Origin of the sequence: uncultured Psychrobacter sp., assembly GCF_947488565.1 — a bacterium.
GTDB classification, from domain to species: domain Bacteria; phylum Pseudomonadota; class Gammaproteobacteria; order Pseudomonadales; family Moraxellaceae; genus Psychrobacter; species Psychrobacter saeujeotis.
On record NZ_CANKZC010000006.1, the window covers coordinates 1 to 56,491 of the forward strand.

The window sequence follows — 56,491 nt, forward strand, 5'->3', positions numbered from 1 at the left end:
ATTTTATTTAGCTAAATAAATACTCCAAACTAAGGATTGATGTGTTCAGCGGTAAACCACTTCCCAATCACCCCTTCTCTTTCGACTGGGTGGCATTATACGCGCTTTTGATAAGGGGTCAAGTAAGAAATTAAGAATAATTTACCATTTCTTACTTTTATGTTTACTACAGTTCTTAATTTTCTTCAAAACTTTGTTATCAATTAATACTTTCTGTCATACAATACTTCATAAGAAAGGAGCTTACCTTTCAGTAAACTCCTTACTATAAAACATAAATGTAACTTTAACTTTTTGCTTTTTCCTTAATTGTGGTGAAAATACCTGATAACGCATAGATGATACCGATGGCTAAGATACCAACAGGTATGTCATAGAGTACGATACTCATGACCAGCACTCCAAGGATAAGCACCACAAAAGGTACTTTCTTTTTATCAAATTCTTTAAAACTATAGTATTTGACGTTACTGACCATCAATAAACCGCAGATAACTACCCAAGCGGCAAATAAGAACATAACAGCAGTATCATATTGTCCCACCCATTCATTATGATCGACAGCAACCATAACAGCAGACGTTACTAATATAGCGGCAAGCGGACTTGCTAAACCAACAAAGTACTTTTTATCTACAATACCAACCTGCACGTTAAAACGTGCTAAACGGAATGCACCACAAGCCGTGAAAACGAACGCACAGCCTAGGCCAATGCGACCCAAAGGCTCTAAAGCAAAGCTATAAATCAAAATAGCCGGCGCAATGCCAAAAGCCAACATATCGGCAAGGGAGTCGTACTGCTCGCCAAAGGGACTTTGTGCATTGAGCATACGTGCAACCCGCCCATCAGCACCGTCAAGAATAGCGGATAAAAAGATGGCTAAAGATGCTTTATAAAACTCACCTTGAGTACTGGCTAAAATCGAGTAAAAACCAGATAATAGCGATAAAGTGGTAATCAAGTTGGGCGCTAAATAAACACCGCGACTGACCACAGGCTTACCTTCTGCAACTTCTGTTTCAATCACCTCAAAAGTCAGCCCATCGTAATTATCATTATCCGCCAAGCGAATATTGAATTCATGCTCATCAACAAAAGGTGGCTGAGTTGCGGCGCTGTCATTTAAACTATTGTGAGGCGATTGCTCAGTCGTCATATTGATATCCTTATTCGCCAACTAACCAGCGTACATTGGTTGCACTATCAGGCGTCATATTTGGCGCATCAGCTACTTTTAAAGCAGGCTGTAAAAATCGTAATATTTCACGTGCATGATTATCAAACTGCCACGGCGGATTGATAACGAGCAGCCCCGTACCATTGAGACCAACGGCGACATCATTTGGATAAATATTTAGCTCACAAACTAGCTGACGACGCATTTCAGTACGTTTTAGCTTTTTGTAGAACAGCTCTACCGCTTCAATATTTTTAATCGGGAACCATAGTGCATAAGTGCCTTGCGGCCATTTGTTATAAGCAGCAACTAGCAGATTGATAAGGCGCGTGAAGTCTTTATGCTCTTGCTCATAAGGAGGGTCAAGGAAAATAAGTCCGCGGCGCTCGGCTGGTGGGATAACCGCTGTAATACCTTCAAACGCATCACGATGATGGATACCAATTGGTAACTTATGTAATTGATAGTTCAACGCATCGTATTCAGAAGCTTTGGCTTCAAAGGCTTCACCGCGCACACCTGAGTCTGGGTTTTTTTCAACATGGTGAGCAACCCACCATGGCGACCCTGGATAGACTTTACTATCATAAGTAAATTTGGCTTGCTTGATACCTTCCACATATTCTTTAACAGCAGTTGGGGCCTTTTCAATGTCCGCTTTTAGTAGAGCTTGAATACCGCCCTTGGCTTCACCTGTCTTACGCGCTTCTTCACTATTAAGTGAATACAGTCCTCGACCGCCATAAGCATCAAGCACATAAAAAGGTTTGTTTTTTTGACCCAGTTGATTAAGCAGTTGTACCAATAAAATGTGTTTGACCACATCAGCAAAGTTACCAGCGTGGTAGGCGTGTTTATAGTTCATAATCTCAAAAGTTTAAATAAGAAAAATTGCATCTATGGTAGCATAGGAAGCATAAAAGATAATGTGGTTTTGGTAAGCACTTTTAATAAAAGGGCTTTGAATGCCAGCTAATTGACAATAACGAGGTGAGATGACTAAGATTATTAGCAACCTAAATGTGACAAAGCTTGTGGTCAATCATCCGATAGGTCCTGATAATCCGCCGCAGCTTACGCCGTGTACTAATAAAACCAGCAATAAACGGCTTACCCAAGATGTTTTGCAGATGACAAACTTTGCTGTCAATTGGGCGGATAAGCTGACCGATAGACAGTTAGATAAGTTTGTAACTGATGGCTGGATGGTGATAGATGGCGTGTTTGATCATTTGGCACTACAGGCTTTGCAAGCAGAGAGTGGTTTTGTTGACTATCGTGATGCTGAGCTGACCGCTGGTGTTCGGATTAGTGATATTCGCGGTGACCGTATTCGCTGGATCACTAAAAATTTCTTTGCTGGCTACTTTTATCTACAAAGTATCAATGCGCTTGCCACTTTATTCAATCAAAGCTTGTTTGCAGGTATTCGCCACAGTGAAGCACATTATGCCTGCTATCCGGTAGGTTTCGGTTATAAATGGCACAGTGACAACCCCGCCGGCCGTAATGAGCGCGTTATCTCAGCAGTGTTTTATTTAAACGACGAATGGACAGCCAATGATGGCGGCGCGTTAGAAATTGTTGACAAACATGGTATACATCATAATGTCATGCCTGTTGCCAATCGTCTGGTCATATTTGACAGCGACCTGCAACATCAAGTACAAATCGCTCATCGGCAGCGCTATTCTATCGCGACGTGGATGCGCCGAGATGGTTTAGTGCCTTTTGTTGAAGAGGGTTAAATAAGCTATCTATTGTAGGCTGAGTTTTTAACCCAGCTTTTAAACTTCGCAAATGCAGAACGCTGGGTTAAAAACCCAGCCTACGCTCAATTCTGAAAGGTCTATCATGTCTAATAATAAAAATACTTTAACGCAAACTCATCAGCAAGCCACTCTTGATCTAAGCATCGAACTATTAGAACGTCCTTCGGTCACGCCAGATGATGACGGCTGCCAAGATATATTGTCGGAACGCTTAAGACAGGCAGGCTTTGATTGCGAATTTATGTATTTTGGCGATAGAGATAAGACTGGCGAGCACGCGCAAGTCAAAAACCTTTGGGCACGCCGTGGTACAACGAATCCAGTGATTTGCTTTGCCGGTCATACCGATGTCGTACCAACAGGCGATGTCAATAATTGGACCTACCCGCCCTTCACCCCAACCATCGAAAATGGCTATCTCTGGGCGCGCGGTGCCGCTGATATGAAAACTGGCATCGCTGCTTTTACTATCGCTGCTGAGCGTTTCGTTGCCAACCATCCTGAGCATAATGGTTCTATCGCCTTTTTAATTACCTCAGATGAGGAAGGCCCGTCTATCAATGGTACGGTAAAAGTCATAGAAACTTTAGAGGCGCGACAAGAAAAAATTAGCTATTGCTTAGTTGGTGAGCCTTCAAGCACTGATACCTTAGGCGATATTATCAAAAACGGTCGCCGCGGCTCGTTAGGAGCAACATTGACAGTGACTGGTCAACAAGGTCATGTGGCCTATCCGCATTTGGCTTGTAACCCGATTCATGCGACTACCTCCGCGTTAGCAGAACTCACGACGGCAACTTGGGACAGTGGCAATGACTACTTCACCGCCACCTCTCTACAAATCTCTAATATCAATAGTGGTACTGGCGCAACCAATGTCATCCCTGAGACGCTTGAAGTCGTTTTCAACTTCCGCTTTTCAACGGAAACAACGGAAGATGAACTAAAAGCAAAAACCCATGCTATCTTTGATAAGCATTTTGCTGATAGCAAGGCCAGTTATGATATTCATTGGAAATTATCCGGTCAGCCGTTTTTGACACCTGAAGGTAAACTCGTCTCTGCCTGCCAGCAAGCCATTAAGTCGGTGACGGGTACGCAGGCAACTTTATCGACTTCGGGCGGTACTTCTGACGGACGTTTTATCGCGCCAACGGGTGCACAAGTCGTTGAGCTTGGCGTGCGCAATGCCACGATTCATCAGGTTGATGAAAAGGTAGAAGTAGATGACTTAGGCAGATTGGCGCAGATATATGAGGGGATTTTGGAGAATTTGTTGTTAGATTGATTTTACCCCTCTAACATAAAAAAGCGCTATCTGATTTAAAATAGCGCTTTTTTTATCATTGTTCTTTATCAACTATAAATTAAACCTTTTAAATTATCTAATTTTTACTGACAGACAAGGTCATTTACTGGCTTTACTCAATCCCAATATATAAGTCCACCTGCCCATACTCTAAATTACCACCAATATAATGCTCAAAATCGACCTTATAAGTGCGAGTATGCGCGCAATCTGGATTATGGAAATACTCCCAAGCTTTCTCCCAAGCGTTCATTACCGTATTAGGCATTCTACCTTCTTCAGAAAATACTAAATATTTACCGGCAGGAATAGTAACTGTCACCACATCGCTAGCATGGGCGGCACTAAGAATATTTTCAGCACTTAAAACATTGCGTTCTTCATCACTGCCTTCGCCTGCTGCTTGTGCATTTTCTACCTTCCAACTAGCGACCACATCGAAAGCGCCGACCAAATCTTCGCTCTCGTAGTTCTGATAAACCCCATAGATGTCTTCACCTTCAGCCAAATGGCTGACATGGTTTTGGTAGAACTTTTGCCATAAACGTCCTAATTTAGCCGTATCATGGCTGATTTCTGCGTTATTGGTGGTGCGAGTGCTAATGCCTTTGCAAACGATAGCATCAGCTAACTCGGTTACTTGTGAAGTCATATTGTTTCCTAATAAATGAAAAAGATCGTAAAAGCCTGTCACATAAACAAAGGTTAATCTGCCTCATCTATCCAATTCATTTGAATCGCTTCCAAGATACCTTCGTTTGACTTTTGTGGATCATCATCAAAGCCTTCAAGCTCAGTCACCCAGCGATGCAAGTCAGTAAATCGTATGTACTGCGGGTCAGTCTCTGGAAATTTTTCATAAAGCTCAATGGCAATGTCTAAGCTGTCGGTCCATTTTAGTTTTTGTGGGGTCATAATGGTGCCTCTTTATTATTAATTAAGCCTTGTATAGTAAGTTCAAAACAAAACGATTATAAATTTGAACGCGCTACTGGTATAAATTTTACTTGCGTGCTGTCATCTTTCGATGCTGCATAAAATTCATCCCAGCAGCGCTACAACACTTTTAAAGTAATTCGACTATATCAGTGTTATGAACTATCCTAACAAACTTCAGCCTCTACTGTATAGATAGGCTTGGTTTTAACGACTTTCAGACTTAACTGCCACTTGGTGCTTATTCCAACTGGTAATCACGTCGCTCAATTGCTCATCTGCCATATCTAATACCTCAGGCATACACTTATTGCCATGTTTATCCTTTAGTAAAAATTTAGTCATACCAACGCCCATTAGCTGACTTTTGACAAAGAAGCGAGTTTCAAAGTAAATATATTTCTTATCCCAACCAACAAGCTCACTACTCACTGTCATCTTATCTAAGAATTTAATCTCTTTGAGGTAAACCATTTCTTGCATAGCGATAACCCAATTTAAGGGTTTGATACCTTTTTGATGAACACAGGTCATTAGCCAACGGGTGATATTGAGCTCAATAAAAGATAGGTAACGGTAATTTGGCAGATGATCGCGAAAGCCCATGTCATGTGGTAGCACCCGATACTGACGAGCAATTGGCGCGCTCAACATTTCAGTCGTTAATTTTTCACTAGAATTTTGCAGCTTAAGCTGTTTTTTGAGTAAGCTTGTCATAATAAAGAAGCGAATCAACATATTCATAAAAAACTCTCTTGACGTTTATACTGTGTTTTATAATTGGTTATCTTTTATATCTGAGATAAAGGCATCATACCTTAACGCAAAAAAGTCACCTCAGTGACTTTTTCGATAGATATATAGTGTTAAAGGTTAATGACCACCGCCATTGATACTACGAACCATCTCTTCAACCATTTTTTTGGCATCACCAAAGATCATCATGGTTTTATCCATATAAAACAGACTGTTATCAAGTCCGGCATAGCCTGTGCTCATTGAGCGCTTAATAACCATAACCGTTTGCGCTTTAGTAACCTCTAGAATGGGCATACCAAAGATGGGCGAGCTTGGGTCTTCTTTTGCAGATGGATTGACCACGTCATTAGCCCCGATGACCAAGACCACATCGGTACTGGCAAAGTCGGAATTAATCTCATCCATCTCCAAGATATCATCATAAGGGACGTCCGCTTCTGCCAATAGCACGTTCATATGACCTGGCATACGACCCGCGACTGGGTGAATGGCAAAGCGTACGTTAACGCCTTCTTCTTTAAGTAATTCATACATCTCTTTCACCGCATTTTGTGCCCGACCCTGCGCCATACCGTAGCCCGGTACGATAATGACGTCGCTGGCATTGGACATGAGAAATCCTGCATCTTCTGCCGAACCTGCTTTGTAGTTCTTTGGCGCGCCATCATCAGCGCCGCCTGCGACCGCTGCACTGCCCATACCACCAAATAATACGTTGAGTAACGAGCGGTTCATTGCCTTACACATAATATAAGATAAAATTGCACCTGATGAACCAACGAGCGATCCCGCGATAATCAGCATCGAGTTGCCAAGGGTGAAACCAATTCCCGCTGCCGCCCAACCTGAGAATGAGTTCAATAGTGACACAACGACTGGCATATCACCGCCACCGATTGGTGCAATCCACATCCAGCCAAAGATAACCGCAATCACGGCCATGGCATAAAATGCTGGTAATGAATCGGTGACGAAGTACACGCCACCAAAGCCAATCATCGCTATAAATAGCAAGGCTTGAACAGGTTTTACCCAGCCACCAGTGACTGTTTTTGCCCAGCTTTTTGCCGCAAGCTTACCAAAAGCAAAGACCGACGCTGAAAAGGTAATCGCACCGATAAAACAACCGATGAATAATTCGACACGAGCAACTGCGCCATGCTGTTGTTCAGTATGCAGTACCGTTGCCAAAGCAATCGCGACTGCTGCCAAACCGACAAATGAGTGCATTAAAGCGACCGTTTCTGGCATTTGGGTCATGGCGACTGTTTTTGCTTTCCACATCCCGACAAGGGCACCCAAAACCATGGCGCCGATAATTAGCCAAAGCACAGGGCCTTCCGCTAAGAAGAATGTCGTTGCTACTGCAATTGCCATTGCTACCATACCAAAGCGGTTACCGCGAATGGCCGTTTTTGGGCTAGATAAACCACGCAGGGTTAATACAAAGAGGATAGCACCGACCAGGTAGAACCAATCTGCATTTGCCGCAATCATTGCTGAAAAATTATTCATGCGTCGCCTCCATTTTCAGTTGCATTGACGTCAACAGCAGGTGCTTTTTTTACTTTCGGCTTGAACATTGCCAGCATACGTTCAGTCACGGCAAAACCACCAAAGATATTAATACTGGCTAAAAATACGGCAAATGCACCAAGCAAGCTAGTTGGCGTAAACATCGAGCCATCAATTGTGACCGTCTGTAGCATTGCACCGACGATGACAATACTTGATAAGGCATTGGTGACTGCCATTAATGGTGTGTGTAATGCAGGCGTGACGCCCCAAACGACATAATATCCGACAAAAATAGCAAGCACGAATACGGTAAAAATCGCTACAAACGGTGTGCTACCCATGGTGTCACCGACTTGCGCCGCAGCTAAACCAGTGGCAATCATCTTATCCTCCTAAAAATTTATTCATTACTGGCAAATGTATGATGACGAATAGTCAAGACTTAGCGTTTAGTAAGGCGTACCTGACTCTCATGCGTCACTGCCAGCGCACCCTGAATCTCATCTTCCATATCTAAGTTCAGTGCCAGCTTGTTTGATGCAGCATTGTCTGTCGCTTCCGTGGTTTCTTCAGAGGCAATTAAAGTCGTGATAAAATTGACCAAGTTATTGGCGTACAAGTCTGACGACTGCGCCGCTAGCATCGATGGAATGTTGGCCGCACCGACGATACGCACGCCATTGGCAGTGGTAATGGTTTCATCTGGCACACTGCCTTCTACGTTACCGCCTGTTCCAGCAGCCATATCAATCAGCACTGAGCCTGCCTTCATTTTGGCAAGTGTTGCTTGATGTACCAAACGCGGTGCTTGACGACCCGGAATTTGTGCAGTGGTGATGACGATATCGGCATTACTTAAGGCTTTGTCCACGACAGCTGCTTGATCTTTGATATACTGCTCTGAAGGTGTCCATGCATAACCACCTGTGGACTTAGCTGTCTCAGCTTCCTCTGCACTCATTGGTACATCCAGCCATTTGCCACCTAATGACTCTACTTGCTCACGAGCGGTCGGACGTAGATCACTGGCTTCAACGACTGCCCCTAAGCGCTTGGCCGTCGCAATCGCTTGTAACCCTGCAACGCCGACGCCCAAGATCACAACTTTAGCGGGTTTTACTGTCCCCGCTGAGGTCATAAACATCGGAAACGGACGAGAGTATTCATTGGCGGCCAGCAGTACGGCTTTATACCCCGCAAGGTTGGCTTGTGATGACAAGACATCCATATTTTGGGCGCGTGATAAGGTACGAGGTAATAGTTCCATCGCAAAGGCCGTTGCCCCTTTAGCAGCATAAACATCCAGCTGAGTATTACGGTAAGGATCGAGCATACCAATGACGATCTGACCAGCCGTTAAATTATCTGTTAGTGCAGTTGGCAAATCGTTGACGGTGGTAATAATTTGAGACTGGCTCACAACCTCGGTGCCGCTATTGGCGATATCAGCACCCGCTGCTTGATATAACTCATCAGCATAATACACTGCTTGACCTGCACCTGACTGGATGACGACTTCAAACCCAAGTTTAATTAGCTTTTTGACCGCATCTGGGGTGAGCGCTACGCGGCTTTCGTGTGTAATATCTGCATTGATGACACCGATTTTCATACCGTCTCCTTACTCTGAATATGTTACTGACCTATGCACATATTATTTGCATAATGAGATGCATAGAGCAAAAATTTTGGTCAGCGCTTACATCAAATAGTTCAACCAATATTATCAATATAATAAATGACCAGCTGCTTTCCATCATGTTTTTTTTATTATAGAGACATCGTTTGCTAACTTTCATTGTCTAATGATGACCCATAAGTAAATAAAAAGTTATGTATTTATACCATTTATATAATCTTTATTGTTATATTTGAAATTTTTATTTTTTTCGACCTCATAAATCACAAGGAATGACTATGTATTTTGTACTCTCCCCTGCCAAATCTTTGAATGAAAAAGATGATATTCCCGTAAATCTAGGCAATCATTACAGTCAGCCTGAGCTTATAGAACATTCGCAAGAGTTGATTAAAATACTAAAATCGAAAGAACCGATTGATTTGCAAGAACTGATGAGCATCTCTGACGATTTGGCACAACTGAATGCTGAGCGCAATCAACAATGGAGCTGGAGCAAAAATAAGCCATTTAATGATCAAAATGCAAAACCAGCAGGTTATTTATTTGATGGAGATGTCTATACGGGTCTCGATATGTATAACATGGATAAAGAAACGGCCATTTACGTCAATGAGCGTTTAGGCATTTTGTCAGGTCTTTATGGCGTATTAAAACCGCTGGATTTGATTCAGCCGTATCGCTTAGAGATGGGCACTAAGCTCAAAAATGAGCGCGGTGATAACCTATATGAATTTTGGGGCGAGGAGGTGTCTGATGTTATCAATGCACACATGGCAGATAGCGATGACAAGGTATTGATAAACTTGGCCTCTAATGAATATTTTAAATCGGTAAAGAAAAAAGCGCTAAATGCTGAAATCATTACGCCACGATTTGAAGATGAAAAAAATGGCAATTATAAAGTGATTAGCTTTTATGCCAAAAAAGCCCGGGGATTGATGGTGAAATACGCGGCTGATAATAAACTGACCAAGGCTGAACAATTAAAGGAGTTTGACTTAGCGGGATATTATTATGTCGATGAGCTGTCTGATGACAAGACATGGACGTTTAGAAGGGATGAGGCAAGTCAGTAATTTAAAAAATATATCTGATCAGCTTAGAAAAACCCCGATAAGCTCTCGCCTATCGGGGTTTTATTTGGGAAAACTGGACTAAAAACCTTCATTAAAAAAGCTCTGCTATCTTGCGATAACAGAGCTCTTAATAGTCAAACAGACTTTATGACGTCAATCATACTTCTAGCGAAAAGCGATTTGTCGAGGAAGACGAGCGAAAATAGTACCTATTGTACATTGAGCGCGTCTGACAAAGAAAAATCGCTTTGTAGAAGAAGTAAAACTACATCATGCCGCCCATTCCACCCATACCGCCCATTCCACCAGCACCGCCCATCGCAGCCATGCCGTCATCACTTTGTGGCAGGTCAGTAATCATGACTTCAGTAGTCAACATCAAGCCTGCAACAGAAGCCGCATTCTCTAGCGCTGAACGAGCAACTTTAGCTGGATCAAGGATACCCATGTCTAGCATATCGCCATATTCGCCAGTCGCTGCGTTGTAACCATAGTTACCGCTGCCACTCTTCACTTCGTTGACCACAACTGACGCTTCTTCGCCAGAGTTGGTTACGATTTGACGAAGTGGTGCTTCCATTGCGCGGCGTAAAATGTTCATGCCAGCGTTTTGGTCATCGTTATCGCCACGTAGCTCAGACAATGCATTCATTGCACGAACCAATGCGACACCACCACCAGGGACAACGCCTTCTTCAACCGCGGCGCGAGTTGCATGTAGCGCATCGTCAACACGATCTTTCTTCTCTTTCATTTCAGTTTCAGTTGCCGCGCCAACTTTGATAACAGCTACGCCGCCTGCCAATTTGGCCACACGCTCTTGTAGCTTTTCTTTATCGTAGTCAGAAGTAGACTCTTCGATTTGACGGTTGATAGACTCAACGCGATTATCGATATCCGCTTTGTTACCAGCACCATCAACGATAACGGTATTTTCTTTACCGACAGTGACCTTTTTAGCAGTACCCAATTGCTCTAGGGTTGCAGTCTCAAGGCTCAAGCCAATCTCTTCAGAGATAACCGTACCGCCAGTAAGCGTTGCGATATCTTCTAGCATTGCTTTACGGCGATCGCCAAATCCTGGTGCTTTAACCGCACAAGTTTTTAGGCCGCCACGCATATTGTTTACAACCAATGTCGCTAGCGCTTCGTTTTCTACGTCTTCAGCGATGATTAGCAATGGTTTGCTCTGCTGCATGACTTGCTCAAGTAATGGCACGATCTCACGGATGTTGCTGATTTTTTTGTCAACAAGCAAGATATAAGGGTTTTCAAACTCAGCCGTTAAGCTGTCTTGCTTATTAGCAAAGTACGGGCTGATATAACCACGGTCAAACTGCATACCTTCGACCACTTCTAAGGTATCTTCAAAGCTTGAGCCTTCCTCAACAGTTATAACGCCTTGCTTACCCACTTTTTCCATCGCTTGCGAGATCAGCTCACCGATTTTGGTGTCTGAGTTGGCAGAGATAGAGCCTACTTGGGCGATTGCCTTGTGATCGTCAGCTGGCGTAGATAGGTTATGAATCTCTTTAACCGCTTCGCGTACCGCTTTGTCGATACCGCGCTTTAGATCCATTGGGTTCATGCCAGCGGCAACAGATTTCATGCCTTCTTGCAAGATTGACTGAGCAAGTACGGTTGCAGTTGTCGTACCATCACCAGCGACGTCGTTGGTGCGGCTAGCAACTTCACGAACCAATTGTGCGCCCATGTTTTCAAACTTGTTTTCAAGCTCAATCTCTTTGGCAACTGATACACCATCTTTAGTGATGGTCGGTGCGCCAAATGATTTATCGATAACCACGTTACGACCTTTAGGGCCCAATGTGACTTTTACAGCGTTGGCCAGAACGTTAACACCGTCCATCATTTGTTTACGGGCATCAATGCCGAATTTTACTTCTTTTGCCATGTTAATTTACTCCATTATTATAAGTATAAAAATACGATCGAATAAGTCGATATAGTGTTGTTAAAGAACTGTCTAAACACAATTATCAAAAATGTGCTGAGTACTCAATGATACTCAAAAGCACTAGCCCTCTAGCACACCCAATACATCAGACTCTTTCATAATAAGTAGTTCTTCGCCGTCAACTTTTACCGTTTGACCAGCATATTGACCGAACAAAACTTTGTCGCCAGCTTTTACATCTAACGCACGAGTTTCACCGTTGTCACGAACTTGCCCATTACCGACAGCCAGCACTTCACCTTGTGACGGTTTTTCTTGTGCTGAACCAGGTAATAAGATACCACCAGCAGTTTTTGTTTCTTCTTCTATACGGCGGACGACGATACGGTCATGTAAAGGACGAATGTTCATCGATATGACTCCAAAAGTTGATTGTTTATGTTAAAGGGTTTATTTGAATAAATGGTCTCAAGACCAGTATCCATAAGAAATACGATTAACAGTACTGTCTCACAGATAAGCGTTGAGCTTGTATCAAAAAGTGGGGGCAATAGAAGATAGCTTCAAGTGTAAATTCGAAAAATTTACAAGAATGTGAAAGCAGAAATTTTATAAGTTCATGCTAGCGAGTAACCTTACTCACAAAGCGTTACTTGTGACGTCAGCTTAAGGAGTTTTGGCAACATAGGCTACAAGAGCTGAACACTGCTATATGTTGACGCCCTTGAAAATGTAACAGCATATGACCATTATAAGCGTTGAGAACATAATAATAGTTATAAGAAAAGATGACATCTCTGTCTTCTATCTATTAAGGAGTATTTATGAGTGTTTTATCAATAAATAAAAAGTTAGCAATAACTGATAATCAAGACCTTAGACATAATAAACTAAAATTTCTAACCGCCTTAACTACAGGTGCTATTATCGGAGCTTTAAGTATGACTGCCCCTACGCTTGCCAATGCAAAAATCATTCAACCATCAAGTGCTGATTATAGCTTTACCGTTGAAGATAAATATAAAGGTACTGCAAACCGCACTTTAAAGAAGTCTGGTAATACTTGGAATTATAAAGTAAAAGCTCGCGTAGCTGGCGTCGCTAGTGCCGCGCAAGACAGCACCTTTACCATCAATGGCAATAATGTCAGCCCAACTCAAGCGAGCACTACCTATAAGTTGCTTGGTCTTGGGCGTACGCATAAGTTAAGTTTTAACCCTAGTAGTAAAGAAGTCACCAGTACTTATAAAGGCAAAACCACGACCATGAATATGGCGCAGCAAGCTTTTGATGATTTGAGCCTTGAAGTGCAAATTCGTCAAGACCTATTGAATGGTGATTTCTCTGGTAACTACTATATGGCCAAAAAAAATAAAGTAGAAAAGACGCCATTCAAGAAGTCTGGTAATACCAAAATCACCGTACCAGCGGGGACTTTTGATACCGTTCGTGTTGACCGTATTCATGATGACAGTAGTCGTTCAACCAGTTTTTGGTTGGCACCAAGCCTTGATTACTTACCTGTCAAAGTAAGCCAAGTCAACGATGGCAAAAAAATGGATTTAGAATTAACGAAAGCCAACTAAATCCTGAGCTATTACTCATTTAGCTGATGATTACGTTATGTAGAGTCGATATTGGCTAAAGTAGATACATGACTTAAATAAGCAAGACCATAATAAAAAGCGCCGCTCTGGATAAGAGTGGCGCTTTTTATTATCTAAGCTTTTTTATATCAATAACAGGGGTAAAAACCAATCTAGCGAGAGCGTGGCTGTTTGACGACGTTATTCATTGAGGGCAAACGCTTTAATAGAATAAATAACCAAACGTTGATCGCCAGCAATAGCACAAAATCAAACAAATATACTGCTATCTCAGACCAGCTACTACCATAGATGCGAGTAAACAGTACGACCCCACTTGCGCCCAAATAGACTAAAGTGAACATACTACTTATCAACAATGCATAAGGCGAACGACCACGCACAATCCATGGCGTCAATATAAAAGCTGGCAAAAGCCATAATGTCTGCCATGCAATACCGCCCACGATATCGGGGTTACTGACGTTAAACACACTAATAAGAATGGGCAGTGCAAGCATTCTATAAGCCAGCCAAATAAGCCACGTCAACATCAAGCGCTGACGAATGGGCGTAATAGGTTTGACAGGTTTACTGGCTTTTTTTACTGCTGGTTTTGCCTGAGTGTTATTGTCTGGACGGTTAGTAGCCATTAGATACGTCTGTTTCCTAGTTTAATAGCATTGTGCTGCACGATATAAATACAGCTTAGCGGGTCCAGTTAGCTTGTGCTAATGCTTTAGCACTAATCGCCAAACGTCGACCTTGGGCGACACCTAGCTCGCGCTCATCATCATTTACAGGTTGGTCATGCAATGCACCACTCACGTGACTAGCGCCATAAGGCGTACCGCCGCGATGTGTACGATTGAGTGCAGGCTCAGCATAAGGCACACCGACTATCATCATACCGTGATGCAGTAATGGTAACATCATTGTCAATAAGGTCGTTTCTTGGCCACCATGCATTGAACCGGTCGCTGTAAATACTGAAGCGGGTTTGTTTTGCAGATTGCCTGCCAGCCATAGCGTAACAGTATTGTCCCAAAAGTATTTCATGGGCGCGGCCATATTACCAAAATGCGTCGGACTACCAAGCGCCAGACCGCTACAGTCTTTTAAGTCATCCATCGTGCAATAAAGATCACCTTCATCAGGAATAGCGGGTTTGCTCGATGTGGTCTCAGGTGCCACAGTCGGTACTGTACGGATACGCGCCATCATGCCTGCGTCTTCGATACCTTGAGCGATAGCATACGCCAAGGTCTTAGTCGTACCATGGCTAGAATAATATAGTACCAAAACATAAGGGTTGGCTTGACTCATGAGCAACACTTCCTTATAAAATCATTAATGTTAAGAGATGCCATAGCTTGGGTGTCATAATAGCTTGGGTGTCATATAAGCTTTGCACCAAGCAATTAACGTCCTTGATAGATGCGCACATTATGCCCGACTCATTCACTGACATGCAAACAAAGACTTACTTAGCTTATTATAGTGATAGCCATGTAACGAGTGCTATTATGTATTTTGACACAATTAATTGGCAGATGCTGATGGCACATTTTTGTTACACTACTGTCACTCTTACCCTTGCTAAATGGTCAATATGGAAAACTTACTGAAAAAAATCCCGTTTACACATCAACGCTGGTTTCAGTTTTCGCGATTTTTGACGCGGCATTTTTTTGAAGACAACTGCCAACAAAAAGCAGCATCACTTACTTACACCACCATGCTATCGATCGTGCCTATGTTGACCGTCCTACTGATGATCCTATCGTCAGTTCCAGCGCTTGCTACAGTTAGAGCACAGATTTATGAGGTGATTTATAGCAATTTGCTACCGAAATCAAGTATGCAAGTCAGTGAGTATATCAATAGTTTCGCTGAAAAATCGTCTAACTTGACGGCCATCGGGGCGATGATTTTATTTGTCACAACTATTGTCACTTTGACGACTATCGAACGTGCCTTTAACCAAATTTGGCGAGTAGAGGATCGCTCTGGTGGTATTAAAAGTATGCTGCGTTATTGGACCATTGTCACCATGGGACCGTTAGTATTGGGTACTGCATTCATTGCTTCTAGTACGGTACAAAGTTTAAGCTTTTTAAACCGTCAAATAGGCGGTTACGGCATCGACTGGTCGTTTTGGGTACAAATAGTTTCCATCGGTGTCACGATTGCAGGCTTTATTGGTATGTATTGGTTCATCCCCAAAGCACGTGTACCCGTAAAAAACGCGGCCATAGCTGGTATATTCGTTGCAATAGTATTTGAATTACTAAAGCATATCTTTGGTACGGTAATGAGCAACTTTACCAGTTACGAAGCCATATACGGTGCGTTTGCCGCCTTACCAATCTTTTTATTATGGATTTATTTGTCATGGAACTTGATCTTACTAGGTGTTGAGATTAGCTATACGTTAACTATTTTTGAGACTGAGGAGGTCTATCCGCGACACCCGCTGTTAAGTTTGCTTGATATGTTAAATCTAGTCTACCTTAGCCACTTAAAAGGTGATGCGGTTAGCGAGCAGGAGCTACGAAATGTATTGGGTCGTAAAGAGCTGCCTAAATGGTACACCTACATCAATTATCTAAAAGACTGTAAACTTATTACCGTGACTGAAGATGATGAATACGTTCTCAAAAAAGATCTTAGCAAAATGACGTTATGGGATTTTTATCGTACCCTGCCCTATCCGTTACCTATAAAAGACGAGCTTGATGAGATGGAAAATAATAGCCAACAACCCTGGCTTAGTCTGCTGGTACGCCGCTTTAACAATACTGAAGCCTTCGCTCAAGAACAACTTGACTTACCATTGTCTGCTATTTTCTCTCACAGTCAGCCGCGTAAAAAAACTTCTGTAGATAACAAAAAAGAGTCTTTTGGGAAATCTAGTAAGCGCAATACACCGCATAATAAACATAGGCATGACCAAAACACACCACATTTTGAAGCAGCAGCCTACGACAAAGACAGCGACATCATATGCGATAACAATCATAACGAGATTTTGATTCCAAATGACCAGATTGCAGACGATAAAGATACAAATAACGACCGCATCAATCATCAGGGCAACATTATTACTGAAGCGGACAATCCAAAAACAAGCAGTTAGATGCTGTATCCTTAGCACTATTATAAAATAGCTTTCGCTAGAAGATATGAGTCAAAATATACTCTCAACCCTTTGGAGCCTATGGCAGTGACCAAAAATGACAAAAACAACCTGCCCACACGCATACTGTCGACCAGTCTTGACGCACTCAAAAAATTTATCCAGTTATGGTCACTACAGACTCTAACCGATCTACCTGATCGATTAAGAAATCTATGGCAGCAACTCATCGGTTCTTATTGGTTTATCCCGACCGCTTGTGTACTAACAGGCATACTTTTAGCCCCTTTATTCATCGCTATTGATCAACAGTTTGATCGCGCAACTGTTAAAGATATTAGTTTTGCGTTTACTGGTGATGACTCTTCTGCAAGAGCCATCATGACGACGATCGCAGGAGCTGTCTTAGGTGTGGCTGGTACTACTTTTTCGATTACCATTGCCGTCCTGTCTATGGCCTCATCACAATTTGGCCCACGGCTCTTACGTAACTTTCTTACAGACACCTCAAACCAGTTTGTACTTGGCGCTTTTATCGGTACGTTCAGCTATAGCTTGCTGGTCTTAAAGGCCATTCACAAGCATGACGTCAACTTTGGTGTGCCGCAGCTATCTGTTACTTTTGCTATCGTAATGGCTGTTGTCTGTGCCTTACTTTTGGTCTACTTTGTCCAACATATGGTCCATGCTATTCAAGCGTCACGCGTGATTCAAGGAGCATGTAATGATGCTATTAAAAACATTCATTACTGGTATAGCGACAACTGCGAGATGGAGCATCAGTATAATGTCATAAATAGCGATGATGTTGAACAATATCATTCTTGGGCCGCCACACCTATCTATGCACCAACTTCAGGCTACTTACAACAAATCTACTTTGAATCGCTTATTACATTGGCACAAGATTATGGCGGTGTGGTGCAATTGCATACTAATCTTGGCGATTTTGTCACTGATAAAAACGTTATAGGGCATTTTTATCGGCGCCCAACAGCGCATATTAGCAACCTAAAAAAGACCAAAACCTCTCAGCTTGCAGTATCTCCACAGGCACCCGATGGCATATTTTGGCAACGCTTTGCCGCTTGTCTGCACTTTGAGCGTCAGTCCGCTTATACCAATGATATAGCATCAAGTTTGGGTCAAATCACTGAGATCGCTGTGCGGGCACTGTCTCCTGGGATTAATGATCCTAAAACAGCTGTCAACTGTGTACAGTCTTTGACCATTTGTTTAAGCCTAATGTTACGTCGGCAGCCACCTAGCCCTTATCATTTTTATACGCCACCAAAAAACAAAGATGAGTCTGATATTACGGTTAATCAGCCACGTATCGCAATACTGGCGCTTATCACCAGAACACCAAAGATATCTGACTTTATCGAAACCTCCTTAGGTGAGATACGTCGATATGCTATTGCTGACCTGATGGTATTAAAGGCGCTTTGTCAGGCAGTGACTGACTTAAACTATGCCCGAGTCAATAGTGCACAGCGTCAGACTTTATTGCGCGAGCTGACTTTGATTGAACACGCAGGTCAAGCGAATCTAAGTTATAAGGAGCTGACAGAGGACCTGATAGCCATGTGCCAACAAGCACGGCAGTTTATTCATGATGACAATGCGCAACATCGACATTTTGAGTATATCAGTAAGTTTGATATGCATATTTATAAAGATTTACAGACACAATCAAGGTAAATAGATAGGCTGTCACTGAATATATACGCCTAAATTTTGCTATAGGTATCAAGCAATACTAGCACTATCTATCTGCTAAATACCTGTTATCCTTCCAACAACTTTTATACTCATTGAGACTGCTTTTATGGCATCTGCAACCAGCCTGACCATACTTGAGATTAGCGCTATTTTTTTATCAGTAACGGCGATATTGGCTTATATCAATCATCGCTTTATTGGCCTGCCAACTACAATCGGGGTCATGGTTATCTCTATTGTCTTATCCATGATAGCGATTTTTTTAGGATTTTTGGGCTTCGATCAGCTTATTGACTATGAGGTGAGTTTATTAGATCAACTAGACTTCACTGAAGTCTTACTTGATGGCATGCTATCTATGCTCCTATTTGCCGGGGCTTTGCACGTCAATATTGGTGATTTAAAGCGTTATAAACTTCCCATAGGTATTCTTGCATGTATTGGTACGCTAGTATCGGCCGTGCTGATCGCTACTGCCCTTTACTTTATGCTACCGCTCCTCGGTTTTGGGCTGCCTTTCATTTGGTGCCTATTGTTTGGTGCTCTGATATCGCCTACAGATCCTATTGCGGTTATGGGAATATTAGCATCAGCGGGAGCACCAAAGAGTATTGAGACTGTCATCGCTGGCGAGTCACTATTCAACGATGGTATCGGCGTTGTCATATTTGTCCTATTGCTCGGCATCCTATCTAGTGGTGACATTCCTACGGTTAATTATGTGGCACATACGTTAGCCGTTGAGGCTGGCGGCGGTATTATTTTTGGCTTGGTACTTGGCGCTATTTTGTACTATTTACTCAAAAGTATTGACAGTTATCAGGAGGAAGTACTGTTGACGCTGGCAGGGGTGATAGGCGGTTATGCATTGGCCAGTCATTGGCATTTATCTGGACCACTTGCTATGGTAATGATGGGATTAATGGTCGGCAACCGTGGACGTGAGCTTGCGATGAGCGACAAGACCCGCCATTATATCGATCTGTTTTGGGAGCTGATAGATGAGATTTTGAATGCCATTTTATTTGTGCTGATCGGTCTTGAGGTAGTCATTATTGCCTACTCAGGCAATCTGTTTATTGCTGGAGGTTTGAGTATCATGATTGCCTTACTTGCTCGCCTTATCGTCGTCGGCATGACTACCAAAACCTTTAGCCGACAGCTACAACTGCCCGAGGGTGCATGGAAAGTATTGACCTGGGGCGGGTTACGCGGCGGCATTTCGGTGGCTTTAGTACTACAGCTACCTTCAGGGATGGAGCGCGACATTTTACTGGCGCTTACCTACGCTGTCGTCGTCTTCTCTATCTTGGTACAAGGGTTAAGCATTGGTAAAGTCGCTAAGAGGATTCAGCCTGTTATGCATAAATAGCGATGAGTTCAAATGAATAATTTATCTAAACCATACGATTAACGCTATATAACTATCGAAGTAGTCAGCGAGATATATAGCCATGATGTCATACTGGTTTCCTAGTGCCAATCTCTTAACAGCACAGCTGCTCTATGATAAGGTTTGCTATCAAGGTTATATCAAACCTTTACGTTTCATATTACGATAGACCACGACGACAATGAGAATATTTAGTAGTAAGATTCCCAGTTTGAACCAATCAAATGGGCTCACTATTAAGTAGTAAATCTCAATAGGAATGAATATCCCATAACCGATAACGCTAAACCAGTATGCCCATGTTTTATCTTGCCATAACCCATAAGCTTCAATAAAACGCAGACTGACATAAGCAAAGATAAACAACAAAAAAAGTGACCAGTTTTTACTTGCTTGCTGGGCAATTTGGACGATACTGTCAATTTGTGGTGAAAACAGGCTGCCAAAGCGTTGTTGCCATGAATCCGATGCTTGGGCCAGCCAGCGCTCAAGATTAGTATGCCAAAGCCATAATGCAAAAGCCCCTGTCAGCGCGCCCGCCCCTTTGACAATCTCGTATACTGCAACCGCTTTAATCGATTCGCTAGATTCGCTGTCTTTGGTCGCTTTGTTCGACAAACTATCGTCATCACCTAATAACTGATGACTTTCACCCGCTATAGAAGGTCGTGAGTTGTCATTGTGCTGGGACGAATTAACCAAAGAAAGTCTCCACGACTCGGCCTTGCAAATACTGGTTAAAAAATGGGGTGTTTTTGCCGTTCGATAACATGGTATCTACTGTCACCTGCCATTCAAGATTAGGATCGACCAAGATTGCACCGCCTAAGCTCTCATATTTGGTACTTATTCCAGCAATTTGCGCAGGGTTGATGCAAACCTTATCTACCAACTGCTCTACTGTTAATACCTTATCCCGTACTAATTGGCAGGCTAAAGCCATAAAGGTGTCGAAATTCGAGATACCAGGTGTACTCTCAGCGAAAGGTGCTTTTTTGGCTGTAGAATTTAGGGGTTCATGATGACTGCAAATGGCATCGATAGTCCCATCTTTGAGGCCACGTAGCAGTGCTTGTTGATCAGTGTTACTACGTAATGGCGGTAATACATAAGCTTGGGCATTAAAGCCTTCTAGATTGTCATCTGTCAAATACAGCTGATGCATCGCCACATCACACGTTACTGGCAGTCCTTTGTCTTTTGCCCAGCGCATCAGCTCTACTGAAGACTTACAGGACAATTGACTAAAATGAGCTGCAATACCCGTCTCCTCTACCATCAATAACTGGGTAGACAGGGCGACAGTCTCAGCGATCCAAGGAATACCTTGCAGACCGTGATAAGAAGCAATGTAGCCTTCATGCGCAACCCCATTGCCAGATAAACTTGGCTCATCAGGATAAAAAAACACTTTCATACCAAAGGTTGCGGCATATTCTAATGTCCGCAATAACACCAGATCATTATCAAAAGGCCTGCGCGCGTTGGAAACAGCAATACAGCCTCCTTTTTTAAGACCTGCGATATTAGAGGGACGCGTCCCTTCTAGACCTGCTGTCAATGCGCCAAGTACATGCAAATAAATACCACCATCTTCAAGTGCCCGCTCACGCAAACCTTTGAGTAGTGAGCCATTTTCCAAGATAGGGTTGGTATCAGGTGGAATCACTACATGCAAAAAACCATTGCCACGGGCAGCTCGACCTTCAGAGGATAATGTCCCGTGTTGCTGCTGTCCGGGTTCACGTAGGCGTGCGCACAAGTCTACTAATGGAGGTAATAACCAAGTCTCACGACCAGTCTCAAGGTTTGTAAGTTTATTCATCGTCTCATTCGGTAACGATTTCTTAAAGACGTCAGGAAGTAAATTTATCATCTGTGCATCAGTAGTAATGGGGTCAGTCATGAGCTTGTTACCATATCAATAATTAAATAAATAGAATCGATTCATCAAACGTCTAAAGTTTACGTTACAAAATATCAGCTGTTAACGTCATTAGTTAGGTGTCTTTTGTGAGTTTCTTGCTGTTTGATGAGCGCGTTGGCCTTCCATGGCAAGTGATAATACAGCCATACGAATCGCCACACCATTACTTACTTGCTCTAAAATAACAGACTGTGGACCATCGGCTACACTTGAGGCAATCTCAATACCTCGATTCATCGGACCTGGATGCATAATTAGAGCGTCAGGTTTTGCTAGCGCCACCCGCTCAGGCGTAATACCATAATGTTTGTAATATTCACTTGATGAGGCCAGTAGCGGCGAGCCAATGCGCTCATTTTGTATTCTTAATCCCATGATGACATCACAGTCTGTGACGCACTCATTCATGTTTTCATACACACGCACACCGTAACGCTCAATTCCCTTAGGTAATAGCGTACGTGGCGCGCAGACGCGAACATCTTTGACGCCTAAAGTTTGCAGCGCATTGATATCGGAGCGCGCGACTCTTGAATGCTTAATATCACCGATGATAGCAACTGATAGCGCCTCAAACGGGCGCGGCGCGGCGCGATGAATGGTCAGCATATCTAGCATCCCTTGGGTCGGGTGCGCATGCCAGCCATCACCGCCATTGATAATAGCGATATCTGGTGTCACCTCAGTCGCCATAAAATGCGCGGCCCCTGATGCAGAATGCCTGACTACAAAAATATCAGCTGTCATTGCTTGTAAGTTCCATAGAGTATCGCGTAGACTTTCGCCTTTTTTTGTACTAGAGCGCGCAATATCAATGTTTAGCACATTGGCTCCAAGACGCTTTTCTGCCACCTCAAAAGTAGTGCGGGTACGGGTCGAAGGCTCGAAAAACAGATTCATGACTGTACAGCCGTCAAGCTCAGGCCGATTGATCAGCTGACCATTTTCATCAAAGAAAGTTTCAGCTTTAGCAATAATGGCTTGTAGTTGTGATTTATTGAGCCCTTCTACGCCCAAAAAGTGACGCAAACTGCCATCTTGGTTTAACTGTGGACGACTAAGGGAGGTGTTGAGTCTTTGATGGACAGTATCATGGTCAAATGTGGCGTATTTGGATGGTGATACAGTATTTGTAGGTGTATTTTTTTTGGAAGTTGGCATAATGGCAAGTCTTTATTATGGGTTTATATCAAGTCAATCATAACGATTTTTTCGTTCACGACTATGACCATGTGTACAGACACGGGGACATTTTGACACTTATTTGCTACACTTTATCGCAGTAGCCTATGTCATCTTACTCGCTTTCATAAATAACCCACTATCTACGATAATAAGCAGCAAGTTTGACTAAATTATCAATAATAATAGACATAGTGTAGCTGATTTTGCATGCAGGACAAAGATAACGTGCCTGCTATTTGCATATTTACTCATTCAACCAAAGTTTTAGCTGAACATATTCTAAGTCATAAGCTTAATCTAGCGTATTTTTAAACCTTATGATTTTTTATCTTAGACGATTTCTTCCATTTATTAGGAACTACTATGACGACCTTAGCCCAATATTTAAAAGCGCAAAAAACTGACTCTGCCGTAAGCGATGTCATCACTACGGTCACAGAAGTTGGTAAAACCATTTCACAACTGCTCAGAAAAGGAGCGTTAGCAGACATTTTGGGCGAAGCAGGCAATCAAAATGTCCAAGGTGAAGAACAAAAAAAGCTAGATGTATTGGCCAATGATTTATTATTAGATGCTTTAGCACAAAACAAACACTGTGCAGGTGTGGCGTCAGAAGAGCTAGATGATGCAACCCCTGCCAATGCAGATGGTAACTTACTCGTATTATTTGATCCGCTTGATGGTTCATCAAACATCGATATCAATATGGCGGTAGGCACGATTTTCTCTATTTTGCCCTACCAACGTCAGGGTCAAACAAGTGAAAATAGCGACTTTTTACAAGCGGGCAACGCACAGCTGGCGGCAGGTTACCTACTATATGGTACATCAACCATGCTGGCACTGACGGTAGTGGACAACGTAGTGATGTTTAGCTTAGATCCAGATAGTAACGACTACATACTAGTAAAAGACAATGTACAAATCGATGCCGATACCAGTGAGTATGCTATTAACAGCTCAAATTATCGCTATTGGCGTGCTCCTATGCAGCAGTATATTGATGAGCTAGTCGCTGGCGATACAGGCGTACGTGGTCGTGATTTTAATATGCGCTGGGTAGCCGCTATGGTTGGCGATGTGCATCGTATACTATGCCGCGGTGGGTTATTCACGTATCCTTTTGACACTAAGTATCCAAACAAAGCTGGTAAGCTGCGTTTAATGTACGAAGCCAATCCTATGAGTTTACTCATAGAACGCGCAGGCGGCAGTGCGACTGATGCCACCCATCGTATCTTAGATATAGCCCCAACTGACATTCACCAGCGTGTCCCTGTCGTCCTTGGTAGTAAAAACGAAGTCGATTATGTCAAAGACTTACACCTCAAACATGACAATAAATAGTACACTTTATCCTTACTTATTTATAATGTAATACTACACACTAAGCAATGACCAGTCCAATATTAAAAAGTATTTTGGACTGGGGTGTTTTTGATGTCATTCATTTTACCTTTTTTAAGCAGTCAATTATGTCAATAGACTCCACCGAGCTGATAACTTCAGATAAAAATCCTTCAGTAAAACTCGTAAAAGCGCTGTTATCTCAAGCCCGTCAACGTAAAAAACAAGGGCAGACCGTACTTGAAGGTGTGCATCTTATTGACGCAGCCCTACGCAGTGATTATCCATTTGTTCAAATACTACTCGCACAATCAGCTCACCAGCATCCTGAGGTTCAGCAAGTTCTGACACGTCTGCCTACCCACACAAGTGTTTTGACGTTGTCCGATGCATTGTATGAGGGCATTCGAAGTCTCGGTACAGGTATCGATATTATGGGAGTCATAAACGTACCTGTGCCAAGCTTAACGGTGATAGACTACGACTGCTTGATTTTAAATGATGTACAAGATAGTGGTAACGTCGGTACGCTGCTACGTACCGCAGCCGCAGTTGGAATAGAAACAGTACTCTGTACGAGCGGCACGGCCCAAACATGGTCACCCAAGACATTACGGGCGGGAATGGGCGCGCAGTTTGCGCTCACTATTTATGAAGGTTTGAGTGCTCAAAATATTCTAGAGTGTGTAAAAGCCCCCTTATTGGCAACCAGCTCACATACTGATACTTTGATTTACGAACACGACCTTACCGCTCCGACTGCTTGGATAATGGGCCATGAAGGTCAAGGCGTCTGTGATGAGCTAATGCAATGTGCAACTCCTATCGCCTTACCGCAGCCCAATGGACAAGAGAGCCTTAACGTTGCGGTCGCAGGTTCGCTCTGTCTTTATGAAACGATACGTCAGCGCCGTTATAGTTAAATTCATATACAGTTAATATAGAATAGTTATATTAGCTTGGTGTTTAAACTTAAAAAATCCCGCTATCGATGATAGCGGGATTTTTAGATTGTCTTTTATAGATCATCTATCGAACTTAGACCTTACTAGTGAGCTCAGGTATCGCGTCAAATAGATCAGCTTCTAAGAAGTAATCGGCAACACTTGCGATTGGAGATTCTGGGTCATTGTTAATGGCGACAATAACTTTTGAATCCTTCATACCTGCCAAATGCTGGATAGCACCTGAGATACCGGCCGCGATATATAAATCTGGCGCGACAATTTTACCCGTCTGACCGACCTGCATATCGTTAGGAACATAACCTGCATCAACCGCAGCACGCGATGCACCAACAGCAGCACCTAGCTTATCTGCTAATGGCTCGATATATTTGGTGAAGTTCTCACCATTCGCTAAGGCACGACCGCCTGATACAACGATTGAGGCTGATGTCAACTCAGGGCGATCAGAAGCTGCCATTTCTTCATTGACAAAGCTTGCTTTGCCAGCATCTTGTACACTATCGATTGTCTCAACAGTAGCAGAACCACCTTCAGCAGCTACTGGATCAAAAGCCGTTGTACGTACGGTCAATACGATTTTATCTTCCGTCGTCTTGACCGTAGCAGTCGCATTACCAGCGTAAATAGGACGCTCAAAAGTTTGAGCATCTATAACAGCAGAAATCTCTGACAACATACTGACATCCAGTAAAGCTGCTGTACGTGGCATAAAGTTTTTACCAGTGGTCGTTGCTGGGGCAATAATATGGCTATAATCTGCGGCAATATCTGCAACCAATAACGATATATTTTCTGCCATTTGATGTTCGTAAGCTGCGTTATCTGCCAATAGCACTTTGCTTACGCCTTCAGCTTTTGCTGCTTCGTTAGCCGCTGCTTGATTACCACTACCAGCAACCAATACATGAATATCATCACCCATTTGCTTAGCAGCTGCAATAGTACTTAGAGTTGCCTTTTTTAGACTGGCATTGTCGTGTTCTGCATATACCAAAATTGCCATTTTTTTGTCCTTTATTTATTTGTTCATGTCGTCAGATAGCTTTTAAATACAGCATTTACAGTACTAACACTTTATAAATGCGTCAGCGAAGTCTTAGATTACTTTCGCTTCATTTTTGAGCTTATCGACCAATTCATCAACTGAGGCTACCGTAATACCAGCTTTACGCTCAGCAGGTGGAGTAACTTTAACGATTTCTTGCTTAGATGTCATCTCAACACTAAAATCTGCTGGCGTTTTTTCATCAAGAGGCTTTTTCTTAGCTTTCATGATATTTGGCAGTTTTGCGTAGCGTGGTTCGTTTAAACGTAAATCAGTTGTAATCACCGCAGGTAACGATAGCGCCACTGTCTGTAAGCCACCATCAACTTCACGAGTCACATTTACGCTATCACCCTCGACTTTTACTTCAGAAGCAAACGTACCTTGACCAATACCCATTAAAGCTGCAAGCATCTGGCCTGTCTGATTGTTGTCATCATCAATCGCTTGCTTACCTAACAAAATAATATCCGTGCTTTCTTGTTCAGCGATGCTTTTTAGAATTTTAGCGACTTGTAGCGGATAGGGTTTATCATCAGTTTTGACTAAGACTCCACGATCCGCGCCCAATGCTAACGCTGCACGAATTTGCTCTTGTGCTTCTTTTGGTCCAATAGAAGCGACGATGATCTCGTCAATGACGCCAGCTTCTTTTAGACGAACCGCTTCTTCAACTGCAATCTCATCAAACGGGTTGATAGACATTTTGGTATTCGATAAATCCACACCAGAGTTATCAGCTTTTACACGAACTTTTACGTTGTAATCAATGACACGCTTGACCGCGACTAATGCTTTCATACGTTCCTCGTTTATTAATGTTATGAATTGAAAATATAAATCAAAAACTATTGATTTACTTGATGCAAAATATTACTTAAATCTTGTAGCTACGTTTGTCAACGATTATCTGTCGAGCTTGACTTATTAGACCTAACTATCTTGCGTGAGCATCTTAATAAGGTCAAGACAACGCCGTGAATAATGCGTCATAAATTTGTCACTATTTATATAAAACATGTCAGATGACATGATATATTCATGATTTTATCGTTCAAAATTTATTATTACATATTTAACTATGCATTGTTTAAAGTATCTTTTTTCATAGAATTTTTAGTCGCGTCAATTAGCAGATCGCTGTCACGTATATCATTAAATAATGACCAATCTGGTGTTACATCGTTATTTTTAATGACGCTCATATCACCAGTTGTTTCCATGATTACAACAAAAACCTCTGATTTTGATTTAATACTATTTTTACGTAATACCTGTTGGACATCACTAGTGCTCAAGTTAGCTTCTTTTAAGTTGTCCCAAAAATATTCACCATGCGCCATTAAGATTATAGGTTGATTATCTATCAGTGCTTTTAAAGGTTTGATTTTTCGTCTTATTATCGAGACCAAACCTTGAATGACAAATAATGCACCAACTGCACACAATCCTTGAAGTAACGATGGCGTGTCAGATAATACTGTCGATGCCAAGATACTACCAATAGCTACGGTCATGGCAAAATCGTGACTTGATAGCTTGGAGAAGCTACGTAACCCCATCAAGCGAGTGAACATCATAAGGCCAATATAAAAGCCTACTGCGGATAAAGAGATGCCAACCACCTGTTGCCAATCAATCGAAAACCAGTTTTCCCATTTCATATTATCACCTTACTGCACCTGCTTATTTATAATCAATCGTTTGTTAATTTTCACTCAATAACTTATCTACAAAGTTATTTTTTCAATAAAAAAAGCAACCTGATTAGAGGTTGCTTTTTTTATAAAGTCTAAACAATATTTTTGTTGTTATACAACAAACTAATCTCAGCTTTTATTTTATCTTTGAAAATGAAAAGTATTGATCAGACAATCAAACTTAACATCAATAAGATTAAAGTGCTTCGATTTGCTCAGCTTGTGGTCCTTTCTTACCATCACCTAAGATGAAAGACACTTTTTGACCTTCGGCTAGAGTTTTAAAACCGTTACCTTGGATAGCGCTGTAGTGAGCGAATACGTCTTGTCCGCCGTTGTCTTGAGCGATAAAACCAAAACCTTTAGCTTCATTAAACCACTTTACAGTGCCTTCAACTTTATCTGACATAAATTTTCCTAACTCTTTAACTGTTGGTGAGACTTTTGTCTTCACCGATTAATTGACAAATACTTAGTTGAATTTTAAGCAAATGCTAAGACTAAAACCAGCGTTATATCTTAACGATATGTGACTATTTTCGTCTACAACTCCCTAAGTACAAGTTTAGTATAGCAGCTTTTATTGTGGTCGGGATGTTAAATTGCGAGTTTTTGTAAAGGTATAGTTGTTCATTTAGTAAACTTGTGTAACCGAATATAGCCAGTTTAATAATATACTTAAGACTCAAATATGGGCAACCAAGGAAGTGCTAAAATAAATAAACACAGCCCAAAGAATATTAAAGCGAATGATTGACTATAAGCAATATACTTAGAAGGTATTACCAAATCTTCAGGAGAGTCTGGAATACCGCGAAGTTTAAGTAAACGTGTTCCATAAATCCAACCAAAGACTGTATAAAGACCATATGCTGCTGGCACAGTCGTTGCCAATGGCGATAAATCAATCACATATATCATGACTACAGAAACGAAAAACCATGAAGTGTCTAGTAATGAGCTAAATTGAAAGAACAGAGATTTTGGCAGCTTACCGCTGCTACGTTTAAGCATCTCCCCTTCGATCCAAATCAGAACGGCAACGACAGCGCTGAAAGAAATATATGCGAATTGCGGCGTTAGCCAGTCTGGAAAAGATATTTGCACAGCATATAACCTATAGTATAAATAAAAATAAAGAAAATCGCTCAAAGACCCTTATATCCAAGCTTGTTGTTTTATAAACATTAACTTTTGCATAAGTGGTATATCGGTTGTTTACATTGGGTGTTGATTGTAAGTTTTCAAGCGCTATTTTTTATTACTTCCAAAATTAGTAGGACAACCTCTTGTTTTAATTGCAGTACTTGTTTGCTTACGCTAATCAAAAGTAGTAATTTTAACGCTCCTATGACGATAATATAAGGTCAAAAAACCCATGCTATCTATCGATAACATGGGTTTTAATAATAACTTAACAGATAACTATTTAGTTTTTGTCTTTGTCGATGATTTTATTACCACCAATCCAAGGCATCATACCACGCAGCTTAGCACCTGTCTTTTCAATCTCATGCTCAGCGTTGTTACGACGACGGGCCGTCATAGACGGATAGTTGGTGGCACCTTCAGAGATGAACATTTTGGCGTATTCACCAGACTGGATACGTTTTAACGCATTACGCATGGCTTCGCGTGATTGCTCGTTGATAACCTCTGTACCAGTCACATATTCGCCGTATTCTGCGTTGTTACTGATCGAATAGTTCATGTCAGCGATACCGCCTTCATACATGAGGTCAACGATAAGCTTAAGTTCATGTAAGCACTCAAAATAAGCCATTTCTGGCGCGTAACCAGCTTCTGTCAGGGTTTCAAAGCCCATTTTGACCAGTTCAACAGCACCGCCACATAGTACTGCTTGCTCACCAAACAAGTCAGTTTCAGTCTCATCTTTAAAGGTTGTTTCGATAATACCTGAGCGACCGCCACCAACACCAGCGGCATAAGATAGTGCCAACTGCTTGGCTTGACCCGATGCATCTTGGTAAATAGCGATAAGATCAGGAATGCCGCCACCTTTAACGAACTCAGAACGTACCGTATGACCTGGTGCCTTTGGTGCGACCATGATGACATCAAGATCGCTACGCGGTACCACTTGGTTGTAATGAATGGCAAAACCATGGGCAAAAGCAAGCGTGGCGCCTTCTTTGATATTTGGCTCAATCACATCATTATAAAGCTGCTTTTGAAACTCATCTGGTGTCAAAATCATGATGACGTCTGCAGCCTTTACTGCCTCTTCTACTTCAGAAACTTTTAGACCAGCGTTTTCAGCTTTTCTCCACGAACCAGAGTTGGCACGTAGACCAACTGTTACGTCTACCCCAGATTCTTGTAAGTTCAAAGCATGGGCATGTCCTTGTGAGCCATAACCAATAATAGCCACTTTTTTGCCTTGGATGATGGATAGATCACAATCTTTATCATAAAAAACGTTCATAGGTAGAGTCCTTTTCCTCAATCATGGGAAGCCATGGGTTGTAAATACTTATATCATAATTATTTTTTAAAATAGTAAACAATATAAGCCTAGTAATAAAATGATTTAAAACAGAATAATATTAGACGCTTAAGGTTTTTTCGCCGCGGGCAATACCAATGACACCTGAACGCACCACTTCAAGCACACGCTCACGACCGATAGTATCAATAAACCCATCGAGCTTAGCGGTATCACCTACGATCTGGATGGTATATAGGTTTGCATTCACATCGACGATTTGAGCACGGAATATGTCAGCACTGCGTTTAATTTCTTCACGCACACTACCAGTGGCACGAACCTTAATCAGCATGAGCTCACGTTCGACGTGTACATTTTCAGATAGATTCAATACTTTAATTACTTCAACCAGCTTATGCAACTGCTTGGTAATTTGCTCTATTTTTTCTGGTGAAGTAATCGTCGTTACTGTCAAGCGTGAAATGGATGGATCTTCTGTTGGTGCAACGTTTAGAGTCTCAATATTGTACCCACGTTGAGAAAACAAGCCAACCAACCGCGACAACGATCCCGCTTCGTTTTCTATTAATACCGAAATCAGATGTTGTTGCATTAGGTACGCTCCCCTTTAGATAACCACATATCACGCATTGTTTGACCTGCGACTTGCATCGGATATACATGCTCGTTACGATCGACATAGACATCAATGAATACAAGCTTGTCTTTCATTGCCATTGCTTCAGCCAATTGCTCTTCCATTTTTTCAGGGTCAGTGATTTTGATACCAACATGACCATAACTTTCGGCCAATTTAACGAAGTCAGGTAATGAATTCATATAAGAATGCGCATGACGACCCTCATACAACATATCCTGCCACTGCTTAACCATACCCAACTGCGCGTTATTAAGGTTCAAAATCTTAACTGGTAGATCATACTGCAGACACGTTGATAGCTCTTGAATATTCATTTGAATTGAGCCCTCACCTGTAATACAGACGACATCACGCTCTGGTCTTACAAGCTTCGCTGCCATGGCGTATGGCAAACCAACGCCCATAGTACCCAGCCCCCCTGAGTTAAGCCATTGACGTGGCTCATTATAGGTGTAATAAAGCGCAGCAAACATTTGATGCTGACCGACATCACTGGTGATAATCGCATTACCTTCGGTGATTTTGCACAAAGTCTGTACCACATTTTGCGGCTTGATACCATTTTTAGTATCAGTGTCATAACGTAGACCATGACGCTTGCGCCATTCGTTGATCTGCGACCACCAATCTAATAAGGCATGTTGTTCTAACTCTTTATCTTCGCCAATAATAGACAACATATCGCTAAGTACAGACTTTACATCACCAACGATAGGAATATGCGCAAAGATAGTTTTTGAGATAGACGCCGGGTCAATATCTATATGGATGATTGTCGCATTTGGACAAAATTTCTTGACGTTGTTGGTTACGCGGTCATCAAAACGTGCCCCAACTGCTAAAATGACATCTGCATGATGCATAGTCATATTGGCCTCATAAGTACCATGCATACCAAGCATTCCTAGGAACTGACGATCAGAACCAGGGAAAGTACCAAGACCCATCAAAGTGTTGGTCACAGGCAAGTTCAAGCGATGAGCAATATCCCTTAACTCTTCATGAGCCTTACTCCAAATAACGCCGCCACCTGCATAAACAACGGGACGCTTTGCAGCAAGTAAAGTCTCAACAGCTCTTTTTATCTGACCGCTATGACCCTTAACAGATGGCTGATAAGATCTTACGAACACATCCTTTGGATATTGGTACGCATACTTTTCGCTAGGAGCAGTCATGTCTTTTGGCACATCAATAACGACAGGACCTGGACGTCCAGACTGTGCAATATAAAAAGCTTTCTTGACGATTAAAGGTATTTCGCTGGCATGACGAACTTGAAAGCTATGTTTAACGATCGGCCTTGAAACACCAACCATATCCGTTTCTTGGAAGGCATCTTCACCGATTAAACTACTTGGTACCTGACCTGAAATCACGACCATCGGCACTGAGTCCATAAACGCTGTGGCAATAGCAGTCACTGTATTCGTAGCACCAGGCCCTGATGTCGCTAACACAACGCCAGTATTGCCAGTTGTCCGCGAATAAGCATCTGCCATGTGACCTGCTGCTTGCTCATGACGGACTAAGATATGTTCAATATTGTCCTGTTGAAACAGCGCATCGTATATATGTAAAACTGCACCACCTGGATAACCAAAAATATATTCGACCCCTTCATCTGTTAGCGATTGCACCAACATTTCTGCACCAGATAGCATCACAGGCTGAGCGCTACCCTCAGCAATACGTTGTTGTTTTTCGTCGAAGTGCTTGGCGGCATTACCCGTTTGAGTATGGCCAGTCATGTTTGGACTTTGCGTGGTTTGCGTCACTGTCATCACCTTATCAATAATATGTGATCACTATGTCAGATCATAACTGTACGATAAGACAGCAAGTTAGCCAAACATAGCAATTTATATGGTCGGTTTTTGATAGGAGTTTATCGATATACGTGACGAAATGCAGATTAAAGCATTTTTAACAGAAGCTTATTATTGGTAAGAAATGTAAGAATATTAAACCGTTGAATATCCCAACCAATGACAACATAAGTGATCTTAATACAAGTAACATACCGATAAGACGGCTGCACTTTGTATTACACATGACAATATCATAGGGTATATATACAGCAGTTAACTTTTAGCATTTAAAATAATAAGTTTATCTTAGTCATTGTAGACCGATGAGTCCGGAGACAATAGGTACAGTTAAAAATAAAGACTATGGCAGTCATGATTTTTACTACACTGTGCTACTGTCACAAAGAGCATAAAACTGCAGAGACTGCTGATAAGCAGTAACCAGTAATTATCCCCAAGTGCTACGGCAATATCATAAAAGCCGCTCACTGACCAATCAACTAACCTTATATTCGACGGTTTAGGTCTTATTGTCAAGAAAAACTTGTGAAACCCATCCTTAACTATTAGTTATTAAATAATATACATTTGTCACTATTTTTTGTTAGAATCTACATACATTGTATGCTCATTGTAAGTTATACAATAATTCACTTACGTTTATACATGAATGCTTTTATTCATCAAAAGGATTACTAGCATGGCATATTCACCCATGATTCATACAGTCAACAAACTATTAGTTGGTGTTATCACCACTTGTGTATTTGCCCTGCCTATGAGTGCAAGTCATGCTATCCAAGTTTACAAGTCTCTTGGTACGCACGGTGAGGTCAAATATAGTCAACATGCACCGCAAAATGCACGGAATATCGAGGTAATTGAGTTCCGTAGTGATGGTAGACAATCTGATGCAGGACAGATGGCAGGTAAAACGGATGCCAGTCAAAGCAGTGATACGCCAAATGCAGAACAGCAACGAGTCGCGCAACTTGAAGCACGTATTAAAGATCAAGAAGCGCAGGCAAACGCCCAGCGCTGTCAATCGTTACGTAACAATTTAACCAATTTAAATGTCGGTGGCCGTATATATGAGATGGATGCAAACGGTAAACGCCAGTATCTAGATGGCCGCGAGATTGAACTTAAGCGAGAGCGTGTACAACAAGCGATTGGACAGTATTGTCAAGGTACACAGACTTAAGTATATCTTTAGTCGTTGCTATAGCCCCGTACCAAAAACGCTTTCAGTGTAGCCATACTATAATCGATATTAAATGAGATGAATACATAGCATTATAATGCGTGGCTAGTACAATTTTTTGCTTGCTGTACCTATAACTCTTAATGATGCAAAAAGTTTATCTCAGTGACGCGGTATTTTTTAAGTTGACTTAAATAGAATTAGCAAGTTAGCTTTTGCATAATATGACGTATGGCTGCTGGCATATCTTGTGCTTGTAAGCCGCGCTGTCCAATCAATAACTGATTGCCACTTATACGATCATATGTCGTAGCATCATATGAGCTTTGACGGACCAACATATCACCTGCTAATGCATGAATCACTACCGCTTGACACAGGTTATTCTGCTCGTCATTTAAATCTTGTTGAGCCAACAATCCTGCAACGACGCCAGATAATATATCACCCATACCAGCTGTTGCCATGCCAGCATTCCCAGCACCGCAAACATATAACTGTCCTTGAGCTAAAATAAGTGAGCCTGCGCCCTTTAATACCCAATTGCCACCATAGATATTAGCGCATTGATGTATGGCTGACGATCTGTCATTTTCTATCGCACTAATCTTTTTATCTAACAATTTAGCAGCTTCGCCACTATGCGGGGTCAAGCAAACATTGTGCGTCTTACTATATTCTCGCAATTGAGTAATTAGCTCATTTTTATCCCTTTGTAACGCTGCCAAATGATAGAGACCATCGGCATCAATGATTAGCGTTTTGTTGTGCGCTATTGCAGCTTTCAGGTAACGGGTGAATAATATTTTTGCTTTTTCATCGCGGCCAAGCCCCATACCGATAGCAACGACGCTTGCACTTTTAATTAAATGCTCAACGCTCTCTTGCTCATGCAAGTCAATCGTCATTGCGTCAGGTAATGAGCTCAATAACGCACCATGAAACGCTTGATGACAGGCAACAGTTATCTTACCAGCGCCAGTGGCCATCGCGCTAGAGGAAGTCAGAATCGCTGCACCGCCCATGCCTTGAGAGCCATCAATACGATTGCCTCCAACCACTAAGACATGACCATAACTACCTTTATAACTGTTCTGACAACGCGGTGTTAAATGTTGACCGTCCTTAAGCAATATCGCAGCAGGTTCAATCGATGCAAAAGGTATCAACGGTATATCAATTACTTTTCCACTAAAACCCATACCATCTTTGGTATGCAGACCAAACTTACGCGCAATCAAACATAATGTGATATCTGCTTGTATAGCCAAACCTTCAAATACTTGACCGGTAGAAGCGACAAGACCACTTGGAATATCAACAGCGACTACTAAAGCGCCAATCTGCTGAGCGGCGCTATTAAATGATACAATTGCTTGTTTATATGAATTTGCTGGCGCACGGTCTAAACCTATACCAAATAATGCATCGATATAGACATCGGCCTGCAATGCTATATCCAATCGAGCATTTTTGTTTTGATACTGATGCATGTCTTCAAAGCGTTGATGAGGACAGCTCATGTCTAAAGCCATACGCTGAGCTTTCAATGCATCAGAGATTGCCGATTTGCTATTTTGACTATCATTTGTTTGATTATCATTTTCTATGCCAACCGTTATCACCTGTACTTGCCAGCCTGCTTGCTGTAGATAATGAGCAATTAACCAACCATCTCCGCCATTGTTACCTTGACCCACCCAAACACACGCGCTAGGCTGAGAAACCTTATGATTATGATGTTTGGCCTTACTCTTCGCTTGCGTCTTGACCTGCTGATAAAGCAGTATAATACGTTGTGCCATTTGCCAAGCAGCTTGTTGCATCAATCCAAAACTATCATATCCTTGTGCAAACCAAGCTTGCTCTATAGCATAAACTTGTTTGCTATTATATAAAGCGATAGGTAGAGACGATCGAGAGCACTGCGCTGTTATTTGCATTGGTAATTGCATAATATCTCTCATTGTTATTTTATGGGTTTATAAACTGCTAATATGCCAATATAACAAAAACATATCTCGCTTTATGTATTAATACTAACAGCCATATATTTTATTTTTATGGTTATATTATAATCAGTCTGCCCTATCATAACCGTGACAGTATCACTATCATTCTATAAATCATCAAACCAATACCTTCCAATATGACTAATAAATCGCCGACCAAACAGCAACCAGTACATTCGCCTAGCAAGCAGACGAGTATGGGTATTGACGTTACCAACACCCCTATATTCGCCACTGTAGTAGAGGTAAAGCAATGGATTAAGTCTGAGGCCCAAGCTTTAGGGTTTGCTGATTGTGGGTTCTTATCCGTCCATCACCCTTTATTTGCTCAACAAATTGAGCAGCTACAGCAGTGGTTAGATAAAGGGTATGAAGGACAGTTGCAGTTTATGCATAACAATCATGATTTAAGAGCGCATCCTGCTAAGCTTGTTGCAGGTGCACAAACCATTATCAGCGTTCGTATGGATTATCTAACCCAGACACCTGTGCCACGCACTGTTAGCGATAATGATTATCCCAATCAAGGTATTATTGCACGCTATGCGCGAGGGCGTGATTATCATAAAACAATGCGTAACCGCTTAAAGCAGTTGGCACTTAGTATTGAAAATAAACTCCCCGAATGGCAGCATCTAAACATTGGAGCTGAGTCAGATTTTATCTTTCGACCATTTAGTGATTCTGCCCCTATTTTTGAGCGACCAATAGCCGATGCAGTCGGTCTTGGTTGGACAGGCAAGCATACCTTACTACTGAATAAATCTGCAGGCTCGTTTTTTGTATTGGGTGAGTTGTTTATTAGCCTTAACCTACCCGATGATAAGCCCGTTGACGCGCACTGTGGCAGTTGTAGCGCATGTATTGATATCTGTCCTACGCAAGCGATCGTCGCACCTTATAAGCTCAATGCAGCTGCTTGCATCTCATATCTAACCATCGAACACAAAGGCGCAATTGACATAAAGTACCGCCGGGCCATAGGCAATCGAATATTTGGCTGTGATGACTGCCAGCTTATCTGCCCCTGGAACCGTTATGCCAATCTGACATCAGTAGACGACTTTGCCCCTAGACATCATCTTGATAATATCGGTTTAATTGAGTTGTGGCAGTGGCAAGAATCTGACTTTTTAGAATACACGAAAGGTAGCCCAATTAGGCGAACAGGATATATTAGTTTTTTACGTAACATTGCTATTGGACTGGGTAACGCGAATCCTAGTTTAGACGTCATCGATCATCTACAGTACAGACTAGGATATAGCGAGATGCTTGATGAACATATTTATTGGGCTATAACAGAGCAAAAGGAAAAACTAAAAAGTAGTAATAAGTAGCAGAATATTAATAAACAAACGAAAATAAAAAACGCCTCTTAATACAAGAGGCGTTTTATTTGTTTGAATTATGACTTAACAATTACGGCTTAGGAATACGCAAAACTTGACCTGGGTATATTTTATCTGGATCAGATAACATAGGCTTATTAGCTTCGAATATTTTCATATAGTCACCAGATGAACCATATACTTCCTCAGCAATCTTAGACAAGCTATCGCCAGACTTCACAGTATACATGGTAGATTCAGGAGCATCTTCTTCGATATCGATGTTATCAATAACTTTTGCTACGTTTTGTACGTTACCAATAGCGATGATAGCTTTTTCACGATCTGCTTGTGTTTTGGCATCACCACTGATTTCAGCAGTATCAGTTGAGCCGTTATATTTAACTTTTAGATTGTCAATATTGAGATTTTGCTGCTGGATACGGCGCAACAAGATATTTGCAACCGACTGAGCAGAAGGTTCTGTATTTTTCACTGGCGTATTAGCATCTGCTTTAGTCTCTGATTTTGCATCATGCTTATCATCATCACGATTGAAGATTTTATCACCAATATCTTTTGCAAAACTGAACATACCCATATATTTACTCCTTCAAATTTTATTGTTGGTTGTCTTTCATATTCTAGAATTATAATTCATAACAGACTGATTTTGATTGCTGTCATTTCAATTAGTATAACAAAGCCAGAAAGGCAAAAAAGCGAGAGATAGTAAAAGTATGTTGGATAATGTTACTTACAGGTAGATTGTGTTAATAATATTACTGGTGTTGTTTATACCCTATAAATGCCAATGATGTAAGAAAAGTTGCTTGTATTACGAAAGAACCATGGCTGTTAACTTTTTAAAGGTTTAAAAAAACCGCTTATCAATAAAGATAAACGGTTTAGCAAAATTTGCTGTAGTCATATTATAAATAGACTATAAAGCAGCAGTAGCTTATAGTTGAGCTTGGACGTAATCGATTGCTTTTTGTACAGTAGTCAATTCTGCTGAATCTTCGTCAGGAATAGTGATACCAAAATCACTTTCAAAAGACATCACAAGTTCAACCAAGTCTAGTGAATCTGCACCTAGATCTTCCATGAAAGAAGCATCGTTGCTGATGTCTTCAACGTTCATGCCTAACTGCTCTGCTACTGCAGATTTTACTCTTAACTCAGTATCATTACTCATATAAACTGCTCCTTTATCTATTAATTTTAAAAACTATCATCTAGCTATTTTTTGAGCTGATAATGTCTTATCGAATAAGGTATTTTATCTCAGAGATAAGACTCTAACACAGTTTTACCCATTTCGATTTATTTAATGTTTTATGAAACCCTTTATGACGTAGGTCTGAAACATAAAAATATGCGTCATTATAACACCATTAAATACAGTTTACACTCGTTCACGCAGGTTTTTATTATATGAGTGTAAATGACGCTTTTGTCCTATTTATCACATCACATATACATGCCGCCGTTAACAGGTATAACGGCACCCGTAATATAACTCGCTTCATCACTAGCTAAGAATAATGTTGCTGCGGCAATATCTTCTGGCTGTCCTAAACGTCCAATAGGCACAGCGTCCAACATAGAGTTTAGCAAGCGTTCGTCAAGCTCATCCGTCATATCAGTTTCAATCAGCCCAGGAGCCACACAGTTGATCGTTACTTGACGAGAGCCAATCTCACGCGCCAAAGTACGACTAAAGCCCTCTACGCCCGCTTTCGTCGCCGCATAATTGGATTGTCCAGCATTACCCATCTTTGCAACCACTGAACTGATATTAATAATACGCCCACGACGAGCTTTCATCATACCGCGCACTGCACGTTTACTCATACGATAAACTGATGTTAAATTGGTATCAATCACACTGTCCCAATCTTCGTCTTTCATACGCATTAGCAAACCATCTTGAGTAATACCTGCGTTATTGACCAATACTTGTACAGCACCGTAAACGCTTTCGATCTCTTCAAACAATTTATCGATTTGTGCGCCATCACGGACATCTAGAACCCGACCAATACCACCGGAATCATGCAAATAATCGTCAATAAGAGCAGCACCTTTTTCTGTAGTCGCTGTGCCAATGACAAAATGTCCTTCTTTCGCAAAACGTTTAGCAACTGCTTTACCAATACCGCGACTTGCTCCACTAACTAATACAATCGTTCGACTCATGATAACACCTCCATCAGTTTTTCCATACGAGCAGGCTTGTCTACTGGATAACTTGCAATTGGCTGCGTTTGACGCTTGGCCAAATTACTTAGCACGTTACCACTACCGCACTCAATTAATATATTTATTTGTTTGTCTGCCAGCTCTTGCATGGTCTTTGACCATAATACAGGCTCGCTAAGTTGCTCTGTTAACGCTTGTTTGATACTTTGAACGCTGGTCTCAATACGAGCATGACGATTTTGGATAACAGGAATATTGGCTTGATCAAATTTGATAGCAGCCAACTCTTCTGCCAATGCTTGGCTCGCTGGCTCCATCAATGCACAGTGTGATGGCACACTAACCTTTAGAGGAATCGCTTTTTTACCCGTATTTTGTACCTTATCAATCACAGCCGTTACTCCAGCGGCATTACCAGATATAACAACTTGACCTGGACTGTTAAAATTGGCAGCACCCACAACAGCACCATCAACATGTTCAGTCGCTTGCTCGCATAACGTTTCAACACGATTGTCCTCGAGCCCCAATACTGCTGCCATTGCTGTATCAATATCAGCTACAGCCTCCTGCATCAGTTTGCCACGCTTATGTACCAGTTGCACAGCATCAGTTAACGATATAACACCGGCAGCACAAAGAGCACTATACTCACCTAACGAATGACCTGCTAAATAAAGAGGTGCTTTATTTAGCTTATCTTGCAGGATGCGCCAGATAGCAATACTCGCTGTTAATAGTGCAGGTTGAGTATACTGAGTCTGATTTAATTGTTCTTCATTTTGACATATTGCCCATAAATCTTCGCCTAAAGCCTTGCTAGCTTCAGCAAAAGTATCTTGTATTTGTGGGTATATTTCTGCAAGCTCAGCAGTCATGTTGACCGCCTGTGCTCCTTGTCCAGGAAAGATTACTGCAATACGATGGGTTGGGGTTGTTACTGTATCAGGTGCAGATGCCATAGCCAATATTCCTTAAGTAATTGAAAATATTCTTAAAATAGACTGAGGATAATTATAAAATAAAATTCTAATATGTCGCTTATCACAGCGAATTATTACAAACTATACACTGCTCTGCATAATTATTATAGCGAGTCATGAAATCACAATAAAACAAACTGAATGAATCATTAAAAATACTATCAACGAAACTTTTATGGCTATCAAACCATCGTTATAAGCGCTTGCTAACGGGCATAGACTCAAAAATCACGCATAATAAAAAACCAAGCTATCCAGCTACCCTATATGCGATAGCAAAATAACTTGGTTTTTGTAAGCTCAATACATATTGTTTGATAATGTATGTACTAAGTAGCAGTAAATAGTTGGAAATATTACCACCACCGTATATCAACTACCAAACAGACAATGATTTAAGCTTCTTGACTAACTTTAAACAGTTGACGGCCACGATAAAAACCATCTTTAGTCATATGATGACGACGATGTTTTTCACCAGTGGTCGCATCTACGCTTAGCTCAGCCACGCTCATATGGTGGTGTGAACGGCGCATGTCACGACGAGAACGGCTTTTACGACTCTTTTGAACAGCCATGATATAGCTCCTATACTTAAAGGGACAAGCTTAGAATTCAGCTTTAATCGATACTGACAGAGGCTATATAATCACAACAACCTAAGTCTTACGCATCATCAAATATTTTACGATATGCATCAAACACTAACTAAATATAAAATCTATGGATAATTTGGTTAATCTTTAATCACATATAGTACGTTGCCAGAATGCAATAAACCGGACATTATACGCATGTTTAGACAAATAATAAAGTACTGACTTTCACTCTTGTACATAAAGATGATAAAAAATATTGTTAATAATAAAATGATCAAGATAACTTAGTTAATATGGTTGGTGCTTTATACTACCTGATGTTCTTATATAATAATTACTATAATTTACCTTTTAGCGCAGCTAGCGCTGCAAAAGGGTTTTCAGTCTCTTCTTCTTCAGGTATATCACCAAACTGTTCAACCACCATTTCACAATCGTCATGTTTTGGTGCCAATGGTGTCTTTAATAAAATCTCATCTTCTATCAATTTTTTGAAAGGTAAAAAACGCTCTGACGTTTGCTCAGTAATAATCTCATCTAACAGTAAATAGTCTTGCTCATTATCAATCAAACGTACTTGATCTTCATCATCAAGCAAAGCAATGTCGTAGTTATCTGTAAGATCAGTTTCAACAGGTTGTAAACAACGCTGACAGGTCAACCATATTTTTCCTGTCAATTTAAAAGTGAAATGTAAAACATTATTATGACGGTATAAATTAGCATCCAAGCTCAATTTTGGTTGTTCATGCTCATCTGTTAAAAGTTTAGCTAAACGTTCAAACTTTGCAGGCGCAACCTCACCCTGCCAATCAAACCCGCTATCTGCCCATTTATCCAAAGAGATTTGCTCTGGCATATTTGCAGATGTAACTGTACTATTTCCATGATTTTGAATAGATTCAGGATTCTTTGAAGTACTTGACATATGGCGCCTCGTGGTTCAAAACGGTGTATAATATTGCATGACATACTAACGGAAAGCCCAATATGACGCTAGCGCTAGTATGTTACGATTTTTGATACCAATTAAAAAAATTTTTCAAAAATATATTTTTACTTATTTAATGAATCTGTTTATCTATGAATACTCAGTCTAAACACATTGATTTTTCTACAGCATTGACTACTGCCGATTCTATCACTCTTTTAAATAAACTGATGGCACTAGAGAATTTAACTGATGAAAATACTTATCGAAATAAGCTTACAAGTTATTTAATAAGTTCACAGCAAAAATGGCAGTTGCTAACTAGTATGAACGCCGGCTATCAAATAGATAATAATACCTTTATAAGCTCACCAGATACTTTTAAAGACTCTGAATATAACCTTACTAATTGGCTAATATCATTATTCAACACCTTGTTCTTAGAACAAAAAGTAGAGCTGGTACGCGGTAAACAAGAACCAGAGTATTTTCCTATCCAAGGAGAACAACTTGCACGTATTGAGTTCGCTCATGGATTTTTTGCAAGCGCCTTGCATGAGATTAGTCATTGGTGCGTGGCTGGTGAAGCTCGTAGACGTCTATCTGACTTTGGCTACTGGTATGCCCCAGATGGTAGATCAGCTGCTCAGCAACAAGCATTTGAGCATGTAGAAATAAAACCTCAAGCATTGGAGTGTTTATTTACTTTAGCTTGTGGGCGACAGTTTCAAGTCTCACAAGACAACTTGTTTGCTAAGTTTGATACTAGCGATAGTACTTTCGCCAGTGATGTCTATCAGCAAGTAAAAAACTATATAGCCGAACCTCATACTTTACCACGTGATGCCAAGACTTTATTAGCTGCATTACTTAGCGTTTGTAAGACGTCTTCATCTGAAATCAGCACTTAATGTGACTTACTTAGCCTCCCTACTTATTAACGTTTTTCTACGGTTGGTAACGCCTTGCCATTAAACCTATATCCGCTTTAAGCTATACTGATAACTTAAGCGCTATTATTAAGGATATTGACCTACTTTATTTTTAGAATAAATCTTTTAATATATTTAGCGTTTAAACCATGTTTAATCAGTCAATAAAAAAATCTTCTCAATTCAAAATTAATAATTATAAAATAAGGAACCACTATGGAAATATTCTACATTCATCCTGATAATCCGCAGCCGCGTCTTATTGAACAAGCAGCTGACCTATTGCGAAAAGATCAATTAATCATTTACCCAACTGATACTAGTTATGCTTTTGGTTGTCGCTTAGGTGCAAAAGATGCACTGAATAAGCTCAAACAAATCCGCGAACTTGATGATAAGCATCAATTTACCCTACTTTGCCGTGATCTGAGCGAAATCGCTAACTATGCTACGGTAGATAATATACAATTTAAACAACTAAAAGCGCATACACCGGCCCCAATTACTTTCATCCTAAATGCTACCAAAGATGTGCCAAAGAAATTAGCGCATGCGAAGAAAAAAACCATTGGCATTCGAATGCCTAGCAATCCTATTGCTCAAGCCTTATTAGAAGCGATGGATGAACCCATCCTGACTAGCTCGCTAATCTTACCTGATCGCGGCGATATCTTAGATGATCCTTTTGAGATTGAAGAACTACTAGGTAATCAAATTGATGCACTTATTAATGCAGGTATTAAAACCACTAAGCTAACAACTATCGTAGATATGACTAGCAGCCAGCCTGAAATTATTAGACAAGGCGCTGCCGATGTCGAGTCATTGTTACTTTAACTAGCTAATACGATAGTTAACTAAATTACAGATGTAAAAAAGGCTCCAATTCAATTGGAGCCTTTTTTATACATTTAATCAGCATATAAAATTAGTCACGATCAACCAATTCTACATAAGCCATTGGTGCATTGTCACCATCACGGTAACCGCATTTTACAATACGCAAATAGCCACCTGGACGCGTCTGGTAACGAGGACCTAACGTACCAAATAGTTTGCCTACCATAGCTTTGCTACGCATACGGCTAAATGCTAAACGGCGATTAGCAACGCTGTCTTCTTTAGCCATAGTGATTAATGGTTCAGCGACGCGGCGTAATTCTTTTGCTTTCGGTAAAGTTGTTTTGATCAGTTCATGCTCAAATAATGAGTTAGTCATGTTCTGAAACATTGCCTTACGATGACTGCCGGTACGACCCAGCTTGACTCCACTCTTACGATGGCGCATAGTCAAATATCCTTAAAGTTTAACGGCTACGATAAGAAAAGCGATCATCAACACGTAAATCAGCTGGCGGCCAGTTGTCTAGACGCATACCAAGCTCTAAATCTTTAGACGCTAGTACGTCTTTGATTTCTGTTAATGACTTCTTACCAAGATTTGGGGTTTTTAATAGTTCAGTCTCTGAACGTTGTACCAAATCACCGATATAGTAAATGTTTTCAGCTTTCAAGCAGTTGGCTGAGCGAACCGTTAGTTCAAGATCATCCACAGGGCGTAAAAGCACTGGATCAACCTCTTCTTTTTCTTTCACAGGCTCAGGCGCTTCTTCAGCTTCTAGATCAACGAAGATAGAAATCTGTTGTTGTAAAATAGTAGCTGCTTTACGAATTGCTTCTTCTGGATCTATAGTGCCATTGGTTTCAAGCTCAACGATAAGACGATCAAGATCAGTACGCTGCTCTACGCGAGCGTTCTCAACTTGATAAGCGACACGTAGCACAGGACTAAAGCTTGCATCAAGCTTCAAGCGTCCAATTGCTTTAGTATCACCGTCTTCACGGCGCTGATTTGCTGGCTCATATCCACGACCCATTACTACACGCAAACGCATCTTAAGATGACCACGATCACTCAACGTACCCAACACCAACTCTGGATTGATAATGTCTACGTTATGCGGTAGTGCGATGTCTGCAGCAGTAATAGTGCCTGGACCTTGTTTATCCAAGGTCAAGAATACTTCATTTTGGTCATGAAGCGTAATTGCTAAGCCTTTCAAGTTCAAAAGCAGATCAAGCACGTCTTCTTGTAGTCCTTCGAGGGTTGAGTATTCATGGTCAACACCATCAATCTCAGCTTCAATGACTGCAGCGCCAGGTAATGAAGATAATAAGATGCGACGTAGAGCATTACCTAGAGTATGCCCAAAGCCACGTTCTAACGGTTCGAGCGTGACTTTCGCAATCGTTTCATTAACCGTATCCACATTAATGGCGTTCGGCGTTAGAAACTCAGTTGCATTTAGCATCATGATGTCACCTCGATTTATTAAACTGGTTTAATTAACGTTGACTGCTCAACATCATTATTATGATGCTGAGCGTTACGTCATTTACTTAGAGTATAGCTCAACGATCAAGCTTTCGTTGATTTCAGCAGGTAGATCAATGCGATCAGGTGCTTGTTTAAAAGTACCTTGTAATTTGCTGTGATCAACATCTAGCCATTCTGGAATGCCACGTTGTGTCGCTAACTCGATAGCGTTTTTGATACGCAACTGTTCGCGAGACTTCTCTTGGATAGCGATGACATCACCATCTTGAAGCTGAATTGACGGAATGTTCACACGAACAAACTCATCACGACCAGCTTTTTTTACCATAACAGTACGGTGACTGACTAACTGACGTGCTTCAGCGCGAGTTGAGCCAAAGCCCATGCGATATACTACGTTGTCTAAACGACTTTCTAGCATAGCTAGTAGGTTTTCACCAGTAGCACCACGCTTACGTGCAGCTTCTTTATAGTAATTAGCAAACTGGCGCTCTAATACACCATAAATACGTTTAACTTTCTGCTTTTCGCGCAGCTGTAAAGCATATTCTGAAGTCTTATTACGGCTTACGCCGTGTTGACCTGGTGGACGTCCAGCTTTCTTTGTTTTTACATCGTATGGTTTAACACCAGACTTAAGGCCTAAGTCTGTACCTTCACGACGTGATAATTTGAGTTTTGGTCCAATATAGCGGGCCATTGTTATGTCTCCTATAAGCTCTTATAATAAAAAGCTTCGTCTTTAATATTAGACGCGGCGCTTTTTCGGCGCACGGCAACCATTGTGTGGGATTGGGGTTACATCAGAGATGCTGTTAACTTTATAACCCAATGCACCTAGTGCTCTTACCGCAGACTCACGACCCGGTCCTGGTCCTTTGACCAAAACATCGATATTCTTAACACCATATTCTTGGGCCGCTTTACCAGCGACTTCAGCTGCAACCTGCGCTGCAAATGGTGTAGATTTACGTGAACCACGGAAGCCTTGTCCACCTGAAGTGGCCCAAGCCAATGCATTACCTTGACGATCGGTAATCGTAACAATGGTGTTATTAAAAGACGCATGGATATGGGCTACGCCCTCCGATACTGAACGACGAGTCACTTTTTTGCGACTACGAGTGTCTTTAGCCATCTTTTAGCTTCCTAAGTTAATTATCTTTTGAGAGGGCGTGTCGGACCCTTACGAGTACGAGCGTTGTTCTTGGTATTTTGACCGCGAACAGGTAAGTTACGACGATGGCGAATGCCACGATAACAACCAAGATCTACCAAACGCTTGATATTCATTGACACTTCACGACGAAGATCACCTTCAGTCGTGTAATTTGCAACTTGTGCACGGATAGCATCTAACTGTGTATCATCTAACTGATTAACTTTAGTAGTAGGGGCAATGCCAACTGCTTCTAAGATTTTCTGAGCAGTGGTACGACCTACACCAAAGATATAAGTTAGTGAAATAACAGCATGCTTATTATCCGGAATGTTTACACCGGCAATACGAGCCATTGATTTCTCTCCATTAAAGAAAAACGAGCTTTATTCGTAAATAAACATCATTTCTCAGATTTATTGCTGTTAATACTAATTCTTTTACGCCACTATTAACATTTTAACTTGATAACAAGTTTATTTATAAATTAGGTTAATAAATGAGTTAGCATAAACTACGGCAAGTGGCGGATGATATCGCATCCGCCGTTATAATTCAAGTATTAATTTTGTTTATAGTTAAGGTATGTTCACCTATACTACTATCTATTAACCTTGACGCTGCTTGTGGCGTGGTTCTGCTGTGCAAATGATATGGACACGACCTTTACGGCGTACAACCTTACAGCTACCACAAATCTTTTTAACTGATGCTTGAACTTTCATAGCATGCTCCTTGAAATATCACACTACTCTTTAAGATTGAGTAGGCGACTGAATTAACGTCTGATCATGATATTGATGGGTCATCAAATGCGCTTGAATTTGCGATATGAAATCCATAACTACAACCACCATAATCAATAACGATGTACCGCCAAGATTAAATGGTACTCCAAATGATGATTGGATAACCATTGGCATTAAACAAATAACTGTCATGTATATCGCACCGATAAAAGTTAATCGATTTAATACATGATCGAGGTAACGCTGTGTTTGCTGTCCTGGTCGAATACCTGGAATATACGCACCACTACGTTTAAGGTTTTCTGCAACTTCGCGTGGACTAAATACTAATGCTGTATAAAAATAACAGAAGAATATAATCATCGCACCGAAAAGAACTAAATATAAAGGTTGTCCTGGAGACAATACCAATGCCATATTTTGTAGAATTTTCTGAGTGAAGGTAGGATCAGTCGAATGACCTACCCACTGTCCTAAACTGGCTGGAAACAGCAATAATGAGCTAGCAAAAATAGCAGGAATAACACCTGCCATGTTTATTTTCAGTGGCAAATGTGATTGCTGCTGAGCATAAATTTTGCGGCCTTGCTGTTGCTTTTGAGCATAGTTCACAGGTACCCGGCGCTGAGCTCGTTCGATATAAACGATACCAGCAGTAACCGCGACCCCTAGTACTACAAAAATAAATAGCACAATCAAGTTCATTTGGCCTTGATTAACCTGTTCAATAGACTGCGAAATCATTCCAGGAGTTCCGGCAACAATACTCGCAAAAATCAACATTGAGATCCCGTTACCTACACCACGCTCTGTAATCTGCTCACCAAGCCACATTAAGAACATAGCGCCTGCTACTAACGAAGTAACTGCAGGAATATAAAAGGTAAGACCAGTAGATAATGTTAAATTTTGACTGATTAAGCCAGCACACATTCCCAACGACTGTACTAAAGCTAAAGCAAGTGTTCCTTGGCGGGTATACTTATTTAGCTTACGTCGTCCTGCTTCACCTTCTTTCTTAAGCGCTTCAAGCGATGGCACTACCGCAGACATCATCTGTACAATAATTGATGCCGAGATGTATGGCATAATACCAAGTGCCATAATAGACATACGTTCAAGCGCACCACCCGAGAACATATTAAACATGCTTAATATGGTGTTTTCGTTACGCGAGAATAGATCAGCTAAATTAACCGGATTAATGCCCGGTACTGGAATATGCGACCCTAAACGATAAACAATCAATGCGCCGATTAAGAATAATAAGCGTGTCCAAAGCTCATCATATTTACGTATGAAAGCAAATGGATTAAGCGGTATACCAGACGATGACATTGATTGTTTTGACACGTTACTACTCCTCGATGCTACCACCAGCAGCTTCGATTGCTTGCTTAGCGCCTTTCGTTACTTTGATACCTTTAAAGGTATAAGCTTTAGTAACTTCGCCTGATAGCATGATACGAGCACGCTTCATATCGCGACGAATAAGGTTAGCAGCCTTAAGAGTTTCTAGGCTAACTACATCACCTTCGATTTTATTCAGTTCAGACAAACGGACTTCAGCAGTCGTCATTGCCATTTTACTGGTAAAACCAAATTTTGGTAGACGGCGATACAAAGGCATCTGGCCACCTTCAAATCCTGAGCGAATGCTAGAACCTGAACGTGATTTTTGTCCTTTTACACCGCGACCACCAGTCTTACCAAGACCTGAACCGATACCACGACCTCGACGTTGGGCAGTTTTCTTTGCACCAACACCAGGTGATAATTCATTTAATCTAAGTCCCATTACGCTTCCTCCACTTTTACCATGTAGTTGACGCGATTGACCATACCACGAGTTGAAGGAGTATCTTCTACTTCAACAGTATGGTTAATACGGCGTAAACCCAATCCTTTCAAGCTCGCTTTGTGGCTCTTTAGGCGATGGGCACCCGATTTAAATTGAGTGACTTTCATTTTTTTCATCGTAACTCACCTAGTTTAAGTTAACCCAAGATTTCGTCTACAGATTTACCACGTTTTGCTGCCATCTTTTCTGGAGTTGACATATCACGTAAACCGTTAAACGTTGCACGAACAACGTTAGCAGTATTGGTAGAACCATAACATTTGGTCAAAACATCTTTGACACCCGCAACTTCTAGTACTGCACGCATTGCACCACCAGCGATTACGCCAGTACCTTCAGATGCAGGCTGCATATAAACTTTACTTGCACCATGACGTGCTTTAATCGGATGATACAAAGTCGCTTCATTAAGCTCAACAGTAATCATATTACGTTTAGCAGCTTCTAGCGCTTTTTGAATGGCAGCCGGTACTTCACGTGCTTTACCACGACCAAAACCAACGCGACCATTACCATCACCCACTACAGTTAGTGCAGTAAATGAGAAAATACGACCACCTTTAACAACTTTTGCAACGCGATCAACAGTTACCAAACGTTCTACTAGACCATCGGTCTGTTCATTTTTATCATTTCTCGCCATGATTAAAACTCCAATCCATTTTCGCGAGCTGCTTCAGCTAAAGCTTTCACTCGACCATGATATTTAAAACCACTACGGTCAAAGGCAACTTTAGTAATACCAGCTGCTTTTGCGCGTTCTGCGATCATTTGGCCTACAGACGTCGCTGCATCAGCGTTACCAGTTGCGCCCGAGCGCAAACTGCCGTCCAAGGTAGATGCCTGAGCAATCACTTCACCACCGTTAGGAGAGATAATCTGGGCATATATGTGCTTCGGCGTGCGGTTAACCGTTAGACGATGAACGCCTAAAAAACGGATATGCGCGCGGGTTTTTTTAGCTCGACGCAGACGAGCTGCTTTTTTATCAAACATTTCAACTCACCTTATTTTTTCTTAGCTTCTTTACGAACTACATGCTCGTCGCTATAACGAATACCTTTACCTTTGTAAGGCTCTGGTGGGCGGAAACCACGGATGTTGGCGGCTGCTTGACCAAGCTGCTGTTTATTGTTTGATTTCAAAACAATTTCAGTTTGCGTTGGGGTTTCAGCTGATACACCTTCAGGTAACGTGTATTCTACTGGATGTGAGTAACCAACATTAAGGGTTACTTTGCTACCAGACGCTTGTGCGCGATAACCGACACCGATCAGTTGAAGGCGTTTTTCAAAACCTTCATTGACACCTATAACATAGTTGTTAAGTAAGGCGCGCATAGTACCAGTATGCATCATAGCTTCTTTTGAATCGACTGTAGGTGAGAGAATGATATTATCATCTTCCTGGTTCAGCTCGACCAATTCATGCAGGCGTAAAGACATAGAGCCATTCTTGCCTTTAACTTCGACCTGCCGATCGTTCAAAGTAACGCTTACACCGCTAGGTAGCGTCACTGGGGCTTTAGCCACACGAGACATAGGAATATTCCTTGAAAAATTAAAACTTATATTAGCGAAAAAACTAACAGACTAAAAAGCCTGCTAGTTTAGCATAATTGATCCAGCTAAACATCATCCAATTTTTGTAAAATTTTCAGATATCTAACTTATTCTTGGTTTAGATCATCTTTAACAAGATAATCAAACCAAATAGGATTCAAGTAGGACTTCTCATCACGTTGTTTTATGCAACAAACGCAACGATTTCGCCACCAATACCAGCAGCGCGAGCAGCACGATCGCTCATGATACCTTGGCTGGTTGATACGATAGCAACACCCATACCTTGCTTAACAGTAGGGATAGCGTCTTTGCCGCGATGCTGGCGCAAGCCAGGACGACTATAACGTTGAATAGTTTCGATGACAGCGCGGCCTTCGAAGTATTTTAGTTCAATAGTAAGTGTCGCTTTGTTGTTGTCTTCTTCAGTAACAACAGCACTCGCTACATAACCTTCATTAACCAATAAATCAGCAATCGATTTACGTAGTTTTGAGCTTGGCATCGCTACGGATACTTTATTAGCCATTTGTGCGTTACGGATACGGGTTAGCATATCTCCAACGGTATCTTGCATACTCATGTAATTACCCCTTACCAGCTTGCTTTACGAACACCAGGCACATCGCCTTGCATGACTCGCTCACGTAACATATTACGTGATAAGCCAAACTTACGGAAGTAGCCATGAGGACGACCGGTGATAGCACAACGATTGCGCAGACGAACTGGTGATGAATTGCGTGGTAAAGCTTGTAGCTCTAACATCGCATCCATACGTTCTTCGTCGCTTGCAGTCATATCACTGATGGTTTCTTTTAACTTAATACGCTTTTCAGCATATTTAGCAACCATTTTTTCGCGCTTTAATTCGCGGTTAATCATGCTCTTTTTTGCCATAACGTCTTTACCTTATTTAAATGGGAAGCCGAATGCTTTAAGTAACGCACGACCTTCTTCATCAGTACCAGCTGACGTAGTGATAGTCACATCCATACCACGAATACGATCAATCTTATCAAAGTCTACTTCTGGGAATACGATTTGTTCTTTAATACCCAGTGAGTAGTTACCACGTCCGTCAAAAGCTTTAGGTGAAAAACCACGGAAATCGCGAATACGAGGAATTGCAATGGCAATCAGACGATCTAAAAATTCGTACATTTGCTCACCGCGTAGCGTTACTTTACAGCCAATCGGCCATTCTTCACGAATTTTAAAGCCAGCAACTGATTTACGCGCTTTGGTGACAACAGGCTTTTGACCAGCAATTGCAGTCATATCAGCGACAGCACCTTCAAGCAATTTCTTGTCCTGAGATGCGCCACCAACGCCCATATTAAGTGTGACTTTAGTGATTTTAGGCACTTGCATCACATTGTCTAAACCAAGCTCTTCTTTGATTTGCTGCTTTAGTTTATCGTTATATAAAGATTTTAATCTTGCCATTACCATTACACCCTTAGTGTCTTACGCAGTCGCCACTACTTCACCATTCGAACGATAGACGCGTTGTTTTTTGCCGTCTTCGCCGAATTGATAAGTAATACGGTCTGCCTTTTGGGTTTGCGCATTTAAAATTGCGACATTTGAAATATGCAAAAAAGCTTCTTGCTTAACGATGCCACCTTCAACGCCAGTCGCCTGATTTGGCTTCTGATGTTTAGTGACAATGTTAATGCCTTCTACTTTAATACGATCGTTTTTTACAGCTTGTACAGTACCTTGCTTGCCTTTATCTTTCCCAGCAATCACGATAACTGTATCGCCTTTACGTAATTTTGACATGGATTACCTCACAATACTTCTGGTGCTAGTGATACAATTTTCATAAACTGATCACCACGTAGTTCACGAGTTACCGGTCCAAAAATACGAGTTGCAATCGGTGCTTTGTTTTGGTTCAACAATACCGCAGCATTGTCATCAAAACGTAGAACTGAACCATCAGGACGACGAACGCCTTTTTTGGTACGTACAACTACTGCATTCATCACGTCGCCTTTTTTAACACGACCACGAGGAATGGCTTCTTTAACCGTTACTTTAATAATGTCGCCAACTGATGCATAACGACGATGAGATCCACCCAGTACTTTAATGCACTGAACTCGCCTTGCACCGCTATTGTCTGCAACTTCCAGCATTGACTCAACCTGAATCATAGCGTTACTCCACACGTATGAGCAAAAAAACCAGTTGCTGCCGCTAGCACAGTATGAGTAGACGGCATTTTAATGTAAATAACCGCACCTAACTCTTAATGTGAGTGATATACGACGGGCGCAATCAGCATCCTTAAAAAGGCGGCTATTTTAACAGCTTCTGGCCTTTAATGCAATTTACTTAGATTTTTTCTACTTTTTCAACCACATCAACTAAAGTCCAAGACTTAGTTTTTGAGATTGGACGCGTTTCTTTGATGCGGACAAGATCACCTTGTTGGCAAACATTATTCTCATCATGGGCTTTGATTTTTGTAGAACGACGAAGCTGTTTGCCATACAAAGGATGACGAACCAGACGCTCAATCAAAACCGTGATGGACTTGTCCATCTTGTCGCTGACAACTCGTCCTGTCAATACGCTAGCATTAGTAGCTGTTTGATTGTTATCGCTCATGAGTCGCCTCGTTGTTTCTCGTTAATCAAAGTCTGAATCTGAGCAATCGTACGACGATTGCCTTTGACTTCATGGGTATTACCCAACTGTCCAGTTGCTTTAGCCATACGAATACGGAAAGCATCAAGTTGCTTTTCATCAAGTAACTGGGTCAGTTCTTCTAATGATTTATCACGTAATTCACTGATCTTCATTACATTATCGTCCGCTTAACAATGGTAGTTTTAAAGGGCAACTTTGCTGCAGCAAGCGTTAAGGCATCGCGAGCAAGCTCTTCTGAGACCCCTTCGATTTCATATAGCACTTTACCAGGCTTGATTTCGCATACCCAATACTCGACTGGACCTTTACCTTTACCCATACGTACTTCTAATGGCTTATTGGTAATTGGTTTGTCTGGGAATACACGAATCCAAATTTTACCACCACGCTTAATTTTACGTGTAATAGTACGACGTGCTGCTTCGATTTGACGGGCTGTCATACGACCACGCGTCAATGATTTTAGACCAATTTGTCCGAATGCAACGGTGCTTCCACGATGAGCGAGCCCTGTGTTACGACCTTTATGCATTTTACGAAACTTGGTACGTTTTGGCTGTAACATAGTTTAACCTCTGTCTGAGTTTCGACGGTTTCCACGACCACGGCGTTTTGGCGCACGAGGCTTCTCTTCATTGACGGGATTATAAACGCTGTTCATACCGTCAAGGATCTCTCCGCGGAAAATCCAAACTTTAACACCAATGGTGCCGTAAGTTGTCTCTGCACGAATTGACGCATAGTCAATATCAGCACGGAGTGTATGCAATGGCACACGACCTTCACGGTACCATTCAGTACGAGCAATCTCAGCACCGCCAAGACGGCCAGACAGCTCAACTTTAATACCTTTAGCACCAGAACGCATGCTGTTTTGTACAGCGCGCTTCATCGCACGACGGAACATAACACGGCGCTCAAGCTGACTACCAATACCATCTGCTACCAAACGTGCATCAAGATCAGGCGATGTGATTTCTTCAATATTGACCTGAGCAGGTACGCCCATAATTTTGGTCAACTCTTTTTGAAGTCTTTCAATATCTTCGCCTTTTTTACCGATAACAATACCAGGACGTGCCGTAGCAATGGTAATCTTAGCAGCACCAGTAGGACGCTCAATCATGATGTTGCTGATCATAGCGTTATCTAGCTTTTTGCGTAGATATTCACGAACTTGAATGTCGTTAATTAGGTATTCTGAGTATTGTTTAGGGTTAGCATACCAGTTTGCGTTATGCTTTTTGACAACACCAAGACGAATTCCGATTGGATGTACTTTTTGACCCATAACTTATTCTCCTACCTTTATAGTGATGTGACAGGTACGCTTACTGATACGATCAGCACGACCTTTGGCACGTGGTAGGATACGCTTTAGCGTAATGCCTTCATCAACGTAGATAGTGGCGACTTTTAAGTCATCAATATCTAAGCCATGATTATGTTCGGCATTGGCGATGGCTGAGTTAAGGCATTTCTTAACAAACACAGCGCCTTTTTTATTGCTATACGTTAGGATATCCAAAGCACGCTCAATAGATTTGCCGCGAACTTCATCAGCAACGAGTCTAACTTTTTGTGCCGATATGGCGGCACCGCGTAATTTTGCAGTTACTTCCATGGTAAGCACCTTATCTCTTAGCTTTTTTGTCAATGCCGTGACCACGATACGTACGAGTCGGGGCAAATTCACCTAGTTTATGACCAACCATCTGCTCACTCACGATAACCGGTACATGAGTACGGCCATTGTGAACAGACAAAGTTAGGCCAACCATTTGTGGCAGAATCATCGAGCGGCGCGACCAAGTTTTAATGGGTTTGCGTGAGTTGGTGTCAATAGCATTCTCAACTTTAGCAAACAGATGCGCGTCTATGAATGGACCTTTTTTCAATGAACGAGGCATGAGATTCTTCCTTTATTTCTTCTTGGCGCGACGGCGACGAATGATCATACTGTCAGTACGCTTATTGTGACGCGTTTTCAGTCCTTTAGACTTCTGACCCCAAGGGCTGGTTGGATGGCGACCTTTATTACGACCTTCACCACCACCATGTGGGTGATCAACCGGGTTCATCGCAACACCACGAACCGTAGGACGAACACCGCGCCAACGTGAAGCACCAGCTTTACCAAGTGATTTCAGGTTGTTTTCAGTGTTAGAGACTTCACCGATAACTGCACGGCAATTAACGTGTACACGGCGAGTTTCACCAGAACGTAGACGAAGAATCGCATAAATACCATCACGACCTAGCAACTGAACACTAGCACCCGCAGAACGAGCCATCTGTGCACCTTTACCGATTTTAAGCTCGATATTGTGAATCACAGTACCCAATGGGATGTTTTTAAGCGGTAGGCAGTTGCCTGGACGAATTGGTGAAGTTTCACCTGACATTACAGTGTCACCAACTGCTTGTTTTTTAGCAGCGATGATGTAACGACGTTCGCCATCAGCGTATTTTAGTAATGCAATATGTGCAGTACGGTTAGGATCGTATTCGATACGCTCTACCGTTGCTGGAATATTGTCTTTAGTACGCTTAAAGTCAATAATACGATAATGATGCTTATGACCACCGCCAACGTGACGAGTCGTTATGCGACCATTGTTATTACGACCACCTGACTTACTTTTTGATTCGACAAGTGCTGCATAAGGACGACCTTTGTAAAGGTGTGGATGCACCACTTTTTCAACAAAACGACGGCCTGGTGATGTTGGCTTTGCTTTTACGATAGGCATGATTGTAATCCTTATTCGTTGTTCGCTGTTTCACTAGTAGAGTCAGTCGCGCTTGCAACTTCTTCACCAGCATCAGCCATTTGTACATCTTGACCAGCTTTTAAGGTAACATAGGCCTTTTTAAAATCATTACGACGGCCGATGCTTTTACCAAAACGCTTT

General features: G+C 41.6%; 68 protein-coding genes (1 of these 68 cut by a window edge). 13 read left to right on the forward strand and 55 right to left on the reverse strand.

Going from position 1 to position 56,491, the window contains the following annotated elements; translation table 11 throughout:
- Positions 1-286 precede the first annotated feature (286 nt).
- Together pssA and Q0890_RS12150 are read right to left on the reverse strand one after the other, a co-directional pair.
- Entirely contained in the window at positions 287-1,159 is an 873-nt protein-coding gene (pssA, locus tag Q0890_RS12145; RefSeq protein ID WP_299221335.1) for a CDP-diacylglycerol--serine O-phosphatidyltransferase, read from the reverse strand.
- A gap of 10 nt (positions 1,160-1,169) precedes the next feature.
- Positions 1,170-2,045, reverse strand: coding sequence for a 23S rRNA (adenine(2030)-N(6))-methyltransferase RlmJ (locus Q0890_RS12150; protein ID WP_299221337.1), 876 nt, complete (start codon positions 2,043-2,045; stop codon positions 1,170-1,172).
- Between the two features lie 130 nt (positions 2,046-2,175).
- Here Q0890_RS12150 and Q0890_RS12155 point away from each other — a divergent pair, with 130 nt between their 5' ends.
- Positions 2,176-2,928: a 2OG-Fe(II) oxygenase gene (locus tag Q0890_RS12155; RefSeq protein ID WP_299221339.1), complete on the forward strand. Its 753-nt coding sequence runs from the start codon at positions 2,176-2,178 to the stop codon at positions 2,926-2,928.
- Between the two features lie 106 nt (positions 2,929-3,034).
- Complete coding sequence (gene dapE / locus Q0890_RS12160; RefSeq protein WP_299221342.1) at positions 3,035-4,240, forward strand: succinyl-diaminopimelate desuccinylase; 1,206 nt, start codon at positions 3,035-3,037, stop codon at positions 4,238-4,240.
- Positions 4,241-4,373: 133 nt separating this feature from the next.
- Here dapE and Q0890_RS12165 read toward each other — a convergent pair whose 3' ends face one another.
- The 6 genes from Q0890_RS12165 to Q0890_RS12190 form a co-directional block, all read right to left on the reverse strand.
- A complete protein-coding gene (locus tag Q0890_RS12165; RefSeq protein ID WP_299221344.1) occupies positions 4,374-4,913 on the reverse strand; it encodes a GyrI-like domain-containing protein in 540 nt (179 codons plus the stop codon).
- Between the two features lie 53 nt (positions 4,914-4,966).
- Positions 4,967-5,176: a Fe-S cluster assembly protein IscX gene (gene iscX, locus Q0890_RS12170; protein WP_021812734.1), complete on the reverse strand. Its 210-nt coding sequence runs from the start codon at positions 5,174-5,176 to the stop codon at positions 4,967-4,969.
- Between the two features lie 228 nt (positions 5,177-5,404).
- A complete protein-coding gene (locus Q0890_RS12175; protein ID WP_299221346.1) occupies positions 5,405-5,941 on the reverse strand; it encodes an acyl-CoA thioesterase in 537 nt (178 codons plus the stop codon).
- 129 nt (positions 5,942-6,070) lie between these two features.
- Positions 6,071-7,453 (reverse strand): NAD(P)(+) transhydrogenase (Re/Si-specific) subunit beta, encoded by a 1,383-nt coding sequence (locus Q0890_RS12180; protein WP_299221661.1) that lies wholly within the window; start codon positions 7,451-7,453, stop codon positions 6,071-6,073.
- A gap of 14 nt (positions 7,454-7,467) precedes the next feature.
- A complete protein-coding gene (locus Q0890_RS12185; RefSeq protein ID WP_299221664.1) occupies positions 7,468-7,815 on the reverse strand; it encodes a proton-translocating transhydrogenase family protein in 348 nt (115 codons plus the stop codon).
- 101 nt (positions 7,816-7,916) lie between these two features.
- Positions 7,917-9,086 (reverse strand): NAD(P) transhydrogenase subunit alpha, encoded by a 1,170-nt coding sequence (locus Q0890_RS12190; RefSeq protein ID WP_299221349.1) that lies wholly within the window; start codon positions 9,084-9,086, stop codon positions 7,917-7,919.
- A 305-nt stretch (positions 9,087-9,391) separates the two neighbouring features.
- Between Q0890_RS12190 and yaaA the strand changes: the two genes are divergently transcribed.
- Positions 9,392-10,192: a peroxide stress protein YaaA gene (gene yaaA / locus Q0890_RS12195; protein ID WP_299221351.1), complete on the forward strand. Its 801-nt coding sequence runs from the start codon at positions 9,392-9,394 to the stop codon at positions 10,190-10,192.
- A 265-nt stretch (positions 10,193-10,457) separates the two neighbouring features.
- Here the strand turns inward: yaaA and groL are convergent, their stop codons facing one another.
- Together groL and groES are read right to left on the reverse strand one after the other, a co-directional pair.
- A complete protein-coding gene (groL, locus tag Q0890_RS12200) occupies positions 10,458-12,107 on the reverse strand; it encodes a chaperonin GroEL (RefSeq protein WP_299221356.1) in 1,650 nt (549 codons plus the stop codon).
- 123 nt (positions 12,108-12,230) lie between these two features.
- Positions 12,231-12,521 (reverse strand): co-chaperone GroES, encoded by a 291-nt coding sequence (gene groES, locus Q0890_RS12205; RefSeq protein WP_057758860.1) that lies wholly within the window; start codon positions 12,519-12,521, stop codon positions 12,231-12,233.
- A gap of 413 nt (positions 12,522-12,934) precedes the next feature.
- Between groES and Q0890_RS12210 the strand changes: the two genes are divergently transcribed.
- Complete coding sequence (locus Q0890_RS12210; protein WP_299221359.1) at positions 12,935-13,696, forward strand: DUF3108 domain-containing protein; 762 nt, start codon at positions 12,935-12,937, stop codon at positions 13,694-13,696.
- Positions 13,697-13,869: 173 nt separating this feature from the next.
- Here Q0890_RS12210 and Q0890_RS12215 read toward each other — a convergent pair whose 3' ends face one another.
- On the reverse strand, positions 13,870-14,349 hold the full coding sequence (locus tag Q0890_RS12215; protein ID WP_299221361.1) for a hypothetical protein: 480 nt from the start codon (positions 14,347-14,349) through the stop codon (positions 13,870-13,872).
- A 55-nt stretch (positions 14,350-14,404) separates the two neighbouring features.
- Positions 14,405-15,022, reverse strand: coding sequence for an NAD(P)H:quinone oxidoreductase (wrbA, locus tag Q0890_RS12220; RefSeq protein WP_299221364.1), 618 nt, complete (start codon positions 15,020-15,022; stop codon positions 14,405-14,407).
- Between the two features lie 286 nt (positions 15,023-15,308).
- On the opposite strand from wrbA, the gene Q0890_RS12225 reads away from it, so the two are divergent.
- The 3 genes from Q0890_RS12225 to Q0890_RS12235 all read left to right on the forward strand — a co-directional run bounded on the left by Q0890_RS12225 (position 15,309) and on the right by Q0890_RS12235 (position 19,932).
- Positions 15,309-16,835, forward strand: coding sequence for a YihY/virulence factor BrkB family protein (locus Q0890_RS12225; protein WP_299221367.1), 1,527 nt, complete (start codon positions 15,309-15,311; stop codon positions 16,833-16,835).
- 81 nt (positions 16,836-16,916) lie between these two features.
- A complete protein-coding gene (locus Q0890_RS12230) occupies positions 16,917-18,539 on the forward strand; it encodes a DUF2254 domain-containing protein (RefSeq protein ID WP_299221370.1) in 1,623 nt (540 codons plus the stop codon).
- A 127-nt stretch (positions 18,540-18,666) separates the two neighbouring features.
- Positions 18,667-19,932, forward strand: coding sequence for a sodium:proton antiporter (locus tag Q0890_RS12235; RefSeq protein WP_299221373.1), 1,266 nt, complete (start codon positions 18,667-18,669; stop codon positions 19,930-19,932).
- Between the two features lie 156 nt (positions 19,933-20,088).
- On the opposite strand, the gene Q0890_RS12240 is transcribed toward Q0890_RS12235, so the two are convergent.
- The 3 genes from Q0890_RS12240 to Q0890_RS12250 all read right to left on the reverse strand — a co-directional run bounded on the left by Q0890_RS12240 (position 20,089) and on the right by Q0890_RS12250 (position 23,041).
- On the reverse strand, positions 20,089-20,655 hold the full coding sequence (locus Q0890_RS12240) for a DUF2127 domain-containing protein (protein ID WP_299221376.1): 567 nt from the start codon (positions 20,653-20,655) through the stop codon (positions 20,089-20,091).
- On the reverse strand, positions 20,648-21,829 hold the full coding sequence (locus Q0890_RS12245; RefSeq protein ID WP_299221667.1) for a dihydroorotase: 1,182 nt from the start codon (positions 21,827-21,829) through the stop codon (positions 20,648-20,650). The genes Q0890_RS12240 and Q0890_RS12245 overlap by 8 nt, the downstream gene beginning before the upstream one ends.
- Positions 21,830-21,949: 120 nt before the next feature.
- Positions 21,950-23,041, reverse strand: a complete 1,092-nt coding sequence (locus Q0890_RS12250; protein WP_299221378.1) for an aspartate carbamoyltransferase catalytic subunit — start codon at positions 23,039-23,041, stop codon at positions 21,950-21,952.
- 387 nt (positions 23,042-23,428) lie between these two features.
- On the opposite strand from Q0890_RS12250, the gene Q0890_RS12255 reads away from it, so the two are divergent.
- Positions 23,429-24,412, forward strand: a complete 984-nt coding sequence (locus tag Q0890_RS12255; protein ID WP_299221380.1) for a class 1 fructose-bisphosphatase — start codon at positions 23,429-23,431, stop codon at positions 24,410-24,412.
- A 128-nt stretch (positions 24,413-24,540) separates the two neighbouring features.
- Positions 24,541-25,335, forward strand: a complete 795-nt coding sequence (locus Q0890_RS12260; RefSeq protein ID WP_299221383.1) for an RNA methyltransferase — start codon at positions 24,541-24,543, stop codon at positions 25,333-25,335.
- Between the two features lie 115 nt (positions 25,336-25,450).
- Here the strand turns inward: Q0890_RS12260 and Q0890_RS12265 are convergent, their stop codons facing one another.
- The 8 genes from Q0890_RS12265 to Q0890_RS12300 form a co-directional block, all read right to left on the reverse strand.
- Entirely contained in the window at positions 25,451-26,383 is a 933-nt protein-coding gene (locus Q0890_RS12265) for an FAD-binding protein (RefSeq protein WP_299221386.1), read from the reverse strand.
- 93 nt (positions 26,384-26,476) lie between these two features.
- Positions 26,477-27,226, reverse strand: a complete 750-nt coding sequence (locus Q0890_RS12270) for an electron transfer flavoprotein subunit beta/FixA family protein (RefSeq protein ID WP_299221389.1) — start codon at positions 27,224-27,226, stop codon at positions 26,477-26,479.
- Between the two features lie 278 nt (positions 27,227-27,504).
- Complete coding sequence (locus Q0890_RS12275) at positions 27,505-28,089, reverse strand: DUF421 domain-containing protein (RefSeq protein ID WP_299221391.1); 585 nt, start codon at positions 28,087-28,089, stop codon at positions 27,505-27,507.
- 232 nt (positions 28,090-28,321) lie between these two features.
- The gene (locus Q0890_RS12280; RefSeq protein ID WP_058368296.1) at positions 28,322-28,534 is read right to left on the reverse strand and encodes a cold-shock protein; all 213 of its coding nucleotides are present in this window, start codon (positions 28,532-28,534) and stop codon (positions 28,322-28,324) included.
- 269 nt (positions 28,535-28,803) lie between these two features.
- The gene (locus tag Q0890_RS12285; RefSeq protein ID WP_299221395.1) at positions 28,804-29,232 is read right to left on the reverse strand and encodes a hypothetical protein; all 429 of its coding nucleotides are present in this window, start codon (positions 29,230-29,232) and stop codon (positions 28,804-28,806) included.
- A gap of 322 nt (positions 29,233-29,554) precedes the next feature.
- The gene (ilvC, locus tag Q0890_RS12290; protein WP_299221398.1) at positions 29,555-30,571 is read right to left on the reverse strand and encodes a ketol-acid reductoisomerase; all 1,017 of its coding nucleotides are present in this window, start codon (positions 30,569-30,571) and stop codon (positions 29,555-29,557) included.
- 121 nt (positions 30,572-30,692) lie between these two features.
- Positions 30,693-31,187 (reverse strand): acetolactate synthase small subunit, encoded by a 495-nt coding sequence (ilvN, locus tag Q0890_RS12295; RefSeq protein ID WP_299221401.1) that lies wholly within the window; start codon positions 31,185-31,187, stop codon positions 30,693-30,695.
- Positions 31,187-32,899 (reverse strand): acetolactate synthase 3 large subunit, encoded by a 1,713-nt coding sequence (locus tag Q0890_RS12300; protein WP_299221670.1) that lies wholly within the window; start codon positions 32,897-32,899, stop codon positions 31,187-31,189. Before Q0890_RS12300 ends, ilvN begins: the two co-directional genes overlap by 1 nt.
- An 847-nt stretch (positions 32,900-33,746) precedes the next feature.
- Between Q0890_RS12300 and Q0890_RS12305 the strand changes: the two genes are divergently transcribed.
- Complete coding sequence (locus Q0890_RS12305) at positions 33,747-34,250, forward strand: DUF4124 domain-containing protein (RefSeq protein WP_299221404.1); 504 nt, start codon at positions 33,747-33,749, stop codon at positions 34,248-34,250.
- A 200-nt stretch (positions 34,251-34,450) separates the two neighbouring features.
- Here the strand turns inward: Q0890_RS12305 and Q0890_RS12310 are convergent, their stop codons facing one another.
- Positions 34,451-36,205, reverse strand: coding sequence for an NAD(P)H-hydrate dehydratase (locus Q0890_RS12310; RefSeq protein ID WP_299221406.1), 1,755 nt, complete (start codon positions 36,203-36,205; stop codon positions 34,451-34,453).
- 194 nt (positions 36,206-36,399) lie between these two features.
- Between Q0890_RS12310 and queG the strand changes: the two genes are divergently transcribed.
- Complete coding sequence (gene queG, locus Q0890_RS12315) at positions 36,400-37,602, forward strand: tRNA epoxyqueuosine(34) reductase QueG (protein ID WP_299221409.1); 1,203 nt, start codon at positions 36,400-36,402, stop codon at positions 37,600-37,602.
- A gap of 82 nt (positions 37,603-37,684) precedes the next feature.
- Here the strand turns inward: queG and lysM are convergent, their stop codons facing one another.
- The 6 genes from lysM to Q0890_RS12345 form a co-directional block, all read right to left on the reverse strand.
- Positions 37,685-38,194 (reverse strand): peptidoglycan-binding protein LysM, encoded by a 510-nt coding sequence (lysM, locus tag Q0890_RS12320; protein ID WP_299221412.1) that lies wholly within the window; start codon positions 38,192-38,194, stop codon positions 37,685-37,687.
- A gap of 360 nt (positions 38,195-38,554) precedes the next feature.
- A complete protein-coding gene (acpP, locus tag Q0890_RS12325) occupies positions 38,555-38,791 on the reverse strand; it encodes an acyl carrier protein (protein ID WP_058368288.1) in 237 nt (78 codons plus the stop codon).
- Positions 38,792-39,066: 275 nt separating this feature from the next.
- Complete coding sequence (gene fabG, locus Q0890_RS12330) at positions 39,067-39,795, reverse strand: 3-oxoacyl-ACP reductase FabG (RefSeq protein WP_299221415.1); 729 nt, start codon at positions 39,793-39,795, stop codon at positions 39,067-39,069.
- The gene (gene fabD, locus Q0890_RS12335; protein ID WP_299221418.1) at positions 39,792-40,760 is read right to left on the reverse strand and encodes an ACP S-malonyltransferase; all 969 of its coding nucleotides are present in this window, start codon (positions 40,758-40,760) and stop codon (positions 39,792-39,794) included. Before fabD ends, fabG begins: the two co-directional genes overlap by 4 nt.
- Positions 40,761-41,176: 416 nt before the next feature.
- Positions 41,177-41,359, reverse strand: a complete 183-nt coding sequence (gene rpmF, locus Q0890_RS12340; RefSeq protein WP_058368285.1) for a 50S ribosomal protein L32 — start codon at positions 41,357-41,359, stop codon at positions 41,177-41,179.
- 358 nt (positions 41,360-41,717) lie between these two features.
- Positions 41,718-42,308, reverse strand: coding sequence for a YceD family protein (locus Q0890_RS12345; protein WP_299221421.1), 591 nt, complete (start codon positions 42,306-42,308; stop codon positions 41,718-41,720).
- Between the two features lie 155 nt (positions 42,309-42,463).
- On the opposite strand from Q0890_RS12345, the gene Q0890_RS12350 reads away from it, so the two are divergent.
- Both Q0890_RS12350 and Q0890_RS12355 read left to right on the forward strand, forming a co-directional pair.
- Positions 42,464-43,222 carry an elongation factor P hydroxylase gene (locus Q0890_RS12350; RefSeq protein WP_299221423.1) on the forward strand — a complete coding sequence of 253 codons (759 nt, stop codon included), beginning with the start codon at positions 42,464-42,466 and terminating at the stop codon, positions 43,220-43,222.
- A gap of 237 nt (positions 43,223-43,459) precedes the next feature.
- Entirely contained in the window at positions 43,460-44,080 is a 621-nt protein-coding gene (locus tag Q0890_RS12355; protein WP_299221426.1) for an L-threonylcarbamoyladenylate synthase, read from the forward strand.
- 91 nt (positions 44,081-44,171) lie between these two features.
- Here the strand turns inward: Q0890_RS12355 and rplQ are convergent, their stop codons facing one another.
- From rplQ to rplW, 25 genes are all read right to left on the reverse strand, one after another.
- Positions 44,172-44,531, reverse strand: coding sequence for a 50S ribosomal protein L17 (gene rplQ / locus Q0890_RS12360; protein WP_021813387.1), 360 nt, complete (start codon positions 44,529-44,531; stop codon positions 44,172-44,174).
- A gap of 19 nt (positions 44,532-44,550) precedes the next feature.
- On the reverse strand, positions 44,551-45,558 hold the full coding sequence (gene rpoA, locus Q0890_RS12365; protein WP_087040762.1) for a DNA-directed RNA polymerase subunit alpha: 1,008 nt from the start codon (positions 45,556-45,558) through the stop codon (positions 44,551-44,553).
- 81 nt (positions 45,559-45,639) lie between these two features.
- Positions 45,640-46,281, reverse strand: a complete 642-nt coding sequence (gene rpsD, locus Q0890_RS12370; protein ID WP_010196731.1) for a 30S ribosomal protein S4 — start codon at positions 46,279-46,281, stop codon at positions 45,640-45,642.
- 48 nt (positions 46,282-46,329) lie between these two features.
- Complete coding sequence (rpsK, locus tag Q0890_RS12375) at positions 46,330-46,719, reverse strand: 30S ribosomal protein S11 (protein ID WP_058368279.1); 390 nt, start codon at positions 46,717-46,719, stop codon at positions 46,330-46,332.
- 20 nt (positions 46,720-46,739) lie between these two features.
- Positions 46,740-47,096, reverse strand: a complete 357-nt coding sequence (rpsM, locus tag Q0890_RS12380) for a 30S ribosomal protein S13 (protein WP_299221435.1) — start codon at positions 47,094-47,096, stop codon at positions 46,740-46,742.
- 252 nt (positions 47,097-47,348) lie between these two features.
- Entirely contained in the window at positions 47,349-47,465 is a 117-nt protein-coding gene (rpmJ, locus tag Q0890_RS12385) for a 50S ribosomal protein L36 (RefSeq protein ID WP_010196721.1), read from the reverse strand.
- A gap of 30 nt (positions 47,466-47,495) precedes the next feature.
- On the reverse strand, positions 47,496-48,827 hold the full coding sequence (gene secY, locus Q0890_RS12390) for a preprotein translocase subunit SecY (protein ID WP_299221673.1): 1,332 nt from the start codon (positions 48,825-48,827) through the stop codon (positions 47,496-47,498).
- A gap of 19 nt (positions 48,828-48,846) precedes the next feature.
- On the reverse strand, positions 48,847-49,287 hold the full coding sequence (gene rplO, locus Q0890_RS12395) for a 50S ribosomal protein L15 (protein ID WP_299221439.1): 441 nt from the start codon (positions 49,285-49,287) through the stop codon (positions 48,847-48,849).
- On the reverse strand, positions 49,287-49,466 hold the full coding sequence (gene rpmD / locus Q0890_RS12400; RefSeq protein ID WP_010196714.1) for a 50S ribosomal protein L30: 180 nt from the start codon (positions 49,464-49,466) through the stop codon (positions 49,287-49,289). The genes rplO and rpmD overlap by 1 nt, the downstream gene beginning before the upstream one ends.
- Positions 49,467-49,486: 20 nt before the next feature.
- Positions 49,487-49,993: a 30S ribosomal protein S5 gene (gene rpsE / locus Q0890_RS12405; protein ID WP_299221442.1), complete on the reverse strand. Its 507-nt coding sequence runs from the start codon at positions 49,991-49,993 to the stop codon at positions 49,487-49,489.
- 2 nt (positions 49,994-49,995) lie between these two features.
- The gene (gene rplR / locus Q0890_RS12410; RefSeq protein WP_068034619.1) at positions 49,996-50,346 is read right to left on the reverse strand and encodes a 50S ribosomal protein L18; all 351 of its coding nucleotides are present in this window, start codon (positions 50,344-50,346) and stop codon (positions 49,996-49,998) included.
- A gap of 11 nt (positions 50,347-50,357) precedes the next feature.
- Positions 50,358-50,891 (reverse strand): 50S ribosomal protein L6, encoded by a 534-nt coding sequence (gene rplF, locus Q0890_RS12415; RefSeq protein WP_299221449.1) that lies wholly within the window; start codon positions 50,889-50,891, stop codon positions 50,358-50,360.
- Between the two features lie 205 nt (positions 50,892-51,096).
- A complete protein-coding gene (gene rpsH / locus Q0890_RS12420) occupies positions 51,097-51,495 on the reverse strand; it encodes a 30S ribosomal protein S8 (RefSeq protein WP_058368271.1) in 399 nt (132 codons plus the stop codon).
- Positions 51,496-51,506: 11 nt separating this feature from the next.
- Positions 51,507-51,812, reverse strand: a complete 306-nt coding sequence (gene rpsN, locus Q0890_RS12425; RefSeq protein WP_068034613.1) for a 30S ribosomal protein S14 — start codon at positions 51,810-51,812, stop codon at positions 51,507-51,509.
- Positions 51,813-51,824: 12 nt separating this feature from the next.
- Positions 51,825-52,361: a 50S ribosomal protein L5 gene (gene rplE, locus Q0890_RS12430; protein WP_299221458.1), complete on the reverse strand. Its 537-nt coding sequence runs from the start codon at positions 52,359-52,361 to the stop codon at positions 51,825-51,827.
- A 21-nt stretch (positions 52,362-52,382) separates the two neighbouring features.
- On the reverse strand, positions 52,383-52,700 hold the full coding sequence (gene rplX / locus Q0890_RS12435; RefSeq protein ID WP_201605171.1) for a 50S ribosomal protein L24: 318 nt from the start codon (positions 52,698-52,700) through the stop codon (positions 52,383-52,385).
- Positions 52,701-52,708: 8 nt separating this feature from the next.
- Positions 52,709-53,077: a 50S ribosomal protein L14 gene (gene rplN, locus Q0890_RS12440; protein ID WP_010196702.1), complete on the reverse strand. Its 369-nt coding sequence runs from the start codon at positions 53,075-53,077 to the stop codon at positions 52,709-52,711.
- Positions 53,078-53,258: 181 nt separating this feature from the next.
- Positions 53,259-53,534, reverse strand: coding sequence for a 30S ribosomal protein S17 (gene rpsQ / locus Q0890_RS12445; RefSeq protein ID WP_021813375.1), 276 nt, complete (start codon positions 53,532-53,534; stop codon positions 53,259-53,261).
- Entirely contained in the window at positions 53,531-53,728 is a 198-nt protein-coding gene (gene rpmC, locus Q0890_RS12450; protein WP_299221463.1) for a 50S ribosomal protein L29, read from the reverse strand. Before rpmC ends, rpsQ begins: the two co-directional genes overlap by 4 nt.
- Complete coding sequence (gene rplP, locus Q0890_RS12455; protein ID WP_025644399.1) at positions 53,728-54,141, reverse strand: 50S ribosomal protein L16; 414 nt, start codon at positions 54,139-54,141, stop codon at positions 53,728-53,730. Before rplP ends, rpmC begins: the two co-directional genes overlap by 1 nt.
- A gap of 3 nt (positions 54,142-54,144) precedes the next feature.
- Positions 54,145-54,867 carry a 30S ribosomal protein S3 gene (rpsC, locus tag Q0890_RS12460; protein ID WP_075102273.1) on the reverse strand — a complete coding sequence of 241 codons (723 nt, stop codon included), beginning with the start codon at positions 54,865-54,867 and terminating at the stop codon, positions 54,145-54,147.
- A 3-nt stretch (positions 54,868-54,870) separates the two neighbouring features.
- A complete protein-coding gene (gene rplV, locus Q0890_RS12465) occupies positions 54,871-55,200 on the reverse strand; it encodes a 50S ribosomal protein L22 (protein WP_021813373.1) in 330 nt (109 codons plus the stop codon).
- A 10-nt stretch (positions 55,201-55,210) separates the two neighbouring features.
- Positions 55,211-55,486, reverse strand: coding sequence for a 30S ribosomal protein S19 (rpsS, locus tag Q0890_RS12470; protein ID WP_058368265.1), 276 nt, complete (start codon positions 55,484-55,486; stop codon positions 55,211-55,213).
- Between the two features lie 12 nt (positions 55,487-55,498).
- Positions 55,499-56,329, reverse strand: coding sequence for a 50S ribosomal protein L2 (gene rplB, locus Q0890_RS12475; protein WP_299221467.1), 831 nt, complete (start codon positions 56,327-56,329; stop codon positions 55,499-55,501).
- Between the two features lie 11 nt (positions 56,330-56,340).
- A protein-coding gene (gene rplW, locus Q0890_RS12480; protein ID WP_299221470.1) for a 50S ribosomal protein L23 crosses the window boundary here: on the reverse strand, positions 56,341-56,491 show its 3' portion. The gene runs 200 nt beyond the window's last position; the window shows 151 of its 351 coding nt (coding positions 201-351); its start codon lies beyond the right edge, outside the window; the stop codon is at positions 56,341-56,343.

Coding starts and splice junctions, on each gene's coding strand:
- secY (WP_299221673.1), bottom strand. CDS start 48,827: ATGTCATCGTCTGGTATACCGCTTAATCCATTTGCTTTCATACGTAAA.
- Q0890_RS12260 (WP_299221383.1), top strand. CDS start 24,541: ATGTCAATAGACTCCACCGAGCTGATAACTTCAGATAAAAATCCTTCA.
- Q0890_RS12310 (WP_299221406.1), bottom strand. CDS start 36,205: ATGCAATTACCAATGCAAATAACAGCGCAGTGCTCTCGATCGTCTCTA.
- Q0890_RS12270 (WP_299221389.1), bottom strand. CDS start 27,226: ATGAAAGCATTAGTCGCGGTCAAGCGTGTCATTGATTACAACGTAAAA.
- Q0890_RS12255 (WP_299221380.1), top strand. CDS start 23,429: ATGACGACCTTAGCCCAATATTTAAAAGCGCAAAAAACTGACTCTGCC.
- rpsD (WP_010196731.1), bottom strand. CDS start 46,281: ATGGCCCGCTATATTGGACCAAAACTCAAATTATCACGTCGTGAAGGT.
- Q0890_RS12215 (WP_299221361.1), bottom strand. CDS start 14,349: ATGGCTACTAACCGTCCAGACAATAACACTCAGGCAAAACCAGCAGTA.
- rpsN (WP_068034613.1), bottom strand. CDS start 51,812: ATGGCAAAAAAGAGCATGATTAACCGCGAATTAAAGCGCGAAAAAATG.
- Q0890_RS12165 (WP_299221344.1), bottom strand. CDS start 4,913: ATGACTTCACAAGTAACCGAGTTAGCTGATGCTATCGTTTGCAAAGGC.
- rplQ (WP_021813387.1), bottom strand. CDS start 44,531: ATGCGCCATCGTAAGAGTGGAGTCAAGCTGGGTCGTACCGGCAGTCAT.
- rpoA (WP_087040762.1), bottom strand. CDS start 45,558: ATGATGCTAAATGCAACTGAGTTTCTAACGCCGAACGCCATTAATGTG.
- rplV (WP_021813373.1), bottom strand. CDS start 55,200: ATGGAAGTAACTGCAAAATTACGCGGTGCCGCCATATCGGCACAAAAA.
- rplX (WP_201605171.1), bottom strand. CDS start 52,700: ATGTCAAAATTACGTAAAGGCGATACAGTTATCGTGATTGCTGGGAAA.
- rplB (WP_299221467.1), bottom strand. CDS start 56,329: ATGCCTATCGTAAAAGCAAAGCCAACATCACCAGGCCGTCGTTTTGTT.
- rpsQ (WP_021813375.1), bottom strand. CDS start 53,534: ATGAGCGATAACAATCAAACAGCTACTAATGCTAGCGTATTGACAGGA.
- groES (WP_057758860.1), bottom strand. CDS start 12,521: ATGAACATTCGTCCTTTACATGACCGTATCGTCGTCCGCCGTATAGAA.
- rpmJ (WP_010196721.1), bottom strand. CDS start 47,465: ATGAAAGTTCAAGCATCAGTTAAAAAGATTTGTGGTAGCTGTAAGGTT.
- Q0890_RS12265 (WP_299221386.1), bottom strand. CDS start 26,383: ATGGCAATTTTGGTATATGCAGAACACGACAATGCCAGTCTAAAAAAG.
- Q0890_RS12305 (WP_299221404.1), top strand. CDS start 33,747: ATGGCATATTCACCCATGATTCATACAGTCAACAAACTATTAGTTGGT.
- Q0890_RS12235 (WP_299221373.1), top strand. CDS start 18,667: ATGGCATCTGCAACCAGCCTGACCATACTTGAGATTAGCGCTATTTTT.
- queG (WP_299221409.1), top strand. CDS start 36,400: ATGACTAATAAATCGCCGACCAAACAGCAACCAGTACATTCGCCTAGC.
- rpmD (WP_010196714.1), bottom strand. CDS start 49,466: ATGAAAAAAATGAAAGTCACTCAATTTAAATCGGGTGCCCATCGCCTA.
- Q0890_RS12355 (WP_299221426.1), top strand. CDS start 43,460: ATGGAAATATTCTACATTCATCCTGATAATCCGCAGCCGCGTCTTATT.
- pssA (WP_299221335.1), bottom strand. CDS start 1,159: ATGACGACTGAGCAATCGCCTCACAATAGTTTAAATGACAGCGCCGCA.
- Q0890_RS12275 (WP_299221391.1), bottom strand. CDS start 28,089: ATGAAATGGGAAAACTGGTTTTCGATTGATTGGCAACAGGTGGTTGGC.
- Q0890_RS12300 (WP_299221670.1), bottom strand. CDS start 32,899: ATGCTATCTGGTGCAGAAATGTTGGTGCAATCGCTAACAGATGAAGGG.
- rpsS (WP_058368265.1), bottom strand. CDS start 55,486: ATGCCTCGTTCATTGAAAAAAGGTCCATTCATAGACGCGCATCTGTTT.
- rplR (WP_068034619.1), bottom strand. CDS start 50,346: ATGTTTGATAAAAAAGCAGCTCGTCTGCGTCGAGCTAAAAAAACCCGC.
- rpsC (WP_075102273.1), bottom strand. CDS start 54,867: ATGGGTCAAAAAGTACATCCAATCGGAATTCGTCTTGGTGTTGTCAAA.
- Q0890_RS12180 (WP_299221661.1), bottom strand. CDS start 7,453: ATGATTGCGGCAAATGCAGATTGGTTCTACCTGGTCGGTGCTATCCTC.
- Q0890_RS12190 (WP_299221349.1), bottom strand. CDS start 9,086: ATGAAAATCGGTGTCATCAATGCAGATATTACACACGAAAGCCGCGTA.
- Q0890_RS12245 (WP_299221667.1), bottom strand. CDS start 21,829: ATGATAAATTTACTTCCTGACGTCTTTAAGAAATCGTTACCGAATGAG.
- Q0890_RS12250 (WP_299221378.1), bottom strand. CDS start 23,041: ATGCCAACTTCCAAAAAAAATACACCTACAAATACTGTATCACCATCC.
- fabD (WP_299221418.1), bottom strand. CDS start 40,760: ATGGCATCTGCACCTGATACAGTAACAACCCCAACCCATCGTATTGCA.
- ilvN (WP_299221401.1), bottom strand. CDS start 31,187: ATGCAACAACATCTGATTTCGGTATTAATAGAAAACGAAGCGGGATCG.
- Q0890_RS12210 (WP_299221359.1), top strand. CDS start 12,935: ATGAGTGTTTTATCAATAAATAAAAAGTTAGCAATAACTGATAATCAA.
- Q0890_RS12280 (WP_058368296.1), bottom strand. CDS start 28,534: ATGTCAGATAAAGTTGAAGGCACTGTAAAGTGGTTTAATGAAGCTAAA.
- Q0890_RS12230 (WP_299221370.1), top strand. CDS start 16,917: ATGGCAGTGACCAAAAATGACAAAAACAACCTGCCCACACGCATACTG.
- groL (WP_299221356.1), bottom strand. CDS start 12,107: ATGGCAAAAGAAGTAAAATTCGGCATTGATGCCCGTAAACAAATGATG.
- rplO (WP_299221439.1), bottom strand. CDS start 49,287: ATGGGACTTAGATTAAATGAATTATCACCTGGTGTTGGTGCAAAGAAA.
- rpsK (WP_058368279.1), bottom strand. CDS start 46,719: ATGGCTAAAGACACTCGTAGTCGCAAAAAAGTGACTCGTCGTTCAGTA.
- rpmF (WP_058368285.1), bottom strand. CDS start 41,359: ATGGCTGTTCAAAAGAGTCGTAAAAGCCGTTCTCGTCGTGACATGCGC.
- Q0890_RS12350 (WP_299221423.1), top strand. CDS start 42,464: ATGAATACTCAGTCTAAACACATTGATTTTTCTACAGCATTGACTACT.
- rplN (WP_010196702.1), bottom strand. CDS start 53,077: ATGATTCAGGTTGAGTCAATGCTGGAAGTTGCAGACAATAGCGGTGCA.
- rplE (WP_299221458.1), bottom strand. CDS start 52,361: ATGGCAAGATTAAAATCTTTATATAACGATAAACTAAAGCAGCAAATC.
- dapE (WP_299221342.1), top strand. CDS start 3,035: ATGTCTAATAATAAAAATACTTTAACGCAAACTCATCAGCAAGCCACT.
- rpsM (WP_299221435.1), bottom strand. CDS start 47,096: ATGGCTCGTATTGCCGGTGTAAACATTCCGGATAATAAGCATGCTGTT.
- yaaA (WP_299221351.1), top strand. CDS start 9,392: ATGTATTTTGTACTCTCCCCTGCCAAATCTTTGAATGAAAAAGATGAT.
- wrbA (WP_299221364.1), bottom strand. CDS start 15,022: ATGAGTCAAGCCAACCCTTATGTTTTGGTACTATATTATTCTAGCCAT.
- rplF (WP_299221449.1), bottom strand. CDS start 50,891: ATGTCTCGTGTGGCTAAAGCCCCAGTGACGCTACCTAGCGGTGTAAGC.
- Q0890_RS12185 (WP_299221664.1), bottom strand. CDS start 7,815: ATGGGTAGCACACCGTTTGTAGCGATTTTTACCGTATTCGTGCTTGCT.
- rpsE (WP_299221442.1), bottom strand. CDS start 49,993: ATGGCGAGAAATGATAAAAATGAACAGACCGATGGTCTAGTAGAACGT.
- Q0890_RS12155 (WP_299221339.1), top strand. CDS start 2,176: ATGACTAAGATTATTAGCAACCTAAATGTGACAAAGCTTGTGGTCAAT.
- ilvC (WP_299221398.1), bottom strand. CDS start 30,571: ATGAACGTTTTTTATGATAAAGATTGTGATCTATCCATCATCCAAGGC.
- rplP (WP_025644399.1), bottom strand. CDS start 54,141: ATGTTACAGCCAAAACGTACCAAGTTTCGTAAAATGCATAAAGGTCGT.
- Q0890_RS12175 (WP_299221346.1), bottom strand. CDS start 5,941: ATGAATATGTTGATTCGCTTCTTTATTATGACAAGCTTACTCAAAAAA.
- rpsH (WP_058368271.1), bottom strand. CDS start 51,495: ATGAGTATGCAAGATACCGTTGGAGATATGCTAACCCGTATCCGTAAC.
- Q0890_RS12150 (WP_299221337.1), bottom strand. CDS start 2,045: ATGAACTATAAACACGCCTACCACGCTGGTAACTTTGCTGATGTGGTC.
- iscX (WP_021812734.1), bottom strand. CDS start 5,176: ATGACCCCACAAAAACTAAAATGGACCGACAGCTTAGACATTGCCATT.
- acpP (WP_058368288.1), bottom strand. CDS start 38,791: ATGAGTAATGATACTGAGTTAAGAGTAAAATCTGCAGTAGCAGAGCAG.
- Q0890_RS12225 (WP_299221367.1), top strand. CDS start 15,309: ATGGAAAACTTACTGAAAAAAATCCCGTTTACACATCAACGCTGGTTT.
- Q0890_RS12345 (WP_299221421.1), bottom strand. CDS start 42,308: ATGTCAAGTACTTCAAAGAATCCTGAATCTATTCAAAATCATGGAAAT.
- rpmC (WP_299221463.1), bottom strand. CDS start 53,728: ATGAAGATCAGTGAATTACGTGATAAATCATTAGAAGAACTGACCCAG.
- lysM (WP_299221412.1), bottom strand. CDS start 38,194: ATGGGTATGTTCAGTTTTGCAAAAGATATTGGTGATAAAATCTTCAAT.
- fabG (WP_299221415.1), bottom strand. CDS start 39,795: ATGAGTCGAACGATTGTATTAGTTAGTGGAGCAAGTCGCGGTATTGGT.